Origin of the sequence: Nocardia sp. NPDC058519 (genome assembly GCF_042719755.1) — a bacterium.
In the GTDB taxonomy this organism is placed as follows: Bacteria; Actinomycetota; Actinomycetes; order Mycobacteriales; family Mycobacteriaceae; genus Nocardia.
On record NZ_JBHXNK010000006.1, the window covers coordinates 169,697 to 214,315 of the forward strand.

Consider the following 44,619-nt stretch of genomic DNA (forward strand, 5'->3'; position numbering starts at 1 on the left):
GCGGCTCTTCGCGCGGCCCGTCAGGCGCTGGGATATCGATCCCAAGCGGCTTTGGCTGATGCGTTGACTGACGCCGCGCGCGCGATCGGACTCCGCATCGAGGTAGCCGCACGGACCGTACGGCGCTGGGAGTCGACCGATCCGCCCTGGCCGCATCCAGAACATGCCGCAGCCCTGGAAGCGCTGTTCAAACGCCCCATTACCGAACTCGGGTTCGCACCTCCCTGGCCGAACGGCTCGGAAGGGCAAGCTTCTAGAGAAGTGTTGGGCACCAACGGGATTCAGAAAACAGGTCGGTACCGGCGCGTCGTGGGTGGAGTGGAACTGCCAGCGACGGTCGCGAAGAACTTTGTGGCGATCACGGTTGCTCATCGCGGGATGTACTGGTCACTGCCAGCAAAGCAACTGCACCGATCCGTCTCTTATCACGCTCGGATGGGGTCCGATCTCATCCCGCAGATCGATGTTCGGGCCACGGTCCCCTTGGCAAAAGCAGTCTCTGAATCAGCGCTGCTGGCGGGCCGTCTCGAGTTCTTCGATCTTCAGCAGCCCGACGAAGCCCAGACAAGTTTCGTCCTCGCGCTACAGGCGGCCCACGAAGCAGCAGACGCCCTGCTCGGCTGCGCCGTCCTCGCGCACATGGCCTTCATTCCTGCGTTCTCCGGCGAAGCGAAAAGGGCAGAGGAAGCGAGAGAGCGGGTACGGGCGGCTCGGGCATTTGCACGGCGCGGCAACGGAAACCACGAACTGACGGCCTGGCTCGATGCTGTCGAGGCCGAAGTCGAGACGCGGTTCGGCAAAACACGACAGGCTCTGAGCCTCATCCGGCACGCCGAACAGGCGTACGCCCTGCACGATCCGCAGGAGCGACCGTCGCCGCAGTGGCTGGACTGGTTTTCCCCGACCCGGCTCGCGGGTTTCAAGGCCAACACCTTGATTTCCGCGGGGGACGGTCGTGAGGCCCTGGCGACCCTGCGGCAAGTCCTCGACGAACTCCCCGCGGAATCGGTGAAACAACGGTCGGTCTACCTTGCCGATGCTGCGGCTGCGTGTGTGTTGGAGAAGCTTCCTGAGCAAGCTTGTGGCTTCCTCGAGGATGCGTTGGACGGGATCGGCGAGCACTGGTACGCAACGACTTTGGATCGGATCAAGGTGGTTCGGCAGGACCTGCGTAAGTGGGACTCGATACCTGAGGTGCGGGCGTTGGATGAGCGGTTGTATGACTGGCATACAACCGTCAACTCACTCTCTGGCTAGCGCTCGGACTTCACGATGTCGGGGAGTTCGGACAGGCTGAGGATTCGCCAGTCCGAGAGCTCCTTCACGTCCTGCCGATCTTTGTGAATCCATCCCCACGGTCCGCGCTGGATGTAGGCGGTTCGCATCCCGACCTTCGTGGCCGGGGTGATGTCGTTGTCGATGCGGTCACCGACGTAGATGATCTGTTCTGCCGGGCATCCGGCGGCCTCGACAACCTTGTCGAAGAACGCGACATCGGGCTTTGCCACACCCCAGTCATCGGAGGTCGCGATGAAGTCGGTCGGCAGATCGAGCCCACGCAGCAGGCCGCCCGCGCGTACGGTCTGGTTCCCGACGATGCCTACCCAAGTACCCATCTCGCGGAGGGCCGACAGGGCTGGACGCACATCCGGGTAGAGATCGTCCTCGCCGAACCATTCCGGCTTGCCTGCCTCCGCGCGAGCTTGGCGCTGCTGATCGAGATCGAACCCCGGCTTGAACACCTGGAACGTCTCTCGGTAGTCCAGCCCTTGGGCGATCACGGCGCCGAACACGGAGACGAATGTGTGGCGCGGTACGCCCAACCAGTCAGCCCAGGTTCCGTACTCCCGCGTCTCGTCTACAAGGGTCTCGCCGACATCGAACACAACAGCCTGGATCACCACACAACTCCTACTCCAACCGCCCTATGGCGCGGTGCCGATCTTGCCGCGTCAGTCTAGGGCGCACACGACGGACGGGTTGTTCCCCAGCTGCGCTCACCACCTCCCCTGAGAAGTTGGTCAAGCGGGGCGTACATGATGATCGTGACACCGATCAGGCAGATCGCCGCGCCGATCACCTCCCACCGGTCGGGGCGGAACCCGTCCAAGGCCATTCCCACAGCAGTGATCCGGCGACGAATACTCCGCCGTAGGCAGCGAGGATGCGTCCGAAGTTGGCGTCGGGCTGCAACGTCGCGACGAACCCGTAGATGCCAAGGGCGATCACACCGGCACCGATCCAGACCCAGCCGCGATGTTCACGCACTCCTTGCCAGACCAGCCAAGCCCCCGCCGATCTCGGCGATAGCGGCCAGGACGAACAGCAGGATCGAGCGCACCACGGTCATGGGCATAGCCTAAAAGTCCAGTTCACGGTGTCGTGACTGTGGTTGCGCACCCGCACCCTGAGCCCGCACACGACGCCGCCGCCTCATCGCCGATACCTGCCGTGCATCCGCCGCGAGGTGCCCGTTTATGGGACCAGATCAACCCGACCACACCTATCCCGATCAGCGCGAAGCCGAGCGGCTCGAACCACGACACGCTGACCAGCACGGTTCCGCCCCCGAGGACTCCGGCCGCGATCAGGATCGGGGCTACACAACACCCCACGCACAGCAGCGCTCCCGCGCCGATCGGTGCCCACCAGCGCCGCGTCTTGATGCTCGATTCAGCAGCCACAGCCGCTACCCCCACTGGTCAAGTTGTGGATGCCCTCGCCGAAAGGAACTGGGCAGGTGGGTATTTCACTGCACGCGAGCAGGTCGTCACAGCCCGCCGCAAGTGCGGCGCGTAGCGTGTCGCGCACTTCGGCCAGTTCGGCGAGTTTCGCGTCGACCTCGGCCAACTTCTGGGCGGCGCGGGCCTGCAACCCGGCATCGGTGCGACGCCGTTTGCCGAACCGGGTCGCTGACAGCAATTCGGCGACTTCGTCAAGGGTGAATCCGAGCCGCTGGGCGGCCTTGATCACCCGCAACACGGTTACGGCTTGCTCGGAGTACAGGCGATGCCCACCCAGGGAGCGGTTCGGCTCGGCCAACAACCCGCGACGTTCGTAGTAGCGCAGGGTCTGCGCGTTCACACCGGCAGCCGCAGCGAGCTCGCTGGTGCGTATTCCGGCTGTCATCGCCGGGCCCCGTTCGCGGCTTCGACGCGGGCGGCGAACGCGTCGAGCACTTCGACATAGGCCGCGGGGACCCCGACCTGCATCACCAAATCGGCGTCGGTGGTGTCGAAGTCGAAGGTAAAGAATGAGCAGCAGTTCGATTCCCGGGACGCGAGGTCGCGGCCGACAGTTTCGGCATCGGTGTCCAGGAATAGGTCCAGCCGTGTCGGAGCGGGCCGGGTCGTGTTGTGTACCGACTCGGCGAAGAACCGGTCGAACTCGGCGACCCGGATCGGTTGTTCCACGGTGGGCAGGGTGCACGCATCCGGCACCCAGTCGCCCTGAGCTGGTGAGATCGTCATGAATCCACGGTAAGCCTGTACCTAGGTACAGGATGCAAGTCGCACGGTAGTGCATCAACTACCAGTCGACTTCGTAGCCGGTGTCAGGTTCCCAACCGATGAATTCGAACTCGTCGGCGAGTGGTGTCGGACTCGGACCTGTCTGCATGTGCGTCGCCGAGCGCATCGCGGGCGGGATCGGCATCACCCCGATCCTGCCGATGCTCGCCCTGCTCGACCGGGTGCGGATGCCCTGGTCGATGGTCTATTGCGGCCGTAGCCGCGACTCGATGGCATTCCTGGACGAGCTCGCGCCCTACGGGAACAGGGTGACCCTGCACTGCGACGACGAAGCCGGGCTCGCCGACCCCGCGACGCTACTCGGCGACCTGACCGGCGCACCTGCCGTCTACACCTGCGGTCCGCCGCCGATGATCGAGGCACTCCGAGGCGCATTGCTGCATCGGCCGGAGGTGGAATTCCACTACGAGCGGTTCTCCGCCGCGCCCGTTGTCGACGGCGCCGAGTTCGAGATCCGGCTGGCCGGAACCGGCGAGACCCTCACTGTCGGGGCAGCGCAGACGGCGCTCGCGGCCATTCTCACTGCCAGACCGGATGCCACGTTTTCCTGTCAGCAGGGCTTCTGCCGCTCGTGCGCGGTCCGGGTTCTCGACGGCGCCCCGGAACACAGGTCGACCGCGTTGAGCCCCCAGGAACTGGAAGCGGGATACTTCCTTCCATGCGTGTCACGAGCCGAAGGCTGTCTTACCGTCGATCTGTAGCTCGACGATGAGTCGGCAACATACGCCCGCGGGGCGCAGACCGCAGAACGAGAACGGGCTGGCAACCCACCAGCGCATCGTGGAGGCGGCGCTCGACGTGCTCGCCACCCGTGGCTGGCGCAACGCGAGCGTCGCCGAGGTAGCCGAGCGCGCCGGGGTGACCCGGGGCGCGGTCCAGCATCACTTCAAGGATCGTGACGGGCTGTTCACCGCCTCGGTGCAGCACATCATGGAGATGCGGGTCGCGGAGATCGAGTCGCTGCAGCACGCCGACCACAACGCGGCCGAAGACACCCGCACGATCGTCCGCCAGATCGTGGAGCTGCACCAGGGCGCGACGTTCAAAGCCGCGTTGCAGCTGTGCATCGCCGCCTCCGACGACCCCACGCTCGGGCCTCGCGTCGCGGCCATGGAACTCGAGGTCGGCGCACGCGGCTTCTGGTCGCTCATCGAACTGTTGCGCCTCGACGGCAACAACCGCACGGTGCGCACCACAGTGCAGGCGTTCCTCGACACCGCGCGTGGGCTCGGGCTCGCGGGCCTGCTCAACGACGACTCCCGCCGCCGCTTGCAGGTGGCGGACCGGTGGGCCGAGATGCTCGACGAACTGCGCACTCGTCAGTGACGCCGCGAGTTCCTGGAAGACCTCGCACCGGCCGTGGGCTCAGGGCGTGACGATGGCGAAGTTCGGATCAGGGGCATCGAGCAAGCCGAAGAGCCGATCGAGAACCTTGGGGTCTCCGGTGTAGTCGATGCCGGCGAGTCCCTTGCCCGCGAGGATGCCGAGTAGTTGCGGCTTGGTGAGGTTCACGGTGAGGTCGATGTCGGCCTTCGACCGCGGGTTGGGTGTTTGGATCAGGACGCCGTTGGACAGCGTCAGGCGCACGATGGTGTCCTGGTCGGTGAAGTGCCATTCGATGCGGAACGAATCCTTCGCCGCGCGTGGCCCGTTCACCCGGATCGCGACCGTGTCGAACAACTGATCCACCGACAGCGCCGCCGCCATCCCACCGCCGACGTCCAACGTGGTCGGTTGGACCCCGTGGCGCAATTCGTGGTCGCCGGTCAGATAGACGCAGCGCCACGTGGCGTTCTCCGCGCCGAATCCGAGCTTCTGATAGGTCTGGGCCAGCGCATCCTCGGCCGCCTTGTTGCCCGGCTCGGCGAAGACCGCGTGGGTGAGTAGCTCGGCGGCGAAGCGCAAGTCGCCGGACGCGGCGTAGGCACGACCCTTCTCGATCACCGCATCGATACCGCCGATCGTCTCGACATAGCGCACCGCCTTCTCCTCGCGCGGATGCTCCCAGAGCGAGCTCGGATTGCCGTCGTACCAGCCGAGATAGCGCTGGTAGATCGCCTTCACGTTGTGGCTCACCGACCCGTAGTACCCGCGGGCGCTCCACGCGTCGGCCAGATTCGGCGACAACTCGATGGTTTCGGCGATCTCGGCCCCGTTGAGCCCCTCGTTCATCATCCTCAGGGTCTGATCGTGCAGGTACATGTACAGGTCGCGCTGCACCGACATGAACTCCACGATGTTGTCGACACCCCAGGTGGGCCAATGGTGGGAGGCGAACGCGACATCGGCGTCGATGGCGAACATCTCGATCGCCTCGTTGATGTAGTGCGACCAGATCCGCGGATCACGGACCTGCGCGCCACGCAAGGTCACCAGGTTGTGCAGATTGTGGGTCGCGTTTTCGGCGAGACACAGGGCGCGGTGGCGGGGGAAATAGAAGTTCATCTCCGCGGGCGCCTCGGTACCGGGTGTCATCTGGAAAACGATCGGGACCCCGTCGACGGTCTCCTGCTGGCCGCTGTGGGTGATGTCGACAGTGGGCGGGATCAGGCCGAGGGTGCCGTGCGAGGTCTGGATGCCCAACCCTGTGCTGCACTGGCCCTCGGGTCCCGGTGTCATCCCGACGCCGTACATATAGGTGCCGCGCCGGGTCATCGCCACGCCCGCGTAGACGTTCTCCGAGACCGCCTCCGCCATGAAGCCTTCCGGCGCGAGGATCGGCACATCGCCACGCCCATCGGGCAGGACACCGTCCACGCCGCCGAAGTGGTCGCCGTGGGAATGGGTGTAGATGACACCGGTGACGGGCCGATCACCGCGCTCCTCGCGATACAGCTTCAACCCGGCCGCCGCGCACTCGGCCGAGATGAGCGGGTCGATCACGATGATGCCCGTGTCGCCCTCGACGATCGTCATATTGGAGATATCGAAGCCACGGATCTGATAGATGCCGTCGACCACCTTGTACAGACCGTTTTTCACACACAACTGGGCTTGGCGGAACAGGCTCGGATTGACCGTCTCCGGGCACGGCCCGTCGAGATACCCGTAACCACTGGTATCGAAGATGACCGTGCCGTCGGCCTTGGCGATCCGCATCGGCGTCAGGGTCTTGATGAACCCGCGATCGGCGTTCTCGAAATCGGTGCGATCGTCGTAGTCCAATGCCATCGAAATCAGCTCCTCGGTTCGGTGCGGCGGTCTCCCTGACATGGTCGGCGCGTTCAGGTCACTGCGCCTCACCCGTAGCGGGTGAATCGCGGCGTCAGGTCAGATTGGCGATGCCACGGATCGTGAACAGCGCGCCGAAGGCGAGCAGTACGCCGATCGTCATCGCGCGGTTGTTGCGCAACATCCACTGCTTGGCACTTTCCAGACCGGACTTGGCGCGCTCCCCCAGCGCCAGGAAAATGCCGATCGGCACCAGGAAATCGAGCATCGCCGCCAGCAGGAGCAGCAGCGTACCGACCAACGCGGCGCCGACGGTGGTCTGGGAGCTGGCGATCACGCTCATGCCCGACATCATGATGAACAGATTCGGGTTGACGACAGCGAGCACCAAACCGGCCACGAATGCCTTTCGCGGACCGGCGGATTCGAGTTCGGTCAGGAGTTTCGGTGCGGGCGCGCCCGGAGCCGGACGGTGCAGGACGACCCGAGCGGCCGCCGCCAGGAACACCAGGCCGACCACCAGACCCGCCCAGTGCGAGACCGTCTTCGACGTCGAGCCGGGGTCGGAGGCGCCACCGAGCAGCGCGGCGACAGCGATCTGGGTGTAGACGAGCAAGAAGGCTCCACCGAAGGTGAGCGCGTTCGCGATGGGGCGCCGCGATTGCAGCAGCAGCACGCATCCGGCGATCGCGGCAGGTGTGACGACGAGCCCGATCATCTCGGGGAGCAGCAGCACAAGCAGTTCACCCATCGGTGCTCCTCGGTGTATGTGACTGCGGGGGTAATTCGGCGGCCGCGGCGGCGACCGTCGGGTAGATCCCGATCGGGGTGTCGCCCGCCTCGGCCGAACCGAGGGCTTCGCCGAACTGGGCTACCGAGCGGGCGATGCGAAAATCGATGCGCTTGTGGGACAGGGCATTTCGCAGGTCGAGCAACATCTCCGCGGCGGTGACGTCGAGCGCGGGCGAGGTCTCGGCGTCGAGCACCACCAGGCGGGTCGAGTCCGTGCACAGCTGCTCGATCCGGGTCTTCACGTAGTCGGCGTTGGCGAAGAACAAGCCTGCTTCGACGCGGACCACCAGCAGGTCAGGACGCGAGACCAAATCGGGGTGGCGGGCCGTATCCACCCAGAGGGAGCCCTGTTTCGCGAGTGCGGCCACATGCGGCTCGGAGCTGCGGTAGACCAGCAGCAGTATCGAGACGCCGATGCCGATCAGCAGGCCGGGCAGGGTGTCGAACAGCAACACACCGAACATCGCGGCCATCGCGGCGAGGAAGTCGGCGCGGGCGGCGTGGCCGTAGATGCTGCCGAGCAGCTGGTTCCACACCCGATAGAGGCGGCGCAGGGCGGCGATGTCGACGAGTTCGATGACCGCGGCGATCACCACCGCGGCCAGCGTCGCCTCGGGCAGCTTCTCGAACAGCCCCGTCAGGAACAGCAGGGTGAGCACGGTCAGCACGGCGACGACGAGTCCACTGACCTGGGTCTTCGCGCCCGCACCGCCATTGACCGCGGTCTTGGACAGGCTGCCGTTGACCACCATGCCCGAGCCGAGGCCGGCACCGAGGTTGGCCGCGCCGAGCCCGAGCAGCTCCCGGTTGGGGTCGATGGTGTAGCCCGCTTTGGCCGCATAGGTTTTCGCCGCCCCGAGCCCTTCCGCGAAACCGATCAGCAAGACACCGATCGCGGGGCCGAGCAGGTCGAGGTAGTCGTCGAATCCCACACCGGACGGCAGACCGACCGAGGGCAGACCCGCATCGATGTGGCCGACGATATCGACGCCCTTGTCGTCGAGCCCGAACAGCTGCACCGCGACGATGCCGAGGAGCACGGCCAGCAGCGAGCCGGGCACGAGTGGCAGCCAGCGCTTCAGGCCGAGGACGACCGCGAGACCGAGCAGACCGATCAGCAGTGTGCGCCACTGGGTGTCGCCGAGATCGCGGATCACGCCCCAGGCTTGTTCGAAGAAGTTGCCGTCGTGTTTGTGCACCCCGAACAGCTTGGGCACCTGGCCGATGATGATCGTCAAGGCCAGTCCGACGATGAAGCCCTTCAAGACCGGTTCGGAGATGAACGAGGCGATGAAACCCAGGCGGATCAGCCCGGCCAGCAGGCCGACGATGCCGGTCGCGATGGCCAGCGCTGTCGACATGGCCAGGTAGCGTCCGCTGTCGGCGCCTGCCATCGGGGTGATGATCGCGGCCGAGAGCGCGGCGGTCGCCGACATCGGGCCGACGATGAGGTGCCGCGAACTGCCCGCCAGCGCGTAGAGGACGAGCGCGGGTATTGCCGCGTACAACCCGACGACCGGCGGCACACCGGCGATCGAGGCATAGGCCAGCGCTTCGGGCACCAGGACCGCCCACACGGTGAGGCCCGCGATCACATCGGGCCGCAGCCACGCGCGCTGATAGCCGTGCAGCGATTCGAAGACCGGAAGTGTTCTCACGACGAGCCCTTCTGTCAGAGTCCGCCGATGCCCTTGCCGACCACGACCGCGCCCATCACCAGCAGCACGATCGCCATCACCGCGTGGTTGTTCGCTTGCAGCCACTGTCTGGCGCTGTCGAGAGTGGGCCGCAGTTTGTCGGCGGCCAGCGCGTACCCGAGCACCACGGCGAGCACGGTGACCGAGGCGATCAGCGTGAACACCACGATCGCGACGATGTCACCGCCCGCGCTGAGCCCACCGGAACCGATCGCCACACCCGCGGACACACACAGCAACAGGTTCTTCGGATTCACCCCGGACAGCAACGCGCCCAGACCCGCCGCCTTGACCACCGTGAGCGTGTCGATGGCCTGCATCCAGGCGGGCACCGCAGTGTCCGACCGCGACTGCCACTGCTTGACCGCCAGCAGCACCAGCAGAGCGCCCAACACGATCTTGATCCAGGACACCACCGCCGAAGGCTCCTTCGCCGCCGAGTCGCCCAGCGACCCGGCGAGCAGCGTCACCACGACGGTCACGACCAGGATCCCGGCGACCCAGCCCACCGCGAACCCCTTCGCCGCACCGCCGGCGTTCTTCGACAAGATCATGAGGATGGCCGCGACGATGGGGATCGGCGAGATCGCCACACCCACCGCCAGCGGAAGCAGATCACCGATGACTGAGCCCATGCGCTCACGCTAAGGAGGGCGAACAGCACCGCGCGTCACACGTTGTGGGTGAAATCGGCCCACTCACACCATCGGCACCAGCGCCGAAGGAGTTCACCCGCGACGGGCGATGTATGCCGGTACGGCGCGGTGGATCGTCGAGTCGACGATCCACCGACCACGACAGGAGCGCCCGCCCATGTGCCAGAAGCCGAAGCAGGCCAGCGACGCGACAACCGAGATCAATCACGCCGCCACCCAGCTCTACGACATGGACAACCGCGCCGATTTCACCGACGCGCAGCGCGGACTCATCGCCCCGCTACCCGGACCGGTGTACGCCGACAGCGACAGCGAGAAGGTGGTGTTCGATCCCACCGAGTTCGACTACCTGCGCGGTGACCCGCCCGTCCCCGACACGGTGAACCCGAGTCTGTGGCGCCAGTCGCAACTGATCAGCGTCGGTGGATTGTTCGAGGTCGCCAAAGGCATTTACCAGGCCAGGAACAACGACATCGCGAATCTGACGGTGATCGAGGGCGAGGACGGCATCGTCGTCATCGACTGCATGGCCGGTGTCGAGTCCGCGCGGCAAGGCATGGAACTGATCCGCGAGCACGTCACCGACAAACCGGTGGCCGCGGTGATCTATACCCACACCCATATCGACCACTACGGCGGAGTGAAGGGCGTGGTGTCGGCCGAGGACGTGGCCTCCGGCAAGGTGCCGATCATCGCGCCGGGACTGCAGTTCGACAAGTACGCGATCGGCGAGAACGTGGTCGCCGGAAATGCCATGGCTCGCCGCAGTTTCTACGCGTTCGGGTCGATGCTGCCGCCCGGCCCACAGGGTTTCGTCACGTGCGGTATCGGGCTCGCCGCGACACAGGGACCGCAGGTGTCCTACATCTCGCCGACCGACCTCATCACCGAAACCGGTACCCGTCGGGAAATCGCCGGTGTCGAATTCGAGTTCCTCTACGCCCCCGACACCGAGGCGCCCGAGGAGATGCACATCTGGATCCCACAGCTCAAGGCTCTGACCTGTGCGGAGAACGCGAATCACAGCCTGCACAACATCCAGACCCTGCGCGGCGCCCGCACCCGCGACGCCCGCAACTTCGCCCGCTATCTCGACGAAACCCTGGAACGGTGGGGCGACGAGGCCGAGGTGCACTACGGTCCGCACACCTGGCCTGTATGGGGCAACGACAACATCACCGGATTCCTCGAATCTCAGCGCGACACCTACAAATACATTCACGATCAGGCGCTGCGCCTGGCCAACAAGGGCTACACCCCGCTCGAAGCGGCCGAGGTGATCGAGCTGCCGGACGAACTCGGCCGCAACTGGGCCAATCGCGGCTACCACGGCACCCTGCATCACGATGTCCGCGCGGTGTACACCAAGGAGCTGGGCATGTGGGATGGCGACCCGGTCTCGCTGCATCCGCATCCGCCGGTCGAGGCCGCGAAACGGTTCGTCGAATTCGCCGGTGCCGACAATATTCTCGCCGAAGGCAGGCGCGCGATCGATGCCGCCGACTACCGGTGGGCCGCCGATATCCTGCACAAGCTGGTCTTCGCTCAGCCAGATAACCAGCAAGCCAAAGACTTACAAGCCGACGCCTACGAGCAGATGGGCTACCAGGCCGAAGGACCACAGTGGCGCGGCATCTTCCTGTCGGCGGCGCTCGAACTGCGCGAAGGCGCCCAGCCGCCCCCGTACATCACCGCCAGCCAGGACAGCATCCTGGCCATGCCGATCGATATCCTCTTCGACTTCGTCTCGGTCCACATCATCGGAGACAAGGCCGCCGACGTCGACTTGCGCATCGACCTGGACTTCACCGATCACGACGAGCAGTGGACGATGTGGATCCGGCGCGGAGTACTCAATGCCCGTCGTGGCAAGTCCGGAAACGCGGACGTGACCGTGTCCGGGCCCAAACCGTTCATCGTCTCGACGTTGCTGAAACCGGGGTCGGCGAACGCGCTGGCCAAGGACGGCAAGATCGAGCTCGACGGCGATGTCGGTGTCCTCGACACCTACGGCTCGTTGCTCGACGAGTTCGATCCGGCTTTCCCGATCGTCACACCCTGACCGACTACCGAGCTCTGCTCTGACGCTGTGGCGAATGGCGGGGACGGGCAATAGCACCGTGGTCGCCGGTGCGGCGGCCGACACACTGTTGCCCGTCCTTCGGAGATTCGGCGTCGAGCCCATCGGCTAGCGCAATACAGTGGCTGAATGCGTGGACGAAATCGAATCCTGCTGCAGGCGACCGCGACAGCCGCCGCGGCACTGGCGCTGCCCGCCGTCCAGACTGCGGCCGCCGACCCGCTCACCCACTCCGACGGCTGCGCGGAGGTCCGGGTCGTCACCGTTCGGGGCACCCTCGAACCGCAGTCCGGCAGTCTGCTGCTCACTCCGCTGGGCGAGCGGATCGCCCAGGAATCCGGCGCCCGCACCACGGTGACCGAACTCGAATATCCGGCCTCGATGAGCCCGGACAGCGCCGTCCGCGGTGTCGCGAGTCTGACCGCGCTGCTGAACGCGACCGCCGCCGCTTGCCCTGACCAGCGGCTCGTGCTGCTCGGCTACTCGCAAGGCGCGCGCGTTATCGGCAACACCCTCGCCGCGCCGACCACGTTGACCGAGCAGGCGGCCGCGCGTATCGGCGCCATCGCGCTGTTCGGCAGCCCGGTGTTCAACGGCGCGGAACCCTACAACCGTGGCACCTTCGATCCCGCCCTGTCTGGCACCGGTCCGCTGCGCGTCGGCGCGCTATCGGAATTCGCCGACCGCCTGCGCGATTACTGCCATGCCGGTGACCGCGTCTGCCAGGGCGGCGACCCGGCAGACGGGTTCAGAAATGCGCTGACCTACAGCCATATCGCGTACTTCTTCAACGACAGTCGTGACGACGCCGCGGCATTCGTAGGCGAACAGCTCGGCCGCTAGCCGCGAACGCTCGGTGTTTCGGGTAGCGCGCCGGTCGTCGCCAGAATCGTCTCGGCGACCAGTTTCGGATCGTCGATCATCGGGACGTGGCCGACGCCGGGCAGGATCTCGAAACGGGCCTGCGGTAGGCGATTTTGGGCGATGCGGCCGTTGATCGCCGGCGGCAGGATCGCGTCCCTGCCCGACCAGGCCAGGGTGATCGGACACGGCACCTGAGGTATCGGGGCGATCTGCTCGTCGGTGCCGAGCAGGTCTTCGGTGACCGCGCATTCGATGAGGTCCGTGGCCGCTGACAGTGCTCGGTCCGGTGTCAAACGGTCCGCGCGACAAGCGATATCGCGCATCGAGAGCCGCCGGACCCATGCCGATCGCAATGCCAGCGGTTGGACCCGGTGGGTCCGCCGGACGAGGGCACCCATGCGGCGCAGTTTCCTGACGGCGTCGGTCTGCCCATAGCCACCGGCATCCCAGAATCCGGCGGGTGAGAGCGCGCATACGCTCAATGCCCGGCCACGCAGGGCGAGTTCGATGGCCATCCAGCCGCCGAGTGAGTTCCCCGCGAGATGGGCTTTGTCGATACCCCGCTCGTCCAGCATTCGCTCGGCCGCGTCGACGACATCGCGCACGCGGACCGGACGCTGCCGCACCTCGGGCCCGCCCCGATGCCCGAGCGCGGTCGGGGCGATCACCTCGTGGTGCTCGGTCAGATGCGGGACGACGTCGTCCCATGCCGCCGCCGACATGGTGACGCCATGGAACAGGACAACGGATGACCGACCGGACATGAGTGGATGTTACTCACCGTTACCGGCGCCGACGACGAATGGACCTGATCGATCCGACCGTGATAGGAGAGTTGTCATGTCGTCGTCATCGTCCGTTCTCCGGGATTCCGGCTCGCCAATACCTCAGCGGCGCATGCCAAGGTGGAGTTCGGGGCTGTGACCGGTGTGAACGCCGATTCGACGCAGACACACCTCACCACCGCCACAGAAACCGGACGTGGGTCGCAGTACCGCGTCGATCTGGACGGCTTGCGGGGGCTCGCGATCGCGTTGGTCGTGGTCTTTCACGTGTGGTTCGGTCGTGTTTCCGGCGGTGTGGACGTCTTCCTGGTGCTTTCGGGGTTCTTCTTCACGGGCTTGCTGCTGCGCCGGGCGGAGTCCCCGGAACCGTTCTGGGCGTGGTCGGTGTTGCGCCGCACCGCACGTCGCCTCGTCCCCGCCATGGCAGTTGTCCTGGCTGCTGTCGTCGCCGCGACGCTGCTGCTACTGCCCTACACGCAATGGTCGACTGCGGCAGCGCAGGTGCTGTCGTCGCTGTTCTACTACCAGAACTGGCAACTCGCCCTGACCTGGTCGGACTACCTGGCCGCCGATCCTTCGGTGAGCCCGCTGCAACACCTGTGGTCGATGTCGGTACAGGGGCAGTTCTATCTGGCCGCACTGCTCGCGGTCGTTGTTACGACATGGTTGTGCGCTCGGCTCGCACGACCGGATCGGATTCGCCCGGCCATCGGCGGAGTCGTGGTCGCGGTGTCGGTCGCCTCGTTCTTCTACGCCTCCAATGGCACCGCGACGAATCAGGGATGGAACTACTACGACAGCTTCGCTCGCGGGTGGGAGTTGCTGATCGGCGCCGGGCTCGCCGTGGTCGCACCGTCTTTGGTGCCGTGGCGGCAACTGCGCGTCGCGCTCTCGGTGTTCGGTGTGCTCGGTGTGGTGCTGTGTGGGTGGCTCATCATCGACGGCGCCAACCGGTTCCCCGGGCCCGCTGCCCTGCTCCCGGTCTGCGCGACAGCGGCTGTCATCCTTTCGGCGACGCACCTGCGGTTCGACGACTGGCCGCTGCCGAACCGGCTACTGGCTCATCCGGCCATGCGGTGGCTCGGCGATATCGCCTATCCCCTGTACCTGTGGCATTGGCCCATCCTGATCTTCTTTCTCACCGAACGCGGAAACACCCACGCCGGGCTGGTGGGCGGCACCGCGGTGATCGGGCTGTCGGTTGTGCTGGCCTGGTTGACGCACCGGTGGATCGAAGAGCCACTGCGGCAACGCACTACGGGCGTCGGCAGCGACGATCTCGAGAACACACGATCTCGTCACCTGGCCGCGTCCGCGGTCGTGGTGTTGCTGGTCGCGATCATTACCGTCACCGCCGGTTGGCAATTCGCTGTTGTCCGCGTCAACCCACCGGTCGCGGTCGGCGAGCTCGACCCGGCGAAGTACCCGGGTGCGGAGGCGTTGGCCTCCGGCGTCGAGACGCCGGAGGAGCCGATGCGACCCTCCGTCTTCGCAGCACCCACCGAAGTCCCCCCGCCCACCGCGGACGGGTGTATCGCGGACTGGGACACCCGCGACATCGTCACCTGCACCTACGGCGACCCGGATGCCGATCGAACACTGGCACTGGTCGGTAGCTCCCATGCCGAGCACTGGCTGCCCGCGCTCCAGGTGCTCGCCGCCGAAAACCCGTTCCGCATCCAGGTGTATCTGAAGATGGGCTGCCCGCTCACCCTCGCCGAGGACGCCACGTACAAGGGCGAGCCCATCCCGGATTGCCGGGACTGGTCGGCCGAGGTGATCGATCGCCTCGATGCCGACCGCCCCGACTGGGTGTTCACCACCGGTACCCGTCCCCGCGACGAGGGTGGCGACGAGACTCCCGCCGACTATCTCGACGTATGGGCAGCGCTATCGGACCGCGGTCTCAGCGTGATCGCCATCCGTGACACTCCGTGGCTGCGCCGCGGAACCGTCCGATACAAGGCCACCGACTGCCTGGCGGGTGGCGGGAACCGCATCAGCTGCGGCATGCGCCGCGAAGACGCGCTCGACCCGATCAACCCGGGACTGGCACCGGCCTCCGCGTTTCCCAGCGTCTTCCCGATCGACGTGACGGACGCGGTCTGCGAACCCACGCTGTGCGCGGTGGCGGAGGGCAACATCCTGATCTATCACGACGAACACCACCTCACCTCGAGCTACTCCCGGTCCCTGGCCGGACCACTCGGGCGGGAGCTGCAGCCGATCCTCGGGTGGTGGTAAGCCAGCCGTCCGCGCACGGCCGGGGGCGGTACGGTGCAGGTCGAGACGCGATCGAGAGGAGGTCCGCCGGTGGCACGTGGCGGAAAACGTCGCTTCGTCGCTCTCGTCGTGGTCGCGTTGTTCACCCTCTGCCTCGGGTATCGCGCCGCAGTGCTGTCCGAACCGGCCGAGACGATCGCCGTGGAGACCGCGGCGATTCCACCCACCCCGATGCGGATCACCTACGGGAATTCACCGGAGACTTTCGGCGACCTCTATCTGCCACCGACTTCGAATACCCGTCTGCCCGTGGTGGTTTTGATCCACGGCGGCGGATGGGCGCAGAACCGGACCCTCGCGCAGTTCGATGCCCATGCCCGGGCACTGGCAGGCGAGGGCGTCGCGGTGTGGAACATCGAATATCGCCGGGTGAACGGTGGCGGTGGCTGGCCGGTCACGCTCACCGATGTCGCCGCCGCCGTCGACGCGCTGGCCGAGATCGTCGCACCACGCCTCGGAAACCTGCTCGATCTACAGCGGCTGCATCTCGCCGGGCACTCGGCAGGCGGTCACCTCGCCGCTTGGGCCGCCGGACACAGATCGGCCGAACCACCGAGGCATCCCGCTGTTCGCATCCGCAGCCTCACCCTCATGGCGGCCGTACTCGATGTGGAACTGGCTGTCACCGAAGGCGGTGACCAGTTCGTGCCCCAACTCCTCGGCGGTACACCCGCGCAGGTGCCCGGCAGATACCGCGACGCCTCCCCCATCCATCACCTCCCACCGAGCGACACCCGCATCACCGCACTACACGGCGAGAACGACAGAGTCGTGGCACCGCTGCAGAGCCATCGCTACGTCGACGTCGTGACGCGCGCGGGCGGCATCGCCGAGGTACAGATCCTGCGCGGTACCGGGCACGGTGAATTCGCCGACGCCGCGTCCGCCGCCTGGGATACAGCGCGCCGCGCCATCATCAGCTACGTCGGCACCCTCAGCTGACGTTCGACGGTGTCCGCGCTGGTGCGGACCTGATTTCCGTGTGACGGCCACCGCATACCGCATCATTCAGCAAATCCGTAGCATCGATCCGGAGGAACAGACACAGTCGCGTTTCAAATGGGAGTGAGCAGCGGTGAGCACTATCCGCGCCGACCTGGCGCATCGTTTGAACCTGCTCTACTCCACTGCCGGGGCGCCGCCGTTGAAGGCGGTCAGCGCCAAGGCAACCCGGGAGATCCGCGCGCGCAATCCGCGTGGTCGCGAGGTCAGCGTGCAGCGGATTTCGGACTGGCGGCTCGGCAAGAGCGTGCCCGCGAAGTTCGACGGCCTCTCGGCGGTGCTGAGTGTGCTCATTCCCCCGGCGCGACTGCACCGGCCCGAACCCGAACTGCCCGGCCTGTACTCGATGACCGCGTGGCGGAAGCTGTGGTCGCGCGCGCAGCAGGAACCTTCCGGCAACCGGCCGGCGATATCGACGATCTGTCCGTATCCGGGGCTGGCCGCGCTGACCATCAGCGACGCGGAGTACTTCGCGGGCCGCGACAACCAGGTCGAGGCGATGCAGGCGTGGTTCGCGAAGAACCTCGGCACCGGTGATCCGCTGGTGCTCGTCGGCGACTCGGGTGTCGGGAAGTCGTCGCTGCTGCAGGCCGGGTTCGCCGCCCGGATCCGCGACGAGTTCGACGTGCTGCTGGTGACGCCGTCCTCGGTACCGGCCGACGACCTCGAGTCCTGGGCGCACGAGCGAGCCACCGAGAAACCCTATGTACTGGCCGTCGACCAGTGCGAGGAGCTGTTCCTGCCGCCCTTCGACGACCAGTCGGCCGACCGGTACCTGGATGTTCTCCGCCACATGACCGTCCCCGGACCCGTGCGGCCGGGCCGATGCGCCGGTGTGATCATGGCACTGCGCGCCGACTTCTACACCCACGCTTCCCGGCACCCGGCGTTGGCGACGCTGCTCGAGACCAACCAGATGGTGCTCGGCCCGCCGACCGCGCAGGCCCTGACCGCGGCCATCGTGGAACCGGCGAAGACACAGGGACTCGGCGTCGGCGACGGGCTCGTGGAGTTGATGCTGGCCGACCTCGGCATCCGCGGCGGCAACACCGTGATCCGGGCGGGGACGTTCCCCCTGCTCGCCCACGCCCTGCGCAGTACTTGGCAGTTTCGCGACGCCGAGGTGATGTCGGTGCGGGCCTACGAACAGGCGGGCGGGGTGCGTGGTGCGATCGCCGCCAGCGCCGAGCAGCAGTGGGAGTCGTTCGGTCCACGGGAACGCGACACCACGCGAACTATCCTGTTGCACTTGGTCACCCCGGTGGCGGACGGGACGGCGGTGGGTCGACATGTCGATCGCGACACCCTCGTGCGTCGCTGCGCCGATCCGGAATCGGCCGCCCTGGTCCTGAATGCGCTGGCCGAGGCCAGGATCATCACCCAGGACGCCTACGGCACCTCGCTGGCCCACGACGCGGTGATCGGGGCCTGGCCACGGTTGGCCGACTGGGTCGACGAAGACCGCGAGGACGCGATCATCAGGCATCGGCTCCAGACCGATGTGGAGGAATGGGCGGGCGCGGGCAAAGACCCGTCCCTGCTCTACCAGGGCAGTCGACTGTCGATGGCGAACCAGTTGCGCGCCCGCACACCTCAGGCCGTTTCGGCGCAGGGCAACGAATTCCTCGACGCGTCCGCGGCGGTGCGGCGACGGCAGGTGCTGGCCAAACGGGTACTGGCACTCGTGCTGGTGGTCGCGGCGCTGGTGACCTCGGTGCTCGCGGTGGTGTCGATGCGCCAGAGTCAACGCGCCGAACGCGAACGCGCCGACGCACAGTATGCGGCGCTGGTCGCGGCGTCCCAGCGCGACCGGGCCGTGGATTCGACCGAATCGGCCCAGCTCGCGGTGGTCTCGGAGGCGGAACGGCCCGGCGATGCGCAGGCACGCGGCCTGCTGCTCGCCTCCCAGTCGTCGCCGCTGGCAGCGACCGTGCCCGCGCACGAGGGCGCGATCTACATGTCCGCGCGGTCGGGCACCGGCATCGTGGCCTCGGCGGGCTACGACAACACGGTCCGGCTGTGGCGCCGCAGCGCCGAACACGGGCTTGTGCCCCTCGGTGCGCCTTTACGTACCGCGTCGTGGGTCGCTGCGGTGGCCTTCGCGCCCGACGATCGCACGGTGTTCGCGACCGGCGCCACCGGCCTGGTGCACCGCTGGGACCTCACCGACGTCGAGCATCCGGTCGCGCTGCCCGATCTGGACCTCGGTCACCGCGGCACGGCCTACGCGGTGGCGATCCGCCCGGACGGCCGGTGGCTGGCAACGGCAGGTGACGACCGCACGGTCCGCCTGCACGATCTGGCGACCGGAACCACCCGGGTACTGACCGGACACGGCGGTTCGGTCCGCACTGTGGCCTTCACGCCGGACGGCAACACCCTGATCAGCGGAAGCGACGACCGCACCGCCCGCATATGGGACACCACCGATCCGGACCGCGCGCACCAACTCGGCGACCCGCTGACCGGGCAAGCGCTCGCCATCCATGCCGTCGCGGTCAGCCCGGATGGGCTGATGCTGGCCACCGGTAGCGACGACCAGACCTTCCGGCTGTGGTCGTTGCGCGAGCGCGAACACGTCGTCGCGACGAGCGCGCCGATCGAGGCACACACCGCCGCGGTGTGGTCGCTGGCCTTCTCCCCCGACAGCCGCACGCTGGCCACCGCGGCCCGCGACGGCACCGCCGAACTGTGGAGCGTCACCGACGCCCGCAACCCCGTCGGGGTCGGACAGCCGCTGAACGGCAGCCGTGGACCACTGGCGACGGTGACCTTCCTCGACGATTCCGCGATCCTCACCGGCGGGCAGGCGGGCAACCTGCAGGTCTGGACCCTGTCCTCGGCCGTGGTCACCGGCCACACCAGGCTGGTGCAGGCACCGAGCTACGACGCCTCCGGCCGGCTGATGGCCACCGGATCCTGGGACGGCCAGGTGCTGCTCTGGGACACCAACGGATCGACCCCACAGCTGCTGTCGACGGTGCTCCCGCTCGCCGACGATGCACGGGTGGAAAACGTCGCCCTCGCTCCGGACGGACGAACTTTGGCGGTGACCTTCCTCGACACCGGTGACGTGGTCCTGTTCGACACCAGTCGACCCACCGCGCCGACCGCGCTGACCACCTTGTCGATCCCCCGGGCCAGATACGCCCACGCACTGACGTTCGCGCCGGACTCCCGACGCCTGGTCACCGCCTACGACGACACCAGCATGCAGGTCTGGGACCTCGCCGACCGTGAACACCCGATGGCAGGCTCCGCGCCGTTGACCGGACCAGCGGGCTGGGTGAACGCCGCCCAGTTCAGCCCGGACGGGTCGACGCTGTACGCGGCATCGGCCGATCGACGGGTACACCGCTGGAACCTCGACGGTGGAGCCGCTACCTCGACGGTGGTCGCCGAGAGCGGCGGACCGGTGAACGCCTTGTCGATCAGCGCCGACGGCACGTTGCTCGCCACCGCCGGGGACGACCAGATCGTGCGTGTCCTGCGGATCGCCGGGGATCGGGTCGACACCGTCGCCGAGCTGAGTGGACACACGAGCACGATCCGCTCGGTGAGCTTCGACCCGACCTCGCATCTGCTGGCCAGCGGTGCCGACGATCAGACGGTCCGGCTCTGGTCGGTGGCCGATCCGACAGCACCGAACCCCATCGGTGATTCCCTCGCCCCGACCAGCATCGTCCGGTGGCGGGTGGCGTTCAATCCTCGCGGCATGCTCGGCGCAGGCGGGGAGGACGGGGTGCTGCGCTGGTGGAGCACCGACGCCGTGGCGGCCGCGCAACGAGTCTGCACGGCAAGTCGCGGCACCGACCTCGACGCGGAACTGCCGCGATGGAACGACGAGTTCACCGACGCCTGCGCGCCCTGATCTCCGGCCCGCTGGTCCGTCTGAACACCCGTGTTCCATCCGGAACGGAATGCTTGTTTACCGCCTCCCACCTGCAGAAACACGGTGACCATCTGGTCACCGGACCGGCTCGGGATGCGACTGTCGTGTTGCGCCGATCCACGGTGCATCTCCACCAGGAACACGAAGCAAAGGATCAACCATCATGCTTTCCGGACTCACTCAGTTCTTCAACAACATCTACGCATTCGGCGGCGACTTCTTCAGCATCGCCATCAACCTGGGTCTCTGAGGAATCCGGTTCATCCGAGCCCGCATGCCGAGCCTCCTCCTCGGCATGCGGGCTCGTCGCATGCCCGGACTCCGCGCGATTGACCCCCGTTGCCCCCGCCGACCAACACAGCGGTGACGATGGGGGCGTGAACGCTCCCGCGCCCGGACCTGTCTTCGATGTCATCGCCGTGTTGAACGGCGCGGTGGACCTACGGTCCTATCCGCGCCGCAACCTGGTGCTCAGTTCGCCGCAGACCGGCGGCTTGGTGTTCGGCTCGGCCGCCTACCAGCGCGCGATCTTCGAACCGGTCGTGCACCTGCTCAACGGCGTCGAGATGCTCGAATCCCAGGGTTGGCAACTGGTCAGCGTGGTCGAACGCAACATCGACAACGTCTACTACATGCTCGCGTTCATGCGCCGGGCCTGACATCGGTCCAGAACACGATGGCGGGCCCGGCGCTGGCCGGGCTCAGATCAGTGCTCGCGGAGTACTGCCGGGACGGTCGGCGGTATCAGGGGCGAACGACGTGAGGCCGACCTTGCGGTACCGGTCGACCAGGCGTTCGTATTTGCGCCGGTTGCGGGCCATCGGGGAATCGGTGAGTGTGGCGGGGAGCTGGGTGTAGGCGAGACGCAGGGCGGCTGTGAGGACCCGGAATTGTCGGTCGTGGCGGGCGGTCCAGGTGATCGGCATGTTGGCGCGCACGCCGGGGTGCATGATGCCGCATCCGAGGATCATCGCGACATATCCGAGGGCGGGTGCGCTCAGCCGCCAGAGCGGGGCGACGACTGCGGGCAGGAAGTCCGGGCGCGGCGAATTCCGGACGGAACTGGTCGCGGCCTCGAGGGCCGAGGTCGCCCGTAGTTCGGCGATCATGCTGTCGTAGTGGACGGTCAGGTCCGCGTAGTTCGCGATCGGCCGCGAGTTGCCGGGCAGGTGCAGGCCGCGCGTCTTGGTGAGGTAGTGGTCCCAGATGGCCTGGTCCGCTGCCGCCGACGGGGTGTCGCCGGTCAATGCCAGATAGGCGCCGCGCTGCACGAAGAAGGTGGAGTAGAGGATCCAGTTCCAGGCCTGTGGGTTGAGCGCCGAATATCGCTCGCCGTCCGGGCCGACGCCTTTGACGTCGCGGTGCAGGAGCATGAGCCGCTGCGACTCGGCGTCCCGATCGGCGTCTTCGCCGTGGTAGATCAGCTGATCCGCCGCCGCGGTGCGCACCGCCCGCGCCCACGGCTGGTACCGCGAACGGCCGGTGGCCTCGAGCGCGGCCGACACCGGGGGCAGCATCGGCTGGTCGAACAGACCGACACCGAACAGACCGAACAGCACCGATCCGCCGACACGTTCGAATCGTGCGACGGCGCTGAGCGATTCGCCCGAGGACGCCGGGGTGGCGCCGAACGAGCGGGGTTCTGGATGTGGCACAGGACAGGTCATCGGTGAACTCCTTTGTTCCGCCACCAGTTCTGGTGCAGGATGGCACCACAAACTAGTCTGGTGTCAGAGTGCACCAGAACTGGTGGATGGTCAAGAGTGCCGGTGGACTACGCTGACGCCCGAGGTAGGGAAAGGCGGCCATGCACAAGGACTCCGATGGCGCGACGCCGTCGCGCGTCTACGGTGGCGTGGCCGCGGAGGAACGCCGATCCCGCCGCCGGGGCGCGCTGTTCGATGCCGCGCTCGACCTGCTCGCCGAGGGTGGGGCGCCCGCCGTCACCAAACGGGCCGTCTGTGTGAAGGCCCGGCTCAACGATCGCTACTTCTACGAGCAATTCACCGACCGCGACGCCCTGCTCAGCGCGCTCGTCGAGGAGCACACCGCTCTCGGCATCGCCGCGGTGGTCACCGCCACCCACGACGCCGCGCCGGACATCCACAGTCAGGTGCGCGCGGCCGCGGACGCGTCGCTCGGGTTCCTGCTCGCCGACTCCCGCCGACCTGCCCTGCTGCTCAACGCGCACAGCACCGAGGCACTCCAGGACGCGCGGCTGGCCACCCAGCACGCGATCGCCCGCGCCATGTCGGCAGTGGGCCGCGAGCTCGTGGCCGAACCCGCCGATCCACTCGACGCGGATATGACCGCCTACAGCGTGGTCAGCGGCACCCTGGAGCTGGTCGCCGCCTGGATGCGCGGCGAATTCGACACCACCCGGGAACATCTCACCGACCTCATCGCGAGCCTCCTGCTGAGCATCGACAACCGCGGCGCGCTGCCCGTCGCGAAGCCCGCGCGATAGCAGTCCCGGCGCCGGGGAAAGAAGGCTCCCGCTCCCCGGTCATCCGGTGGTGCCGACCGATGCCCGCGTGGGACTGTTGTGGGTCGAGAACTTTCGATCGAGGAGGCCACCCGAGATGCGGGGAATCAACCACATCGTGCTGTTCGTCGCGGATCTGCCGCGCAGTATCGCGTTCTACGAGGACGTGCTCGGATTCGAGCGGCTCCCCGAGGGATTCCCCGGCGGCGCGTTTCTGCGCTACCCCGGCTCGGCCAACGACCACGACCTCGGGATCTTCCAGGCCAGGACACCCGCGCCCGGCACCGCGGGCTCGGTCGGGCTCTATCACGTCGCGTGGGAGGTGGACACTTTGTCCGAGCTGGTGGCAGTGCGGGACCGCCTGATGGCGGCGCACGCGCTGACCGGTGCCGGCGATCACGGGTCGACCAAAGCGCTCTACGCCCGCGACCCCGACGGCATCGAGTTCGAGGTGTGCTGGCTGGTCCCCGATGACGACGTGGAGGCCGCGCTCGCCCCCGGCACCTCGCTGACCGCGCCCCTGGACATCGACGCCCAGATCCAGCGCTACGGCGCGGACACTCCCGGCGGCCCGCGCACCGATCCACAGGTGTGGGCGCGCGTCGCGGCACGGCGAGCCGCGATGTCCTGACCAGGCAGGTCGGGATGGAACTACCAGCTGATGTCGGCCGTCGACTCGAGCGGACGACGGTCAGCCACCGACTCCTGGGTCACGAAGGTGTCGGCGATGTGCAGGGCCGCCGGGAATCGGCAGCGTGCTCGTTGTTCGATCTCGGGCACCGCGACCTGGAACACGCGGAACTCGTCGAGCGCGAGCGCCTCCAGCTCGTCGAGGTGCTGGGTCAGCAGAAACGCCTTGCACCGCAGCCGGTTTCCCTCCACGAAGCAGATCACCTTCCAGTACTCCCGTGGCAGCGCAATGCCACGATGCACCTGGTCGTCGGTTCGGAAGGCCGGTCCGCCGAAGACGCTCACCCTCAGGTCGTCGATGTCGACGTCGGAGAAGACCGCGTCTTCGAGCTGTCCCCACACCCCGGCGCGGCTGCTCTGGTTGAAATCGTCCATCTGCGGGGTGATGTTGGTGTAGAAGAACGAGTCGATATTGGCCTGCTCGGCTTCGGTCTCACTGCCCCACAGCAGATCCGCGCGCCGGGCCAGGTGTCCGCGATCGAGCCGATTGCGTAGGTAGAGTTCGTTTCCCACCTGCGTATGGGCCGGGATGCGCGGGTCTTTGACGAATTCGATGCCGGTGCGGGAGAGCTTCCGCATCGCGGCACCGTCGATATTCCACGCCACCCAGAACGCGAACCGCCGCGGCGTGCTCAACGCCAGCGAGAAGTGGGTGTAGCTGATGACATCGGAGCCGTCGAGGCGAACCGCGTCACCGCGGACCGCGGCATCCAGTTCCGGAACCTCGACTCGGGGCCCGAGAAAGTCCGGGTCGTACCCGGTCCGCAGCACGGCGCTCTCGATACCGGTTGTCGTCGGAGTATCCACGTGGGCGGTCATCGGATGCCCCTTCCAGAAGGCGGACATGGTGTGTCGGTAGTTCGCCCGTGATGGGCGTACACACGATCGTCGTCGCCACCGGGGACGCCCTCACGAGTAGTCGACTACCCGTTGTTCCACATCCGCCTCTTCGGCAGGAGACCTCACCCGCTATTGCGGGCCGGTGTCGGTCACGGCGAAGGTGGCCCACGCACGCACGACGACGTTGCCCGCGGCATCGGCGCCGGCCAGGGTGACATCGACGCGCGATTCGCCGTCCTGCACATAGCTCTGCGTGACCCGCCCCGAGCAGGACATGACATCACCGGACGGCAGTGGCCGCACCGACCTGGTGCGGAACCGGCGGATCGCCTCGGCGCCGAGCCAGTCGGTGGCGTAGGTCGCCAACAGGGCCGCGGCCTGTGGCGAAACCTGCTCGCCCGCAAAGGTTTCGGCCGCCGCCCACGACTCGGCGACGAGACCGCCGGTGCGGTCGAAGTATCGGGTGAGCGACTCGGCGGCACCGACCGCGGGCTGGCCGGGGGCACCCGCCCGGATCGCGGTCAGCTGGTCACCCGCGCGCGGCGGCGGACCGAAGAACCGGTGATCGGTCTCCACCCGCTCCCCCGCCCTCGATCCGTCGGCGGGCAGGAAGGTCGGCGGCACCACGGGTCGATCGGCGAGCCGGTAGGCCGGATTGTCGGAGCGCGCCGCTTGCGCGAACAGCCGGATGGCATCGGTGTCCAAGACCACCGCGACGTTACCCATGATTCACTCCTGCTCGTTCGAAACCGATGCCGTCACGGTAGGGCGCCCGCCCGGCTGTGATCGGTTCCTCTCCCGGTCATCGGGACACCGGCTGACCGGGACGAAAACATGTCCGCTGACCGGGAACACCACGACCCGCCGACCCCTGCGCGGCGCGACCATCGGCGCAGCTCATCCCCACTCCGTCCGAACATGGAGGTTTCGATGCCGGAGAACTCGCCGAACGGCCGAACGCAGGACACCACCGCCGACTACCGGCAGATCGAGGCCGCCGCGGCGCCGACTCGGTTCGCCCGCGGCTGGCACTGCCTCGGCCTGCTCTCGTCGTTCCGCGACGGCAACCCGCACGAGGTGAAGGCCTTCGGCACCATGCTCGTGGTGTTCCAGTCCGAATCCGACGGCGCGCTGCACGTCCTCGACGGCTACTGCCGCCATATGGGCGGCAATCTCGCACGCGGCACCATCAAGGGCGACTCGATCGCCTGCCCGTTCCACGACTGGCGGTGGGGCGGCAACGGCAAGTGCACGGCCATTCCGTACGCGCGCCGGGTTCCGCCGCTGGCCAAGACTCGCACCTGGCCGACGCTCGAGCGCAACGGCCAGCTCTACGTCTGGCACGACCCACAGGGCAGCAAGCCCACCGACGAGGTGACCATTCCCGAGATCGAGGGCTACGGCACCCCGGAATGGACCGACCTGACCTGGAACTCGATTCTGATCGAAGGCTCGCACTGTCGCGAGATCGTCGACAACGTCGTCGACATGGCGCACTTCTTCTACGTGCACTACTCCTTCCCGCGCTATTTCAAGAACGTCTTCGACGGCCACGTCGCCACCCAGTACATGCGCTCGACCCCGCGCCACGACGTCACCGTCGGCACCAGCTACGACGACCCGGATTCCGCGCTGCGCTCGGACGCCTCGTACTTCGGGCCGTCCTACATGCTCGATTGGCTGTGGAGCGAATCGAACGGGATGACAATCGAGACGGTGCTCGTCAACTGCCACTACCCGGTCGACGAGAACTCGTTCGTGCTGCAGTACGGCGCGATGGTCAAGAAGCCGGAGGGTATGTCCGACGAGGACGCCAACGCGATGGCGGCGCAGTTCGCGCAGGGCGTGGAGTACGGCTTCGAGCAGGACGTCGAGATCTGGAAGAACAAGGCGCCCATCGACAATCCGCTGCTGTCGGAGGAGGACGGCCCGGTGTACCAGCTGCGCCGTTGGTACAAGCAGTTCTACGTCGACGTCGAGGACGTCACCGAGGACATGACCAAGCGGTTCGAGTTCGAGATCGATACCGAACGCGCGGTGACGAGCTGGGAGGCCGAGGTGGCCGACAACATCGCCCGCGGCGCCGTCGTCGACACCATGTCCTGACCCCGACCACTCCGAACAGAAAGCACCACCGAAGATGACCAAGGTTCTCGACAATATCGCCGCGATCGCCGACAAGCTGCGCGATCAGGCCCCGGAGGCCGAGCGTCTCGGGCAGCTGCCCGATGCCACGGCCCAGCTGCTGAAGACGGCGGGTCCGATCCGCCTGCTGCAGCCGAAGAAGTACAGCGGCTACGAGGCGCACCCGCGCGAGTTCGCCGAGACGGTGATGGCCACCGCCGCGCTCGACCCGGCCAGCGGCTGGATCGCGGGCATCGTCGGCGTGCACCCGTGGCAGCTGGCCTTCGCCGACCCGAAGGTGCAGGACGAGGTGTGGGCCGACGACCACGACACCTGGATGGCCTCGCCCTACGCGCCGACCGGCATCGCCCGCCCGGTCGACGGTGGCTACATCTTCAACGGCCGCTGGCAGTTCAGTTCCGGCACCGATCACTGCGACTGGATCTTCCTCGGCGCAATGCTCGGTGACACCGAGGGCAAGATGGCGTTGCCGCCGACGATGCTGCACATGATCCTGCCGCGCCAGGACTACACCATCGTCGAGGACTCCTGGAATGTGGTCGGCCTCAAGGGCACCGGGTCCAAGGACATCATCGTCAAGGACGCCTTCGTGCCCGACTACCGGGTGATGAACGGCGACTACGTCATCGACGGCACCGCGCAGAAGGAGTACGGCGTCACCGAGACGCTGTACAAGATGCCGTGGTCGACGATGTTCCCGCTGGGCATCAGCTCCGCGGTGGTCGGTATCGCCGAGGGCGCGCTGGCCGCGCACCTGGACTACCAGCGCGACCGGGTCGGCGCGCAGGGCACCGCGGTCAAGGACGATCCGTACGTGCTGTTCGCCATCGGCGAGGCCGCCGCCGACATCAACGCCGCGCGCCAGGAGCTGCTGGCCAACGCCGACAAGATCTTCGACGCGGTCGACGCAGGCAAGGAGATCAGCTTCGCCGAACGGGCCTCGGTCCGGCGCACCCAGGTCCGCGCGGCCTGGCGCGCGGTCACGGCGGTCGACCAGATCTTCGCCCGTTCCGGCGGCAACGCCATGCGGATCGACAAGCCGCTGCAGCGCTACTGGCGCGACGCGCACGTCGGCCTCGCCCACGCCATCCACGTGCCGAGCACGGTGTACCACGCCTCGGCCGTCAGCTCCCTCGGTCTCGAGCCCGCGGCCAACCTCCGCTCGATGATCTGACCCGAATACCAAGAAGGACAACGGAAATGACAGACATCAAAGGCCTCGGCTACGTCAAGATCCAGACCGCCGACATGGACCGCTGGCGCACCTTCGCGTTCGACGTGCTCGGCTTCGCCCAGGGCAGCGGACCGGACGAGAACGCACTGTACCTGCGGATGGACGAGCGCGCGGCGCGCATCACCATCGTGCCGGGTGACAGCGACGCCATCGTCACCATCGGCTGGGAGGTGCGCGATCACGCGGCCCTGGTCCGGGTGAAGGACGCGGTCACGGCGGCGGGTATCGCCGTGAAGCCGCTCTCGGTCGAGGAGGCCGACGCGCGCCGGGTCGAGGAGGTCATCACGTTCCAGGACCCGACCGGGGCGACGCTCGAGGTGTTCCACGGCGCGGTGCTCGACCACAGCCCGGTGGTGACGCCGTTCGGCGCGAAGTTCGTCACCGGCGCGCAGGGTCTGGGCCATGTCGTGCTGCCGACCATGGACCCCAACGGCGCGTTCGACTTCTACACCGATGTGCTCGGATTCCCGTCGCGTGGTGCGTTCCGGATTCCCGCGCCGCCGGAGTTCGGGCCGATGCGGGTGCGGTTCCTCGGTGTCAACGAGCGCCACCACAGCCTCGCGCTGTGCCCCGCGCCGCACGGTGGCGCGCCGGGCCTGGTGCACATCATGGTGGAGGTCGACAGCCTCGACGCGGTCGGGCAGGCGCTCGATCGCGTCACCAAGGACGGCTTCTCGGTGTCCTCGACGCTGGGCAGGCACACCAACGACAAGATGGTGTCGTTCTACGTCCGCGCGCCCGGCGGTTGGGATATCGAGTTCGGCACCGAGGGTATGCGGGTCGACGAGGCCTACTACACCGCCGAGGAGATCACCGCCGACAGCTACTGGGGCCACGACTGGTCCGGCAGCGAGCCGCTCGCGGCCATGTAGAACCCGCCTTTGGACGGCCCCCGCTCCGAGCTCTCCGCTCGGGGCGGGGGCCGTTGTCATGAGGTCTGGCGGATTCATGTGACAACGACCACACGGGATGGTATGAATAGGTATATGCCTAATCGAAATATGCGAGTGGGCATCAGCTCGTAAGATCCGAACGGAGAGCTCATGGTCATTCAGGCCGAGGCCACCACCCCGAGCGCGATCCTCGATCGCGCGTCCCTGCTGCTCGACGCCTTCGACGGCCCGGGCAGGCTCACCCTCGCCCAGATCGTCCGGCGGACCGGTCTACCCCGGTCCTCGGCGCATCGCATGCTCGATCGGCTGGTGCAGTTGCGCTGGCTACGTCGGGAGGGGCGCGACTACGAGCTCGGCATCCGGCTGATGGAGCTCGGCTCGCTGGCGGTGCATCAGGACCGGCTGCACCGGGCCGCGATGCCGTTCCTGCACGAGCTGCACCGGGTCACCGGGTTCGTCGTGCATCTGGCCGTGCTGGACGGTCCCGACGTCGTGTACCTCGACAAGGTCGGCGGCGAGCTGTCGGCGGTGGTGCCCACCCGCGTCGGCGGCAGGCGACCCGCTGCCTGCACCGCGGTCGGCAAAGCGATCCTGGCCTACTCCGACGAGCACCGCATCGCCGACGCCATCGCCGGACAGTCCGGTGCCCGCACCCGCTACTCGATCACCACCAAGGCCCAGCTCGACACCGAACTGGACAAGGTGCGCGCGCACGGGATCGCCGTGGAGCGCGAGGAGTCGCTGCCGGGCTTCGGCTGTATCGCGGCGCCGATCGGCGATCTCGGCGAAGCCGCCGTGGCGGCGGTGTCGGTGTGCGGGCCGGTGGATCGGATGCTGTTCGATCACCGGCTCAGCGCGCCGGTGCGCACTACCGCGCTCAATATCTGGCGCCACGTCGACGACGGCCGGGTGCGGGTGCATCCCACGCTGCAGCAGCATCCCCGTCCGCTCGGGGTGGGTCCGGCGGCCCGGCCGTACGCGGACCAGCGTGGCCCGCGCACGGCGTGATCCCGCTTCTCGCGCCGTCGCCGCCGGCCGAACGCGGGCGGCGGCGGGCGCGATGGATCAGGCCGGACTGTTCACACAGAGGTTTGGCGGATACGTACGCGGACGATCACTTCCATCAGGCCGGACTGTTCACACAGAAGCTGTGGCAGATGCGTTCGCGGACAATCACTTCCGGGCATTCGGGGTCGAACCAGCGGTCGACGTGCGCCCAGTGCACGGGATGCATCAGATAGGGGCCGGTGAGACCGTCCAGGTCGGTGAACTCCTGTTCCCAGACATGGGTCCACGGCGCGGATCCGGTGCCACGCGCGACCCGGCTCAACTGCCAGGACCGGATGCTCGGGAGGTAGCGGGGCATGCGCAGCAGGTCGGCCTCGAAGCGCTCGATCGTCGGGCGCGGTGTGCCCGGCACGACCCGTAGCAGCAGTACCCGATACACCGATCCGGTCGCGCCCTGTTCGGCGATACCCGCTGTGCCGCCCTGATATTCGGCGCCGTCCACATGGGCGACCGGGGTCTCGCTCAGCAGCGTGTCCACCTCGGCAGCGGTGCCCGTCCAGTCGGCGGACTCGTCGAAACGCAAGTGCACCAGGACATCACCGCCGTTGCGAACTCCCGGCAACGTCGGCTGGACCACCACGCGGCGCGCCATCGGGGCGGCGATTCCACGCAGCCGAGTCATCAATCGGTCACGCGCGCAGGGATCGGTGCCGGGCGAAAGATGCACCAGCCGGGTCAGCTCAAACATCGCCGAGCCTGTCGACATCGGCGGCGAGCGCACCGGTCGAGCGAGTCCGCTCGACGATCAAGTCCTCCGCCGCCGCCCACCACCGCCGCACCGACTCGTCCGGACGCCCCTGCCAGGTCATCGCCCACCAGCCCTGCGCACCGTCGAGCACCCAGCTCGCGATGACCGTGTTCGACTCGTCCGGAAACCACACCGGCGGACTCACCACGATCCTTTCCAGCACCATGCCCCGGTCCCGCGCGCCCGGCACGTAGTCGCGCAGATAGGCGTCGACGAACTCCCTGGCGCGCCCCGGCTTCGTCACTACCGTGTCGATCACATAGACCTTCGTGGCTTCCATCCGCCGACCGTAGGCAGCCGTCGACAGGCAGCGACCTGGTGTTTCCGCCCAGTGGGAGAACGCGGTTCGATCGCGTCGTGCTGGTCCTACGGTGGGGCCGACGACGTGCTCGACTGCCGATTCCGTCGCCGAATCCCAGGAGGACCAGTGACTGTGCGAACTTTCCCGACCACCGGGCCGGGTGCGGTTCCTGATCCGGAAGTCGCGGCCATGCTCGCCACGCTCGACGCCGGATTCCCCGATGTCGCCACGATGGCAGCGCCCGACGTGCGTGCGGCGATTCGTGCCAGACGCGCTCCGCTGCAACGACTTCCCGAGATGCGGACAGCGCGCGACATCACGATCGACGGGCCCGGCGGCCCGCTGCCGCTGCGCGTGTTCGGGCCCCATCACGACGGCGGGGCGCTGCCGGTGATCGTGTTCGCGCACGGCGGCGGCTTCGTCTTCTGCGATCTCGACAGCCACGACGAGTTCTGCCGCTCGATGGCGGCGGGCGTCGGCGCGGTGGTGATCTCGGTCGACTATCGGCTCGCGCCCGAGCACGCGGGCCCCGCTGCCCATGACGACATGTTCGCGGCGCTGCGGTGGGCCGCCGAGAACGCGGGCGCCTATGGCGGCGACCCGTCGAGGATCGCGGTGGCCGGTGACAGCGCGGGCGGCAATCTCGCCGCCACTGTGGCGATCGCGGCCAGGGACGCCGGTGGGCCGCAGATCGCGGCGCAGATCCTGATCTATCCGGTGATCGACGACGATTTCGAGACCGAGTCCTACCGCCGATTCGGCACCGGCCACTACAACACGACCAGCGCCATGCGGTGGTACTGGCAGAACTACGCCCCGGACGGCACCGACGATGCTCGCCTGGTGCCGACCAGGGCGGCCTCGCTCGCCGGTCTACCGCCCGCGGTGGTGATCACCGCCGAACTGGACCCGCCCTGCTCAGCCGGCGACGCCTACGCCCAGCGCCTGGCAGGTGACGGCGTCGCGGTCCGGCATCGCCGCTACAACGGGCTGTTCCACGGATTCCTCAGCATCCCGTCCCTGTCCGCCACGGTTGCCGCGCGGACACAGATCTGGGCGATGGTGCGCGAGGTACTCGGGCCTTCGGCCACTGACTGATCCGCGGCACGACCCGGTCGACCGAACTAGTCGGCCGGTTCGTGCGGCACGCTCTCCTTTTCGAGAACCCGCTGCTCGATCTCGCGCCAGCGGCCCGGCGTCGGATGGGGGTAGTCGGCGCGGTCGTCGTGCTCGGCGCCCGCCAGCACGGTAGCCGCGTTGTCGATGTCGTCGATCAGCTGCTGGGCGAGGTCGCGTTCGGCCGCGTAGTGGCGCTGGGCCCACTGCAGCACGATCTGCGAATAGGCCCAGCCCGGTTCGGATTTCGCGGCTTCGGCATCGATCGCCGCACGCTTCTCGAGCTCGTCGACATCGGCGATGTGGTCGCGCAGGATCTGCTTGAGCCGATCCGGGGAACCGAGATGCCCGAACATGACCCGCACCAGCACGTGGTGTTTGAGCACCGACGGATCCACCGGGGCCTTGTTCCACCACGTGGTCACCGCGGCGCGGCCGTCGGCGGTGATCTGGTACAGCCGCCTGGCACGCATGACGTTGTCGGGGTCGAGTCGCGAACTCGCGAAGCCGTGCTGTTCGAGCTTCTTCAGCTCGGCGTAGATCTGGCTGTAGGACGGGGTCCAGTAGAAGTACCGCAGGCTCCAGTCGGCCCACTTCTTCAGGTCGTAGCCGGAGACCTCCTCCTCGTAGGAGAGCATGGCGAGCACCGCCCAGCTGGTCGGCGGCAGATTGGGCACGTCGGGGTCGCTGGTCGCCATCGCAGCATGTTAGCAACCGGTCTTCCCGGAATTCGCCCCCCGACAACCACTGACCGGGAGGCCGTCTTGAGCCGCTGCCCGATCTTCCCGGATTCTGGGAAGCATCGGATTCCGTTCGGAAGGACCCCTATGAATGCGGACAACGTCGTCGTCGACGCAGGTATACCAGCCCACGCGGACCTGCGCAGAGTGCTCGGTCACTTCGCGACCGGCGTCGCGGTGATCGCCGCCCACGACGGGACGCGACCGCTCGGCTTCACCTGTCAGTCGGTGGTGTCGGTGTCGCTCGACCCGCCGTATGTGTCGTTCTGCCCGGCCAAGAGCTCGACCAGCTGGCCGCTGCTACGCGAGGCGGGCGCCCTGTGCATCAACATCCTGGCCCAGGAGCAGAGCGCGCTGTGCCGCCAGTTCGCGGTGAGCGGTGCCGACAAGTTCGCCGGCGTCGAGTGGGACAGGGCGGGCAACGGCGCGCCCGCGCTGGCCGGGGCGCTGGCCCAGATCGAGGTGACGGTGGAACTCGAGCACGATGCGGGCGACCACACCGTGGTGCTCGCCCGCATCGGCGACCTGCGGGCCACAGAGGGCGCCCGGCCGCTGCTGTTCTACAAGGGCGGGTTCGGCGGCTTCGCGGCCTGATCCGACGACGGGGTGGCCCATCGCGGACCACCCCGTCGTCGTCTCTCAGGCCTCGATGACGTCGAAGCCCTTGTACCCGGCGGCCGCGACCTCGGCGATGATCTCGCCGTAGACGCCGAACCCGCCGACGAAGGGCATGAACACCCGTGGCCTGCCCTCGATGTTCGCGCCCAGATACCACGAATTCGCCTGTGTCATCAGCGTTCCCGCGGCCCGGTTCACGCATTCGCGCACCCACTCCGACACCGCGTCCGGCCGCGCCTCGAGCGCCACCGCTGCCCTGCCGTTCAGGAAGCCGATGGCCTCGGCCACCCAGTCGACGTGCAGTTCCGAGTGCAGCACCATGTTGGCCAGCACCGACGGGCTGCCGGGACCGGTCAGGTTGAACAGGTTCGGAAAGCCCGCTACCCCCAGTCCCAGATAGGTTTTCGGGCCTTCCCGCCATGCCTGGTTGAGCGTCTCGCCGCCCCGGCCGACGATGTTCATCCGCGACACCGAGCCGGTCATCGCGTCGAATCCGGTGGCGAGCACGAGAGTGTCGAGCGGGTAGTGCGCGTCGGTGGTGTGCACGCCCCCGGCGTCGATGCGGGTGATCGGGGTCGCCTTCAGGTCGACGAGGTCGACATTGTCGCGGTTGAAGGTCTGGTAGTAGTTCGTGTCGGTGCAGATCCGCTTGGTGCCGATGGGGTGGTCGTGCGGAACGAGCAGATCGGCGACGCGCGGGTCCTCGATCACGGCCCGCACCTTCTCCTCCCAGAATTCGCGGGCGGTGTCATTGGCGGCGAGGGTCGTGAGCTGGTCGGGGAAGGTCTTGCTGAACAGCACACCACCCAGCGCCCAGCGCTTCTCGTAGGCATCGCGCCGTTCCCGCTCGCTCACGGCCACCGCGGAATCCGGATGCGCCTGGTGCGGGGAACCGCCGCCGCTGGCCATCGACAGCCGCCTGCGCTCGGGATAGTTCGCTTTCTGCGCCGCTCGGTCCTGCTCGGTCAGTGGCGTATTCCCGGCGGGCACACTGTAATTGGCGGTGCGCTGGAACACGTGCAACCGCTCGGCCTGCTCGGCCACGCACGGGATCGTCTGGATGCCGGAGGAGCCGGTGCCGATCACGCCGACCCGGCGGCCGGTGAGGTCGACTCCCTCGTGCGGCCAGTGCGAGGTGTGCAGGATCTGCCCGGCGAAGGTGTCGAGTCCGTCGATGGCCGGGGTGTTCGCGTTCGACAGCGGGCCGGTGGCCAGCACGACGAACCGGGCCGAGACCGCGCGGCCGGTATCGGTGTCGACCTGCCAGCGCAGAGTCTGCTCGTCGAGCACGATATCGGTGACACGGGTATTGAATTCGATGTCGCGGCGCAGGTCGTAGCGATCGGCGACGTGCTCGAGGTAGGCCAGGATCTCGGGCTGGGTGGCGTATTTCTCGCTCCAGTCCCACTCCTGTTGCAGGGCGTCGTCGAAGGAGTACGAATAGTCCACGCTCTCGACATCGCAGCGCGCGCCCGGGTACCGGTTCCAGTACCAGACGCCGCCCACGCCGTCGCCGGCTTCGAACACCCGCACGGTGAGGCCGCTGCCGCGGAAGCGGTGCAGCGCGTAGAGGCCGGCGATGCCCGCACCCACGACGACTACGTCGACGTCGGCCGGGCCCTTCGCTGGTGCCGATGGGGTCTCGGGGTTCACAGTGCCTACCTTTCGATGGAGACCGGTTTCTCTGCGGGCGACGCTATGGACGCGCACGCCGTTCGAGCAGGTCCCCTTCCCGCTGACCGGCACGTTCGCGCATCGATGCCCTCCCGGTGATCGGGAGAACCGCCCCACGGCCACCGGCGCCGGGCCTACCGTCGAGCGCAATTCGAGGAGGAAACAGTGGTGGACTGGAACGACGAGGTCGATGTGCTGGTCGCGGGGTCGGGAGGCGGCCTCGCGGGCGCCTACACCGCCGCGCGCGAGGGACTCAGCGTCGCGGTGGTCGAGGCGACCGACAAGTTCGGCGGCACGACGGCGTATTCGGGCGGCGGCGGGGTGTGGTTCCCGTGCAACCCGGTGCTGGAGCGGGCGGGCACCGACGACACCATCGACGACGCGCTGACGTACTACCGCGCCGTGGTCGGTGACCGCACCCCGGACGAGTTGCAGCAGACCTATGTCCGGCGAGGTCGCGATCTCATCGAATACCTCGAAGCCGACGACCATTTCGCGTTCATGATGCTGCCGTGGCCGGACTACTTCGGCAAGGCGCCCAAGGCCCGGCTCGACGGTCAGCGCCACATCATGCCGACACCGCTGCCTGCCGCCGAGCTCGGCCCGCTGCGCGACTCGCTGCGCGGAACGCTCGACACCGACCGGCTCGGCGCTCCCCCGCAGGACCTGCTGATCGGCGGTCAGGCGCTGATCGGTCGGATGCTGCGCGCGATCTCGAGCTATCCGCACGCGCAGCTGCACCTGGATTCGCCGCTGGTGGAACTGGTGGTCGAAGACGGCGTGGTGACCGGCGCGATCGTCGAACGCGACGGCGCGAGGGTCGCGATCCGCGCGCGGCGCGGGGTGATCCTGGCGGCGGGTGGATTCGAGCAGAACGACGAACTGCGCAAGCACTACGGTGTGCCGGGCGAGGCACGAGACACCATGGGGCCCTGGGGAAATCAGGGTAAGGCGCATACTGCGGGCATCGCGGCGGGCGCCGATACCGATCTGATGGATCAAGCGTGGTGGTCGCCCGGACTGACCCATCCCGACGGGCGTTCGGCGTTCGCGCTGTGGTTCACCGGCGGGATCTTCGTCGACCAGGACGGCAACCGTTTCGTCAACGAGTCGGCCCCCTACGACCGGCTCGGTCGCGATGTCATCCGGCAGATGCGCGAGCGCGGGCTGACCCTGCCGTTCTGGATGATCTACGACGACTCCGAAGGCGAGGTGCCGCCGATCAAGGCCACCAACGTCTCCATGGTCGAGACCGAGAAGTACGTCGAGGCCGGGCTGTGGCACACCGCCGACACCCTCGCCGAGCTCGCCGCGAGGATCGGCGTGCCCGCGGCGAACCTGGAGGCCACCGTCGAGCGGTTCAACACGATGGTCGCCACCGGCGTCGATCCCGATTTCGGGCGCGGCGACGAGGCCTACGACCGTGCCTTCTCCAACGGCGAACCGCCGCTGGTGACCATCGACAAGGGCCCGTACCACGCGGCGGCGTTCGGCATCTCCGATCTGGGCACCAAGGGCGGTCTGCGCACCGACAGCGCGGCGCGCGTGCTCGGCCGCGACGGCGAACCGATCCCCGGCCTCTACGCCGCGGGCAACACCATGGCCGCCGTGAGTGGCGAGGTCTACCCCGGCGGCGGCAATCCGATCGGCGCGTCCATGCTGTTCAGCCACCTCGCCGTCCGGCACATCCTCGGCGAATGACCCACCCCCGTTCTCTCCCGCTGGTCGGGAAAGAACGGGGCACCCGGGCCACCGGATGTGGTTCGGTTCACATATTCATCCCTTTCGACATTTCAGGAGCGACACGATGGCTTCAGCGGACGACATTCGCGCGACGGTGCGCAAATATGTGGAGGCCGTCGGCAGCGGTACGGCCGCCGACGTCGTCGCCCTCTACCGCGAGGACGCGACGGTGGAGGACCCGGTCGGCAGCGAACCGCACGTCGGCCACGCCGCGATCACGAAGTTCTACGAGAACATCGAGCCGCTGGAGCGTTCGACCGAACTGTTCTCCCTCCGCGTCGCCGGCGACAGCGCCGCGTTCAGCTTCCGGGTGGTCACCAAGTTCGGTGAGCAGACCTTCACCCTCGATCCGATCGATGTCATGACCTTCGACGAGGACGCCCGCATCGTGAGCATGCGCGCGTTCTGGTCCCAGGACGACATGGTCGTCGGCTGAGCGAGGCGGAAATGACTGCGACCGAACAACACTGGGATCACGAGGTCGGCTTCCTCGTCGTCGGCAGCGGCGCGGGCGGACTGACCGGCGCGCTCGCCGCCGCCGACCGCGGGCTCGACACCCTCGTCATCGAGAAGGCTTCGGTGTACGGGGGCAGCACCGCGCTCTCGGGCGGCGGCATCTGGGTGCCCAACAACCCGACGCTGCTGCGCGAGGGCCTCGGCGATTCCCGCGCCGACGTGCGCGCCTATCTCGACGCCGTCGTCGGTGACCGGGTGCCGACGAAGAACCTCGACGCGTTCATCGACGAGGGCCCGCGGATGCTGGCCTTCCTCGAGACCAGCCCGCACCTGCGTTTCCAATGGTGCACCGGCTATTCCGACTATCACCCCGAAGCGCCGGGCGGGCGGCCCGCCGGCCGGTCCATCGAGCCGCTGCCGGTGGACCTCAAACAGCTCGGCGCGGACGAGGACCTACTGCGTCCCGCCGCGCTGGCGACACCGCCCGGACTGTTCATCACCTCCAAGGACTTCGTCCAGCTCAATATGGTGACCCGCACGTGGAGGGCACGCTGGACCGCGCTGCTCACCGGTCTGCGGGCGGTCAAGGCGATCGTGTTGCGCAGGCACATGGACACGCTCGGCCGGGCGCTGATCGCCCGGTTGTGGCTGGCCGTGCGCGATGCCGGGGTGCCACTGTGGCTCGACACCCCGCTGCGCTCGCTGATCACCGACGACACCGGCGCGGTGCTCGGCGTCCTCGCCGAACGTGACGGCCGCGAGATCCGGATCAGGGCGCGCGACGGTGTGCTGCTGGCCACCGGCGGGTTCGAGTTCAATCAGGCCATGCGCAAGGACTACCTGCCCGAGGGCGGGCGCGACAACTTCAGCGCGGCATCGGCGGACAACACCGGCGACGGCATCATCGCGGGCGAAAATGTCGGCGCGGCAGTCGATCTCATGGACGACGCCTGGTGGATGCCGTCGTTCCAGCGCCCGGACGGCATCAATCAGGTGCTGGTGTCGGAGCGGTCGATCCCACGCTCGATCATCGTCGACAGCACGGGCACGCGCTTCACCAACGAAGCGTCCCCGTATGTGACGTTCGTGCATGCCCAGCTGTCGGGCAGCCACGATCCGGCCTGGCTGATCTTCGACGCGAAAGCCAAGAGCCGCTACCCCATCGGCGGCATCGTGCCCGGCCAGAAGTTCCCGTCCTCGTGGCTGTCGACCGGACTGATGCAGACCGCGCCCGACATCGAGGGACTCGCCGCCGCGATCGGCGTCCCGGTCGACAGTCTGCGCGACACCGTGGGGCGCTTCAACGGATTCGCACGCGAGGGACACGACGCGGACTTCGGCCGCGGCGTCAGCGCCTACGACAACTACTACGGCGACCCGACCCTGGCGACGCCCGCGCTCGATGTCCTGGACAAGGGCCCGTACTACGCACTGCGGGTACGGATCGGCGACCTCGGCACCAAGGGCGGACTGGTCTACAACGCCGACGCCCAGGTGCTGCGCGCCGACGGCTCGCCCATCCCCGGGCTCTACGCCACGGGCAACACCGCCGCCGCGGTGATGGGCAACGACTACGCCGGTGCGGGCGCGACGATCGGCCCAGCCATGGTGTTCGGGTACATCGGCGCGCGCCACGCCGCGGGCGAGCGGTAAGGCGGGCGGCCGTGCAACCCGTCGAATGCGCTACCTGTGGCAACAAGGTGCTGGCAGAGAAGTTCAGTCCGAGCCACACCAGCATCCAGTGGCTCGACGACGCCGAGTCCGTGTGCCCCGAGTTCGCTCGGCGCGCGGCCCTCGGTGAGCACAGCAGCTGGATCCCGACCTGCCCTGCCCTGCGTGATTCCGTCGAGAATGCCGTCCGCGCAGGCGTATTGGCGACCGATCAGCTCCGCCACGAACCGGTTCCCGGCCGGCTCGGCTGACACCAAAGACCAGGAGAGAACCCATGAACAGACTCGATAACCACCGGACGCTGGTCACCGGCGCCGCATCGGGCATCGGCCAGGCCACCGCGCTGCGACTGCTCGACGAGGGCGCCCGCGTAGTCGCCGCCGACGTATCGGCCGAGGGCCTCGCCGCGACCAGCGCGCAGGCCGCCGAGCGCGGCACCGCCGACCGGCTCACGACCCTCACCATCGATATCGGCGACGAACAGTCGGTGATCGAGGGCGTCCGATCCTCGATCGAGACCCTCGGCGGCCTGGACTCGCTGGTGAACGCGGCGGGCATCCTGCGCGCCTCGCACACCGATCAGACCCCCCTTGACCTGTGGGACCTGATCATCCGGGTGAACCTCACCGGCACGTTTCTGGTGGTCCGCGAGGCACTGCCCACCCTGCTGGCCAACCCGCGCGCCACGGTGGTGAACTTCAGCTCCACCTCGGCCGCGTTCGCGCACCCGTACATGGCGGCCTACGCGGCGAGCAAGGGCGGCATCCAGTCCTTCACCCACGCCATCGCCCTCGAATACGGCGGCAAGGGACTGCGCGCGGTCTGCGTCGCGCCCGGCAGCATCAAGTCCGGCATCACCGAAGCCACCGGTGGATACGTGCCCTCCGACGCCAACTGGGCACTGTTCGGGAAGCTGTCTCCCGTCCTGCCGACCGACCTCGAATCCGGCGGCGCGGGCATGGGCGACCCGGCCGCGGTGGCCGGCGTGATCGCGATGCTCGTCTCCGAGGACGGCGCGTTCATCACCGGCACCGAGATCCGCATCGACGGCGGTACCCACGCATGACCGACCTGAGCTACGAGGGCACGCTGCGCGAGATCACCACCGACGCGGGTGTTCTGCGTTACCACGAGGCGGGCGAGGGACCGCCGCTGCTGCTCCTGCACGGATCGGGGCCCGGCGTCACCGGGTGGCGCAACTTCCGCGGCAACCTCGCCGTCTTCGCGGAACGATTCCGTTGTCTCGTCCTGGAATTCCCCGGTTTCGGGGTGAGCGACGACTTCGGCGGACATCCGATGATCACCGCACTGGATTCGGTGGTCCGTTTCGTCGACGCGCTCGGCCTCGACAGCGTCGACATCATCGGCAACTCGATGGGTGGCGGCGTAGCGCTCAACTACGCCATCGCCCATCCCGAGCGGGTCGGCAAGCTGGTGACGATCGGTGGCATCGGCCGCAATCTCTTCAGCCCCGGCCCCGGCGAGGGCATCAAGCTGCTCCAGGAGTTCACCGAGGAACCGACCCGCGAGCGGTTGATCCAGTGGCTGCATTCGATGGTCTACGACCCCACGATGGTGACCGAGGAATTGATCGAGGAGCGCTGGACCCAGGCCACCGATCCCGCGACCCTCGACAGTGCCCGCCGGATGTACAGCAAGGCCGCGTTCGCGATGATGATCAAGGCGATGGAGGCCTCCGACGCACCGCCGCCGTGGGCGATGCTGCACAAGGTGGCTGCCCCGACGCTGATCACCTGGGGCCGCGACGACCGGGTGAGCCCCCTCGATATGGCGCTGATCCCGATGCGCACGATCCCGCGCGCCGAACTGCACGTGTTCCCGAACTGCGGGCATTGGGCGATGATCGAACGCAAGGACGAATTCGAGTCGGCGGTGCTTGCCTTCCTCACCCGCAAGGACGTCGCGCGCTGACACGGCGGCAGCGGAGCAGATCCGGCCGCCTCAACCCACCGCCGCGGTGACCGCGTCGTCGCTGATTTCGAGCAGGCGACGACGCGCCCGCGGATCCATGGCCTGTGAGTGCGGACGGCTCTGCCCGGTGCCGTCGAAGTACCGGCCTGTCGTCTGGGACAGGACCGGATCGCAGATCAGCCGCAGGGTCGCGTCCGCACCTTCGGCGACAGTGCTGATCGGCGTAACACCGGATTCCAGCACCATGGTCGTCGCCATGAGGGTGGCCGGGTGCAGGGCGTTCACCGTGACACCGGTTCCGTCGAGTTCCTCGGCGTACTCGATGGTTGCCATGATCATCGCCAGCTTGGCTCGGCAGTAAGCGGGGTACACGTCGAAGTCGTGCTCGGGGGTTGGCTCGTCGAGGTCGATCTCCTGCTGCCCGGCGGAGGCTACGTTCACCACCCGCGCCGGAGACGAGGTCCGCAGCAGCGGAAGCAGCCGCCGCGTCAGCCGATACGGGGCCAGATGGTTGACCGCCCACAGTAATTCGTTGCCGTCAGCGGTGAGTTCGCGTTTCCTGTCCGGTCGGCCGCCGGTGCCGGCATTGTTCACCAGTACATCCAATCGCGAAGTGCGGGCGATGATCTCGTCGGCCAGCCGGTCCACCTCCGCGAGTCGCGAGAGGTCGGCCAGGATGATCTCCGGAGTGTGTCCGCTCGCGGCTGCTACCTCGGCGGCGACTGCTGCGGCCCGATCGGCGTTGCGGCCGTGCAGGATCAGCCGGGCTCCCGCTGCGCCGAGCCGCACCGCGAGTTCGCGGCCGAGCCCGTCCGTCCCGCCCGTGACGAGCACAGTTCGGTCGACCATGTGATCGATCACTGCTGTGCCTCCGCGGTGGCGACGAGCGTTGCCCGGCCCAGGATGTGTCCGGCGATAGTGAAGCCGAGCAGAGCCGGCGTGGCGTCGGAGGCGATGCCGATGTCAGCCACATCCAGGGCGTGCACGGTGACGAAGTAGCGGTGTCTACCGTGCCCTGCCGGCGGTGCCGCACCGATGTATCGAGGTAGGCGCGCGTCGTTCGGCAGTTGGAAGGCGCCGACCGGCAAACCGCTGCCCTCGTCGTCTCCGGCACCCTCGGGCAGGCTCGTGGTCGTGGCCGGGATGTCGGCCACAGCCCAGTGCCAGAAACCTGAGCCGGTCGGGGCGTCGGGGTCGTACACGGTCAGGGCGTAGCTCTTGGTGCCTGCTGGGGCACCACTCCAACTCAGTTGCGGAGAGACGTCTTTGCCGCCAGGAGCACCCGAGGACCACTGTGCAGGTGGCCAGGCGGCGCCGTCACGCACCGTGGTGCTCGTGACCGTGAATGCGACTACCTCGGGGAGGCGGGCGAAGGGATTGTTTGCGCTCATCATGTCGTGCCTTTCAAGCCGTGCCGGATACGCAAGATCGACGATATCACAAATAATCGATTATCTGCGGAACGTTCTATGATCGGATCATGACTCGTGCAGTCCACACCCCGCCCCCGCCGGCGAAACAGATGCTCTCCGAGCAGGTCTACGAACACTTGCGGAACGCGATCATGCGTGGCGAGTACGCACCCGGTGACGCGCTCAAGCCGCAGGATCTCGCCAGCCGACACGGTGTGAGCCTGGCTGTGGTGCGTGAGGCGCTGGTGCGGCTGGTCGGTGACGGCCTGGCCGAGCGGCTGACCAATCGCGGTTTCGCGGTGCCTGCCTTTTCCGATCACCGCTGGCAGCAGATCGGCGAGGCCCGCCGGGCGATAGAGCCGGTCCTGCTACGCATGTCGATCGAACGTGGTGACGTCAACTGGGAGGGCGAAGTCCGGGCTGCCCACCACCGCTTGGCGCGCACACCGGCTTTCACACCGGAAGACGGCGAGTACTACAGCGAGGCATGGGCGCAGGCCCATCGGGTGTTCCATCGCACGCTCTTGGAAGGGTGCGGCAACCCGGTGTTGCTGGAAACCTTCGACCGGCTGTGGGTCGCGAGCGAGCTGGCCCGCCGCTGGTCGACACACCGTAACCCTGAGCGCGACGGCCTCGACGAGCATCGCCGATTGGAGGAGGCGGCGCTGGCCCGTGACCCCGACACCGCCGCCGACTTGCTGACGCGCCACCTCACCCTGACGACGGCCGCACTGGCAGAGCGAGAAGGCTGATACGCGAAAGCGCGGGCTGCCATGTCGGAGCCCGCGCATTCGTAATTTCCGCGGCGCACTGTTTCCGCGGCTCAGTGGCTAGCGCTGGGTGCTGCCCGCGTCGATGGGCAGCGTCACCGCCGTGATGTAGCGGCCTTCGTCCGAGGCCAGGAACAGTGCGGCGTTGGCGATGTCGACCGGTTCGACCCACGGGATGGGCAGCATGTTCATCGTCACGGCCGCCTCGGCGAATTCCTCGCGGGTGGGATGCTCGCGGTCGGGCCGGAACACCTTGCGCACCATGTCGTTCTGGATCATCGGGGTGTCGACATTGGTCGGATGCACCGAGTTCACCCGGACATGGTGCGGGGCGAGCTCTTTCGCGAGCGACCGCATCAGCCCCACCACCCCGTGTTTGGCGGCGGTGTAGTGCGCGACGCCGACCAGCCCGCGCAGTCCGGCGATCGAGCTGGTCAGGATCATCGCACCGCCGCCGCGAGCGATCAGGTGCGGGGTGGCGGCCTTGCAGGTCTGCCACACGCCCGTCAGGTTGATGTCGATCATCGTCTGCCACTGCTGTTCGGTGAGCTCCAGTGCGCCGCCGCTGGAACTGATTCCCGCTGTGGCGCAGACGATATCGAGGCCGCCCAGCTCATCGACGCCTGCGTCGACGGCGGCCCGCAGCGCCGCACCGTCGCGGACGTCGACGGTGGCGGCGACGATCCGCGCGCCGGTCGCCTCGACCGCGCGCACGGTCTCGGCGAGGTCGTCGTGGGTCGCTCCCGGCGACACCACGGTCTCGACCGGCTCGCAGATGTCGACCGCGATGATGTCGGCGCCTTCCTCGGCCAGCCGGATGGCCTGTGCGCGGCCGATGCCGCGCGCGGCGCCGGTGATCAGCGCGATCTTGCCCGAAACCCGTCCCATGTCACACCTTCTGAGTAAGTCCGGCATCCACCACGAGCTGGATTCCCGTCACGTAACGGGACTCGTCGGATGCGAGGAAGAGCACGGCATTGCTGATGTCGACCGGATCCACCCACGGCACGGGGAGAATCGTGCGGCGGGCCAGCGCCTCCGCCGCGTCCTGCTGAGTCGGATTCGGCAGGTCGGGGCGCAGTTTGGCGTACACCGCGTCGTTGAGGATCATCGGTGTGGCGACCGAGCCGGGATGCACCGTGTTCACCCGGATCCCGCGCGGGCCGAGCTCGTTGGCCAGGGTGCGGGCCAGCCCGACCACGGCGTGCTTGCTCGCCGAGTAGTGGGGGGCGGGGGGCGGGCCCCGGCTGCCGGGGGGGGGGGGGGGCCGGACCAGCGGGCCCCCCCCCCTGCGCGCCCGGACCGCCCCGGGCCCGGGGGGGCGCCTAGCG

Annotated in this window: 42 protein-coding genes and 2 pseudogenes (1 of these 44 running past the window's edge); 24 read left to right on the plus strand and 20 right to left on the minus strand. The window is 67.7% G+C overall.

Features of this window, described 5'->3' with window-relative positions; genetic code table 11:
- Positions 1-1,257, plus strand: partial view of a hypothetical protein gene (locus ACFWPK_RS09835; RefSeq protein WP_378914212.1) — the 3' portion only. The gene continues 18 nt to the left of window position 1, outside the view; only the last 1,257 of its 1,275 coding nucleotides appear in the window; its start codon lies off the left edge, out of view; its stop codon occupies positions 1,255-1,257.
- On the opposite strand, the gene ACFWPK_RS09840 is transcribed toward ACFWPK_RS09835, so the two are convergent.
- The 4 genes and pseudogenes from ACFWPK_RS09840 to ACFWPK_RS09855 form a co-directional block, all read right to left on the minus strand.
- Positions 1,254-1,901 carry an HAD family hydrolase gene (locus ACFWPK_RS09840; RefSeq protein WP_378914213.1) on the minus strand — a complete coding sequence of 216 codons (648 nt, stop codon included), beginning with the start codon at positions 1,899-1,901 and terminating at the stop codon, positions 1,254-1,256. The genes ACFWPK_RS09835 and ACFWPK_RS09840 overlap by 4 nt on opposite strands.
- 56 nt (positions 1,902-1,957) lie before the next feature.
- A pseudogene (locus ACFWPK_RS09845) lies at positions 1,958-2,350 on the minus strand (YnfA family protein).
- Positions 2,351-2,673: 323 nt separating this feature from the next.
- On the minus strand, positions 2,674-3,129 hold the full coding sequence (locus ACFWPK_RS09850; protein ID WP_378914214.1) for a MerR family transcriptional regulator: 456 nt from the start codon (positions 3,127-3,129) through the stop codon (positions 2,674-2,676).
- On the minus strand, positions 3,126-3,470 hold the full coding sequence (locus ACFWPK_RS09855) for a hypothetical protein (protein ID WP_378914215.1): 345 nt from the start codon (positions 3,468-3,470) through the stop codon (positions 3,126-3,128). The genes ACFWPK_RS09850 and ACFWPK_RS09855 overlap by 4 nt, the downstream gene beginning before the upstream one ends.
- A 98-nt stretch (positions 3,471-3,568) precedes the next feature.
- On the opposite strand from ACFWPK_RS09855, the gene ACFWPK_RS09860 reads away from it, so the two are divergent.
- Both ACFWPK_RS09860 and ACFWPK_RS09865 read left to right on the plus strand, forming a co-directional pair.
- On the plus strand, positions 3,569-4,231 hold the full coding sequence (locus ACFWPK_RS09860; protein ID WP_378914216.1) for a flavin reductase family protein: 663 nt from the start codon (positions 3,569-3,571) through the stop codon (positions 4,229-4,231).
- Between the two features lie 7 nt (positions 4,232-4,238).
- On the plus strand, positions 4,239-4,856 hold the full coding sequence (locus ACFWPK_RS09865; protein WP_378914217.1) for a TetR/AcrR family transcriptional regulator: 618 nt from the start codon (positions 4,239-4,241) through the stop codon (positions 4,854-4,856).
- Positions 4,857-4,895: 39 nt separating this feature from the next.
- Here ACFWPK_RS09865 and ACFWPK_RS09870 read toward each other — a convergent pair whose 3' ends face one another.
- The 4 genes from ACFWPK_RS09870 to ACFWPK_RS09885 all read right to left on the minus strand — a co-directional run bounded on the left by ACFWPK_RS09870 (position 4,896) and on the right by ACFWPK_RS09885 (position 9,825).
- Positions 4,896-6,701: an alkyl/aryl-sulfatase gene (locus ACFWPK_RS09870; protein ID WP_378914218.1), complete on the minus strand. Its 1,806-nt coding sequence runs from the start codon at positions 6,699-6,701 to the stop codon at positions 4,896-4,898.
- A 94-nt stretch (positions 6,702-6,795) separates the two neighbouring features.
- Entirely contained in the window at positions 6,796-7,452 is a 657-nt protein-coding gene (locus tag ACFWPK_RS09875; protein ID WP_378914219.1) for a GAP family protein, read from the minus strand.
- On the minus strand, positions 7,445-9,151 hold the full coding sequence (locus ACFWPK_RS09880) for a SulP family inorganic anion transporter (RefSeq protein WP_378914220.1): 1,707 nt from the start codon (positions 9,149-9,151) through the stop codon (positions 7,445-7,447). Before ACFWPK_RS09880 ends, ACFWPK_RS09875 begins: the two co-directional genes overlap by 8 nt.
- Before the next feature lie 14 nt (positions 9,152-9,165).
- On the minus strand, positions 9,166-9,825 hold the full coding sequence (locus tag ACFWPK_RS09885) for a GAP family protein (RefSeq protein ID WP_378914221.1): 660 nt from the start codon (positions 9,823-9,825) through the stop codon (positions 9,166-9,168).
- A gap of 178 nt (positions 9,826-10,003) precedes the next feature.
- Here ACFWPK_RS09885 and ACFWPK_RS09890 point away from each other — a divergent pair, with 178 nt between their 5' ends.
- Positions 10,004-11,908, plus strand: a complete 1,905-nt coding sequence (locus ACFWPK_RS09890) for an alkyl/aryl-sulfatase (RefSeq protein WP_378914222.1) — start codon at positions 10,004-10,006, stop codon at positions 11,906-11,908.
- 147 nt (positions 11,909-12,055) lie between these two features.
- On the plus strand, positions 12,056-12,769 hold the full coding sequence (locus tag ACFWPK_RS09895) for a cutinase family protein (RefSeq protein WP_378914223.1): 714 nt from the start codon (positions 12,056-12,058) through the stop codon (positions 12,767-12,769).
- Here ACFWPK_RS09895 and ACFWPK_RS09900 read toward each other — a convergent pair.
- Positions 12,766-13,554: an alpha/beta fold hydrolase gene (locus ACFWPK_RS09900; RefSeq protein WP_378914224.1), complete on the minus strand. Its 789-nt coding sequence runs from the start codon at positions 13,552-13,554 to the stop codon at positions 12,766-12,768. The two genes, ACFWPK_RS09895 and ACFWPK_RS09900, sit on opposite strands and share 4 nt — an antisense overlap.
- 165 nt (positions 13,555-13,719) lie before the next feature.
- Here ACFWPK_RS09900 and ACFWPK_RS09905 point away from each other — a divergent pair, with 165 nt between their 5' ends.
- The 4 genes from ACFWPK_RS09905 to ACFWPK_RS09920 all read left to right on the plus strand — a co-directional run bounded on the left by ACFWPK_RS09905 (position 13,720) and on the right by ACFWPK_RS09920 (position 21,411).
- Positions 13,720-15,819, plus strand: coding sequence for an acyltransferase family protein (locus ACFWPK_RS09905; RefSeq protein WP_378914326.1), 2,100 nt, complete (start codon positions 13,720-13,722; stop codon positions 15,817-15,819).
- A 69-nt stretch (positions 15,820-15,888) separates the two neighbouring features.
- Positions 15,889-16,800, plus strand: coding sequence for an alpha/beta hydrolase family protein (locus ACFWPK_RS09910; protein WP_378914225.1), 912 nt, complete (start codon positions 15,889-15,891; stop codon positions 16,798-16,800).
- Between the two features lie 133 nt (positions 16,801-16,933).
- Positions 16,934-20,731: a hypothetical protein gene (locus ACFWPK_RS09915; RefSeq protein ID WP_378914226.1), complete on the plus strand. Its 3,798-nt coding sequence runs from the start codon at positions 16,934-16,936 to the stop codon at positions 20,729-20,731.
- 398 nt (positions 20,732-21,129) lie between these two features.
- Complete coding sequence (locus tag ACFWPK_RS09920) at positions 21,130-21,411, plus strand: hypothetical protein (protein ID WP_378914227.1); 282 nt, start codon at positions 21,130-21,132, stop codon at positions 21,409-21,411.
- A 42-nt stretch (positions 21,412-21,453) separates the two neighbouring features.
- On the opposite strand, the gene ACFWPK_RS09925 is transcribed toward ACFWPK_RS09920, so the two are convergent.
- Positions 21,454-22,419: an oxygenase MpaB family protein gene (locus ACFWPK_RS09925; protein ID WP_378914228.1), complete on the minus strand. Its 966-nt coding sequence runs from the start codon at positions 22,417-22,419 to the stop codon at positions 21,454-21,456.
- A 140-nt stretch (positions 22,420-22,559) separates the two neighbouring features.
- On the opposite strand from ACFWPK_RS09925, the gene ACFWPK_RS09930 reads away from it, so the two are divergent.
- Both ACFWPK_RS09930 and ACFWPK_RS09935 read left to right on the plus strand, forming a co-directional pair.
- On the plus strand, positions 22,560-23,219 hold the full coding sequence (locus tag ACFWPK_RS09930; protein WP_378914229.1) for a TetR family transcriptional regulator: 660 nt from the start codon (positions 22,560-22,562) through the stop codon (positions 23,217-23,219).
- A gap of 115 nt (positions 23,220-23,334) precedes the next feature.
- Positions 23,335-23,868: a VOC family protein gene (locus tag ACFWPK_RS09935; RefSeq protein ID WP_378914230.1), complete on the plus strand. Its 534-nt coding sequence runs from the start codon at positions 23,335-23,337 to the stop codon at positions 23,866-23,868.
- Positions 23,869-23,888: 20 nt separating this feature from the next.
- Here the strand turns inward: ACFWPK_RS09935 and ACFWPK_RS09940 are convergent, their stop codons facing one another.
- Entirely contained in the window at positions 23,889-24,746 is an 858-nt protein-coding gene (locus ACFWPK_RS09940) for a DNA/RNA non-specific endonuclease (RefSeq protein WP_378914231.1), read from the minus strand.
- 150 nt (positions 24,747-24,896) lie between these two features.
- Positions 24,897-25,493: a hypothetical protein gene (locus tag ACFWPK_RS09945; protein ID WP_378914232.1), complete on the minus strand. Its 597-nt coding sequence runs from the start codon at positions 25,491-25,493 to the stop codon at positions 24,897-24,899.
- Positions 25,494-25,697: 204 nt separating this feature from the next.
- On the opposite strand from ACFWPK_RS09945, the gene ACFWPK_RS09950 reads away from it, so the two are divergent.
- The 4 genes from ACFWPK_RS09950 (at position 25,698) to ACFWPK_RS09965 (ending at position 30,047) form a co-directional block, all read left to right on the plus strand.
- Complete coding sequence (locus ACFWPK_RS09950; RefSeq protein WP_378914233.1) at positions 25,698-26,873, plus strand: Rieske 2Fe-2S domain-containing protein; 1,176 nt, start codon at positions 25,698-25,700, stop codon at positions 26,871-26,873.
- 34 nt (positions 26,874-26,907) lie between these two features.
- Entirely contained in the window at positions 26,908-28,086 is a 1,179-nt protein-coding gene (locus tag ACFWPK_RS09955; protein WP_378914234.1) for an acyl-CoA dehydrogenase family protein, read from the plus strand.
- A 26-nt stretch (positions 28,087-28,112) separates the two neighbouring features.
- Positions 28,113-29,018: a biphenyl-2,3-diol 1,2-dioxygenase gene (bphC, locus tag ACFWPK_RS09960; protein WP_378914235.1), complete on the plus strand. Its 906-nt coding sequence runs from the start codon at positions 28,113-28,115 to the stop codon at positions 29,016-29,018.
- Between the two features lie 171 nt (positions 29,019-29,189).
- Positions 29,190-30,047, plus strand: coding sequence for an IclR family transcriptional regulator (locus tag ACFWPK_RS09965; protein ID WP_378914236.1), 858 nt, complete (start codon positions 29,190-29,192; stop codon positions 30,045-30,047).
- A gap of 115 nt (positions 30,048-30,162) precedes the next feature.
- Here the strand turns inward: ACFWPK_RS09965 and ACFWPK_RS09970 are convergent, their stop codons facing one another.
- Entirely contained in the window at positions 30,163-30,795 is a 633-nt protein-coding gene (locus tag ACFWPK_RS09970; protein ID WP_378914237.1) for a Dabb family protein, read from the minus strand.
- Positions 30,788-31,135, minus strand: coding sequence for a hypothetical protein (locus tag ACFWPK_RS09975; protein WP_378914238.1), 348 nt, complete (start codon positions 31,133-31,135; stop codon positions 30,788-30,790). The genes ACFWPK_RS09970 and ACFWPK_RS09975 overlap by 8 nt, the downstream gene beginning before the upstream one ends.
- 147 nt (positions 31,136-31,282) lie before the next feature.
- On the opposite strand from ACFWPK_RS09975, the gene ACFWPK_RS09980 reads away from it, so the two are divergent.
- Entirely contained in the window at positions 31,283-32,254 is a 972-nt protein-coding gene (locus tag ACFWPK_RS09980) for an alpha/beta hydrolase (protein ID WP_378914239.1), read from the plus strand.
- A gap of 26 nt (positions 32,255-32,280) precedes the next feature.
- Here ACFWPK_RS09980 and ACFWPK_RS09985 read toward each other — a convergent pair whose 3' ends face one another.
- Entirely contained in the window at positions 32,281-32,970 is a 690-nt protein-coding gene (locus tag ACFWPK_RS09985) for a PadR family transcriptional regulator (RefSeq protein ID WP_378914240.1), read from the minus strand.
- 129 nt (positions 32,971-33,099) lie between these two features.
- Between ACFWPK_RS09985 and ACFWPK_RS09990 the strand changes: the two genes are divergently transcribed.
- The gene (locus ACFWPK_RS09990; protein ID WP_378914241.1) at positions 33,100-33,606 is read left to right on the plus strand and encodes a flavin reductase family protein; all 507 of its coding nucleotides are present in this window, start codon (positions 33,100-33,102) and stop codon (positions 33,604-33,606) included.
- Positions 33,607-33,651: 45 nt separating this feature from the next.
- Here ACFWPK_RS09990 and ACFWPK_RS09995 read toward each other — a convergent pair whose 3' ends face one another.
- On the minus strand, positions 33,652-35,283 hold the full coding sequence (locus ACFWPK_RS09995; protein ID WP_378914242.1) for a flavin-containing monooxygenase: 1,632 nt from the start codon (positions 35,281-35,283) through the stop codon (positions 33,652-33,654).
- Between the two features lie 186 nt (positions 35,284-35,469).
- On the opposite strand from ACFWPK_RS09995, the gene ACFWPK_RS10000 reads away from it, so the two are divergent.
- The 6 genes from ACFWPK_RS10000 (at position 35,470) to ACFWPK_RS10025 (ending at position 41,106) form a co-directional block, all read left to right on the plus strand.
- A complete protein-coding gene (locus ACFWPK_RS10000) occupies positions 35,470-37,005 on the plus strand; it encodes an FAD-binding protein (RefSeq protein WP_378914243.1) in 1,536 nt (511 codons plus the stop codon).
- 106 nt (positions 37,006-37,111) lie between these two features.
- Entirely contained in the window at positions 37,112-37,483 is a 372-nt protein-coding gene (locus tag ACFWPK_RS10005; protein ID WP_378914244.1) for a nuclear transport factor 2 family protein, read from the plus strand.
- Positions 37,484-37,494: 11 nt separating this feature from the next.
- Positions 37,495-39,156 carry an FAD-dependent oxidoreductase gene (locus ACFWPK_RS10010; RefSeq protein WP_378914245.1) on the plus strand — a complete coding sequence of 554 codons (1,662 nt, stop codon included), beginning with the start codon at positions 37,495-37,497 and terminating at the stop codon, positions 39,154-39,156.
- Positions 39,157-39,167: 11 nt separating this feature from the next.
- Complete coding sequence (locus tag ACFWPK_RS10015) at positions 39,168-39,425, plus strand: hypothetical protein (RefSeq protein WP_378914246.1); 258 nt, start codon at positions 39,168-39,170, stop codon at positions 39,423-39,425.
- 23 nt (positions 39,426-39,448) lie between these two features.
- On the plus strand, positions 39,449-40,240 hold the full coding sequence (locus ACFWPK_RS10020) for an SDR family NAD(P)-dependent oxidoreductase (protein WP_378914247.1): 792 nt from the start codon (positions 39,449-39,451) through the stop codon (positions 40,238-40,240).
- The gene (locus tag ACFWPK_RS10025; protein WP_378914248.1) at positions 40,237-41,106 is read left to right on the plus strand and encodes an alpha/beta fold hydrolase; all 870 of its coding nucleotides are present in this window, start codon (positions 40,237-40,239) and stop codon (positions 41,104-41,106) included. Before ACFWPK_RS10020 ends, ACFWPK_RS10025 begins: the two co-directional genes overlap by 4 nt.
- A gap of 30 nt (positions 41,107-41,136) precedes the next feature.
- On the opposite strand, the gene ACFWPK_RS10030 is transcribed toward ACFWPK_RS10025, so the two are convergent.
- Both ACFWPK_RS10030 and ACFWPK_RS10035 read right to left on the minus strand, forming a co-directional pair.
- On the minus strand, positions 41,137-41,955 hold the full coding sequence (locus tag ACFWPK_RS10030; RefSeq protein ID WP_378914249.1) for an SDR family NAD(P)-dependent oxidoreductase: 819 nt from the start codon (positions 41,953-41,955) through the stop codon (positions 41,137-41,139).
- 8 nt (positions 41,956-41,963) lie between these two features.
- Entirely contained in the window at positions 41,964-42,497 is a 534-nt protein-coding gene (locus ACFWPK_RS10035; RefSeq protein ID WP_378914250.1) for a YbhB/YbcL family Raf kinase inhibitor-like protein, read from the minus strand.
- Between the two features lie 89 nt (positions 42,498-42,586).
- Here ACFWPK_RS10035 and ACFWPK_RS10040 point away from each other — a divergent pair, with 89 nt between their 5' ends.
- Positions 42,587-43,270 (plus strand): GntR family transcriptional regulator, encoded by a 684-nt coding sequence (locus ACFWPK_RS10040; RefSeq protein ID WP_378914251.1) that lies wholly within the window; start codon positions 42,587-42,589, stop codon positions 43,268-43,270.
- A 78-nt stretch (positions 43,271-43,348) separates the two neighbouring features.
- Here the strand turns inward: ACFWPK_RS10040 and ACFWPK_RS10045 are convergent, their stop codons facing one another.
- Together ACFWPK_RS10045 and ACFWPK_RS10050 are read right to left on the minus strand one after the other, a co-directional pair.
- A complete protein-coding gene (locus ACFWPK_RS10045) occupies positions 43,349-44,176 on the minus strand; it encodes a mycofactocin-coupled SDR family oxidoreductase (RefSeq protein WP_378914252.1) in 828 nt (275 codons plus the stop codon).
- 1 nt (position 44,177) lies between these two features.
- A pseudogene (locus ACFWPK_RS10050) lies at positions 44,178-44,534 on the minus strand (SDR family oxidoreductase); the annotation flags it as partial.
- Between the last annotated feature and the right edge of the window lie 85 nt (positions 44,535-44,619).

Coding starts and splice junctions, on each gene's coding strand:
- ACFWPK_RS10005 (WP_378914244.1), top strand. CDS start 37,112: ATGGCTTCAGCGGACGACATTCGCGCGACGGTGCGCAAATATGTGGAG.
- ACFWPK_RS09940 (WP_378914231.1), bottom strand. CDS start 24,746: ATGACCGCCCACGTGGATACTCCGACGACAACCGGTATCGAGAGCGCC.
- ACFWPK_RS09975 (WP_378914238.1), bottom strand. CDS start 31,135: ATGGAAGCCACGAAGGTCTATGTGATCGACACGGTAGTGACGAAGCCG.
- ACFWPK_RS09990 (WP_378914241.1), top strand. CDS start 33,100: ATGAATGCGGACAACGTCGTCGTCGACGCAGGTATACCAGCCCACGCG.
- ACFWPK_RS10030 (WP_378914249.1), bottom strand. CDS start 41,955: ATGGTCGACCGAACTGTGCTCGTCACGGGCGGGACGGACGGGCTCGGC.
- ACFWPK_RS09985 (WP_378914240.1), bottom strand. CDS start 32,970: ATGGCGACCAGCGACCCCGACGTGCCCAATCTGCCGCCGACCAGCTGG.
- ACFWPK_RS10035 (WP_378914250.1), bottom strand. CDS start 42,497: ATGAGCGCAAACAATCCCTTCGCCCGCCTCCCCGAGGTAGTCGCATTC.
- ACFWPK_RS10020 (WP_378914247.1), top strand. CDS start 39,449: ATGAACAGACTCGATAACCACCGGACGCTGGTCACCGGCGCCGCATCG.
- ACFWPK_RS09895 (WP_378914223.1), top strand. CDS start 12,056: ATGCGTGGACGAAATCGAATCCTGCTGCAGGCGACCGCGACAGCCGCC.
- ACFWPK_RS10025 (WP_378914248.1), top strand. CDS start 40,237: ATGACCGACCTGAGCTACGAGGGCACGCTGCGCGAGATCACCACCGAC.
- bphC (WP_378914235.1), top strand. CDS start 28,113: ATGACAGACATCAAAGGCCTCGGCTACGTCAAGATCCAGACCGCCGAC.
- ACFWPK_RS09885 (WP_378914221.1), bottom strand. CDS start 9,825: ATGGGCTCAGTCATCGGTGATCTGCTTCCGCTGGCGGTGGGTGTGGCG.
- ACFWPK_RS09890 (WP_378914222.1), top strand. CDS start 10,004: ATGTGCCAGAAGCCGAAGCAGGCCAGCGACGCGACAACCGAGATCAAT.
- ACFWPK_RS09955 (WP_378914234.1), top strand. CDS start 26,908: ATGACCAAGGTTCTCGACAATATCGCCGCGATCGCCGACAAGCTGCGC.
- ACFWPK_RS09930 (WP_378914229.1), top strand. CDS start 22,560: ATGCACAAGGACTCCGATGGCGCGACGCCGTCGCGCGTCTACGGTGGC.
- ACFWPK_RS09865 (WP_378914217.1), top strand. CDS start 4,239: ATGAGTCGGCAACATACGCCCGCGGGGCGCAGACCGCAGAACGAGAAC.
- ACFWPK_RS09935 (WP_378914230.1), top strand. CDS start 23,335: ATGCGGGGAATCAACCACATCGTGCTGTTCGTCGCGGATCTGCCGCGC.
- ACFWPK_RS09950 (WP_378914233.1), top strand. CDS start 25,698: ATGCCGGAGAACTCGCCGAACGGCCGAACGCAGGACACCACCGCCGAC.
- ACFWPK_RS09970 (WP_378914237.1), bottom strand. CDS start 30,795: ATGTTTGAGCTGACCCGGCTGGTGCATCTTTCGCCCGGCACCGATCCC.
- ACFWPK_RS09925 (WP_378914228.1), bottom strand. CDS start 22,419: ATGACCTGTCCTGTGCCACATCCAGAACCCCGCTCGTTCGGCGCCACC.
- ACFWPK_RS10040 (WP_378914251.1), top strand. CDS start 42,587: ATGACTCGTGCAGTCCACACCCCGCCCCCGCCGGCGAAACAGATGCTC.
- ACFWPK_RS09860 (WP_378914216.1), top strand. CDS start 3,569: ATGAATTCGAACTCGTCGGCGAGTGGTGTCGGACTCGGACCTGTCTGC.
- ACFWPK_RS10010 (WP_378914245.1), top strand. CDS start 37,495: ATGACTGCGACCGAACAACACTGGGATCACGAGGTCGGCTTCCTCGTC.
- ACFWPK_RS09965 (WP_378914236.1), top strand. CDS start 29,190: ATGGTCATTCAGGCCGAGGCCACCACCCCGAGCGCGATCCTCGATCGC.
- ACFWPK_RS09850 (WP_378914214.1), bottom strand. CDS start 3,129: ATGACAGCCGGAATACGCACCAGCGAGCTCGCTGCGGCTGCCGGTGTG.
- ACFWPK_RS09870 (WP_378914218.1), bottom strand. CDS start 6,701: ATGGCATTGGACTACGACGATCGCACCGATTTCGAGAACGCCGATCGC.
- ACFWPK_RS09900 (WP_378914224.1), bottom strand. CDS start 13,554: ATGTCCGGTCGGTCATCCGTTGTCCTGTTCCATGGCGTCACCATGTCG.
- ACFWPK_RS10045 (WP_378914252.1), bottom strand. CDS start 44,176: ATGGGACGGGTTTCGGGCAAGATCGCGCTGATCACCGGCGCCGCGCGC.
- ACFWPK_RS09855 (WP_378914215.1), bottom strand. CDS start 3,470: ATGACGATCTCACCAGCTCAGGGCGACTGGGTGCCGGATGCGTGCACC.
- ACFWPK_RS09945 (WP_378914232.1), bottom strand. CDS start 25,493: ATGGGTAACGTCGCGGTGGTCTTGGACACCGATGCCATCCGGCTGTTC.
- ACFWPK_RS09875 (WP_378914219.1), bottom strand. CDS start 7,452: ATGGGTGAACTGCTTGTGCTGCTGCTCCCCGAGATGATCGGGCTCGTC.